The organism is Mesorhizobium sp. WSM4830, from assembly GCF_055811495.1.
Map to the genome: position 1 here is coordinate 108,636 of NZ_JBVVQI010000016.1, position 45,967 is coordinate 154,602.

Consider the following 45,967-nt stretch of genomic DNA (forward strand, 5'->3'; position numbering starts at 1 on the left):
TTTCACGGGCCACCGGACGCGGATTTGTCCGTTCAGATGCAGAATATCGCCGAGGGCCATGGGCGATGGGCTACGGTCCATTGGACGGCGGCAGCGGCGCTGTTCCTGATCGCCGGCGCTTCGTTCCTGAACCTGGCGCTCAACCCCCGGGTCCGGCATTCGCCGATGCTGAGTTCCGCCTGGATGGTGATGGCTCTCGGCGCCCTGACCACGTTCTCCACCGCAGTCGCCGAGGCATCGGTGGTCGCGGTCGCGGCCGACCGGGGTGACACCAACGCTTTCATGACCTGGTGGGCGTTTTCCGGCGGCATGGGTAACGGATTCTGGGCGCTGGCCTTGGCGACAGCGCTTGTCGCGTATCACGACGCCCGCGACAACGTCGGGATACTGCCGCGATGGGCCGCGATCGTCGGCTCGGCGTTCGGTATCCTTTCGGCAACCGGGTGGACACTCGGTGAGCAGCTCGGGATCGGCATCGGAGGTCCGATCTGGCTGATTTCCTCGCTTCTCATGTGCCTGTGGCTCGCGTGGTACGGGCTGTCCTCAAGCAGCGTCCGGTCGGGGCAAGCCACGGCGTAAAGCGCCTGATCCAGCATCATCTTGAGACAGGAGGAAAAAATGTCCCTTCAAACGAAGGAAATCGAGGCGACGATCCACGACATCCACGAATTCTTCACCGACTGGGTGGCGGGCCGATGCCCTGGCGACGACGCGACGTTCAAGAAGAACGCGCTCGACCGGATCAGCGACGATTTGGTCGCCATCATGCCAGGCGGCAGGGCGTTCGGGAAAAAAGACTTCGCAGGTTACATGAAGAGCATCTACGGATCGAATCCGGCCTTCCGTATCAAAATACGCGACATCCGGATCAGCCATCAAAGCGCCGACCTGGCGATCGTGAACTACCACGAATGGCAACGCGACGCGAAGGACTCCGATGAACCGAACAATGGCCGGGTCACGACGATGGTGGTCCGCGATCGCGGCTACAGCCGCGGGCCCGAGATCTTGCAGGTTCATGAAACCTGGCTCCCAGCCGATGTCGTTCAGTCCGCGGATTTCGCGTTCTGAAAAGCCTCGGTCCGAAACGGGCAGAGAAAGGAATTGCGCTGGCGGGACCATCGGCTCTGCCGCCGTCATGGAGCCAGAACTTTGCTTCTTTTTCAGCCCGAATTGATCCACATTCACCTGCCTTTCCAGGCATCGGTCACGTTATCCGCGAAGGCAACGCCTACGCCTACGTCCCGACGCCCTGGCCCGTTTTGTGAAGCACGCCTATCGGCGAGGGCTTGGTTCTGTCGCGCCATCGGGCGCGCCAGCCTTCTCGTTGCAGCCATTTAGAGAACTGCGAACTTCGGTTACAAGATTGCCGGAGCAGGAGCATGGAACCATGAAATGGAGACGAGTCTTGGCCGCTTCAACTGTGCTCGCGATCGTGCTCGTCCTTGGATATTCTGAAGGTTACACAGGTCGGTTCCTGTGTCGCAATTTCAAGGACGGCTGGTTTGAAAGAAGTGGGTTTATGGCGTGCTATAGAGCGCCATAGCCCACATCGATTTGACCGTTTTCCGCCGATATTGTTGAAAAGTCACCCAGCCAACCGCCTGACACATTCCGTTAGAATCTCGTTTCAGGACGAGGTTGATCGCGTATCACGAATACGCCGCCAGCTCGGCTACGGTATGCAAGCGTACTGGTTGCGCTCGTCTAGCTTCGCGCCGCATCTTTTCAACACTGTCGACCGATAGCCGAATTTCAGGCGGCGACACCATTCAGTGGCGTTGACCTGTCTGTGCCGTGACGATACGGGATCGGGACAATCGGCTTCGAGAGGATTGGCCAAATGGTGCATTACGCGGACGGGCGGCCGATCGGCGATCTGACGCTCAGGACGCTGGCCATGCCTTCGGACGCCAATGCGGCAGGCGACATTTTTGGCGGCTGGGTGATGGCGCAGATGGATCTCGCCTGCGGCATCCGCGCCGCCGAGCGCGCCAAGGGCCGCGTGGTGACGGCGGCAGTGAAGGAAATGTCCTTCGCCAAGCCGATGAAGATCGGCGACACGCTGTGCATCTATACGCATGTCGAACGCGTCGGCCGCACCTCGATGACGCTCAAGGTCGAGGCCTGGGCGCAGCGCTATCTCTCCGACCTGATGGAGAAGGTCACCCATGCCGACTTCGTCATGGTGGCGCTGGACGGCGAAGGCAAGCCGAAGGCGGTTCCGGCCGAAGGCTGACCGGCCTGATTCCAGAAGACGGATTTATACAGCCGTCTCTCCCGCGCGGGGGATGCGGACAGCGATCCCGCGTGGTCTTTGGCCAACGGGTTCCCGCATGCGCGCCTGCAGCGCGACCGACGGGATCTTGGGAGGAAAGACAATGCGTCAACACATGCTGAACGCTGCCCTGGCGGGTGCCTTTGCAGCCTTGCTCTGCCTGTCGTCCGCGAGCGCTTTTGCCGAGGTCAAAAAAGGCGATCCAGGCGCTACCTGCACGTCGGAAAACCGCACCATCAACGGGCAGGCGGCCAAGTGCGAGATCTGCTCGGCGACGAAATGCGATACCAGCGGCACGACGGTGAGCAATTGCCGCAAGGAGACGACTACGACCTGCACGATTGGCGGGCGGGTGGTCAGTCCCAACCCGAAATGGAACCGGATCGAGAAGCTGCCGAAGAGCAAGATGCAGTTACAGCAGTAGGGCTCGTCCAGGGTTATCCCAGGCAGGTTCAAACCCTTGTAGCGCAAGGGTTCAGCTGTGCATGGCGTCGAACTTCTCGCGCGCGGCCTTGACGCGCTCTGTGTTCTTGCGCGCCCATTCGCCGAGCGCATCGACCGGCACAAGCAGCTCGTAGCCAAGATCGGTCAATTCGTAGTCGACCCGCGGCGGGATGGTCGGGAACACCGTGCGGGTGACGAAGCCGTCGCGCTCGAGCCCGCGCAAGGTGGTGGTCAGCATCTTTTGCGAAATTCCGCCGACGGCGCTGCGCAGCTCGTTGAAACGCAGTGGCCCGTTGCCGAGCTTGCCAACGACGAGCACCGTCCATTTGTCGCCGACGCGCTGCAGGATTTCCGAGATGGCGCGGCAGTCCTCGGTGCGGTGCGGGTGCCTTGGTAACAAAAAAGTGCCTCCTTGCACATTGAGCGGGTAGTTACTCATATAGCTCAGGTATCTAAACGATACCAGTATTCCCGTAAGGAGAGCCCCCTCTATGTCAAAACCCAAAATCGCCATCATCATTGGTTCGACCCGCGCGGCCCGCTTTGCCGACGTCCCGACCCAATGGATTGCCAAGATCGCCAAGTCGCACGCCGACATCGACGTTGAAGTCGTCGACCTGCGCGATTTCCCGCTGCCGTTCTTCGATGAGGTCGCATCCTCCGCCTGGGTGCCGTCGCAGAACGACGTGGCGCAGCGCTGGCAAAAGAAGGTCGCCGGATTCGACGGCTTCATCTTCACCGCCGCCGAATACAATCATGGCCCGACGGCCGTGCTGAAGAACGCCATCGACTACGCCGCCAACGAGTGGAACAAGAAGCCGGCCGGCTTCGTCGGCTATGGCAGCGTCGGTGGCGCGCGCGCGGTCGAGCAGCTGAGGCTGCATGCGGTCGAGTTGCAGATGGCGCCGGTGAAGTCCGCCGTCCACATCGCCTGGTCCGATTTCCTTGCCGTCAAGCAAGGCGACAAGAAGCTCGACGAGTTCGAGCACCTCAACCAGGCGGCAACCGCGCTGGTCAACGATATTGCATGGTGGGCCAGGGTGCTGAAGACGGCGCGTCAGGCCGATGCCGTCGCCGAGGAAGTCAAGGCGGCCTGAGCACAGGTTCGAACAGTCCTCCCAAGGATTAATTCTCCCAAGCATTGGGGCGGCGCATGCGCCGCCCTTTTTGTTCACACGGCATGAGCGTCCGGCGCTTGCCGTGGCCTGATGATGCAATCGGCAAGGCGGTCCATCTCATTCAGTTCGTCGGCGTGATGCTGGCCCCACTGGCAAAGTGCCAGCAGGATGGGCTCGAGGCTGAGGCCGAGCCGCGTCGCCGAATATTCGACGCGCGAGGGCATCTCGGCAAAGATCTCGCGGCGCACGAGGCCGTGCTCTTCCATTTCGCGAAGCTGCTGGATCAGCACTTTCTGGGTGATATCGGGCATCAGCGCCTGCAGCGCCGACAGCCGCCGGGGCCCGTCGAAGAGATGGTACAGGATTACCGCCTTCCAGCGGCCCGAAATCACCTTCAGCGCGCGCTCCGCCGGCAGCATCGGCAGTCTCTTGATCAGCTTGGCCATGGTCACCTCCCGGTCAGCAGTGGACAAATCGGTGTGTAGTCGAAGCAAGGCAGATAGTGGCAAACAGCGGCCGATGCCAACAGCGATCGGCGCATGCGATGAGAGCCATTCAACTGAACCGTTTCGGCGGGCCCGACGTTCTCGACATAGTCGTGGTGCCGAAGCCTGATCCGCAAGCCGGCGAGGTCCTGGTCCGCGTTCATGCGGCCGGGGTGAATTTCTTCGAAGTGCTGATGCGTAGGGATCGCTATGCGGTGACGCCGCAACTGCCGATGATCCCTGGCGTCGAGGCCGCCGGGATCGTCGAGGCGCTCGGGCAGGGGGTGGAGGCTTCCTTGCTCGGCACGCGCGTCGCCGCGCCGTTGCTCTCCTCGAGCCGGCCGTTTGGCGGCTATGCCGATTATGTGACGATCGACGCAAGCCTGGCCGTGCCCTTGCCGGATGCGCTCTCTTTCGAAGACGCGACGGCATTGATGGTGCAAGGGCTGACGGCGCTGCATCTATCGCGGCAAAGCCCGCCGGCCGGCAAATCGGTGCTGGTCGCGGCTGCCGCGGGTGGCGTCGGCTCCCTGCTTGTCCAGCTTGCCAAGCGCGCCGGGGCGAGCCGTGTCATCGCGGCAGCCGGCAGCAAGGCCAAGCTCGACCTTGCTTTGTCGCTGGGGGCCGACGCTGCCGTCGATTACAGCAAGACGGATTGGCCGGAGCACGTCCGGGCAGCGACAGGCGGCGCTGGCGCCGACATCATCTACGACATCGTCGGCGGCCCGCTGACGGCGGTTGCGCTGGAGGCTTTGGCGCCTTGCGGAGAGTTGGTGTTTGCCGCACTGGGGAGATACAGGCTCGGCGCCCCGCAGATGGAGGCGATGATCGGTCGCAACCAGTCGCTGAGGGGTTTTGCCCTGCTGCCGCTACTGTCTACGGACGGACTCCGTGACGGTCTTTTGGAGCTTTTCGATCTGGCCGCGAGCGGTGAGCTCAAGGTGACCAACGGCGGCCGCTTCCCGCTCGACCAGGCCAGCCACGCGCATCGCCTGCTGGAGGAGCGCGGCGCTACCGGCAAGGTCGTCTTGATACCTTAGTAGGTGCTCGGCAGGAGCCGAGGATCCGGGCGTGTGCCGTATAGGCCGTCAGCGAACCCGGTAGAACGGGTTCGGCAACAGGAACAGCTTCTCGGCATGCCCGCCGAACAGGTCGGATGGCTGGTCACCGACATTGGCAATTATCGTGTAGCCGGCCTTTTCGATTTCGGCCCTTATGGGTGCCTTGAAATCTGCGGCGGAGCCGTATTTGGCCCCAGGCTGGACCATGTAAAGTTGCTCATAGCCGGCATAGCCGGCCGACTGCAGGTTCTGTTCAGTTGCCTTGCGCTGGTCCTCCGGACGTCCGGTGATGAAGAACACCGTGACTTTCGCCGTTCGCGCCTGCCGGAAGACCTCCAACACCGGGTCAATGGCCGGATCCTTCGCAAGCTGGTCCCAGGCGGCCCAGCCACAGGGACCGTCGATTGCGATGTCGCAGGCGCCGCCGATCGGGCGGCCGAAATTATCACGTGTGATCACTTCCCAGTTGGCCAAAGCCGTCTCGTCGATGTCGAGCACCAGTGCGGGGCGAGGCACCTCCATTGCGCGCTTGACGATCCAGTCGCCTGCCTGCTTCGCCACAGCGGCAAGGTCGCGATCATAGTCGCCGGAATCATGATAATTGGCAGCCGCCAGCATCGCATCGCCGACATTGGCTGGCTGGGACGGGCTTGTGAGAAGGAGCGAGTCGGAACGCGCCGGCGCAGGAACATTTGTGCCGATCGTCAGCACGATTGCCCCGACACGCGCAATTCTATTCCAACCAATCGCCCGCATCACGAGACTCTGCGGTCACGAGAAGTCGGCTGTCAAGCGAGGTCTTCCACGGTAGTGTCTCAGTTTGAAATTTGAAACTCGCGAAAGCGCCTATCCCGGTTTGCTCGCCTGGGCGAAACCGCCTATGTGCTCAGCGGAAAGTATGGAAGGCACCCAATGTCAGATCCGATTCAGTTGCTACCATTCGCCTTGTTGACAGTCCTCACAGCAATCCCCGCGTGGGTGCTGTTTGGACGACTAAGAATGTCTCGGGCGTGGGCGCTTCTCTCTGTGGTCCCGTTGGGAATGATAATCATTCTCTGGGTCGTCGCGTATAAGCGCTGGCCAATTCAGGAGGCAGCAATTGCCCATCGGACCTAAAGGCCAGAAGCGCCCCACCGATGTGATCGGCAACGCCGTCCGCGTCATGCGCATGCAAGACTCCTGCGAGGAAGTCGTGCTTCGGTGGCCAGGCACGCCGCCACCGCCTGACTACGATGGACCGTCGTCTTAATTTCAAACTGAGACACTACCCTTCCACAGGTTCTCGAGACTGCGACGCTGAATTGGACATTCCAGATGCCGAATGTCTCTATGGGTTGCTGCAAGCTACACGATTTCCGCCGTTGCGGTCTTTCCCTCCGACAGGTGACGCACCGCCGAAACCGCCGGCGGAAGTGCGTCACCCGAAGTCATAGCCACCACGGCCTTTGCCGTACGCTATGCCGCCTGAACGATCTCGACCAGCTCGACGTCGAACACGAGATCCCGTCCGGCCAACGGATGATTGCCGTCGAGCTTGACGCTGGTGTCGTCTACGCCGACGACTGTTACCGGCATCGGGCGCCCTTCTGGGGTTCTGACCTGCAATCGAGTGCCGATATCGACGTTGATGTTGTCTGGTACGCGGGCGCGATCGACGGTCATGACCGCTTCGGGGCGGTGGGGGCCGTAGGCGGCGTCGGCGGGAATGGTGACGGTGCTTTTCGCGCCCACCTCCATACCCTCGACATGGGTTTCGAGACCGGCGATCACTTGTCCTTCACCCAGCGTGAATTGCAGCGGTTCGTTGCCGGAAGAATCGAACTGAGTGCCGTCAGCCAGGCGGCCATTGTAATTGATGCGCACGGTGTCGCCATTCTTGGCCTGTGTCATGATAGCCATCCTTTGAAAGTTTCGAGGGGCCGGCCAAAGCTCACGGTCCCGTCCTCGATCATCCACGCACTCGGGTGCGCGGGGCGAAACGCTAAAACTAGGGACCTGGCTGCCGATGTAAACCCCGATTGAGCTACGCCGGCATGATGCCGCCGGCGCTCGCTGCCTTCGGCAGGAGTGCGCCGGTCTACCGGTCATGCCGGCTCAACCCATTCAGGCGGCGTGCAAATGGTGGCTAGATCAGGTGATGGCCGCCATCGATGCGGATTGTCTCGCCGGTCGTGAAGTCGCTTTCCATGAGATAGACATAGGCGGCGGCGACGTCGGCAGCGGCCGGAATTTTTCTCGATGGCAACCGGGCAGCCATGTCGGCAAGGAAGCCGGACTTGGCTTCTCCAACGATCACGCCGCAAATGGGTTGAGCAGAAGGCCGAGAGAACAGGATCGTCTACATTCGAGCGGCTATTATCGGCTCGCCCGAACCGCGGTGATGATCAAGGCATGCGAGTCGAAAAGCACACCGTCCGCGGTCAAATGCGCGTCGAGCAGATCGCGCAACCGCCGCAGCGCCGCATCGGCATCCACATCTGCGCGGGCGAGCGGATCCTTGACCAGTTGCAGGCCAAGCAAAGCGTCATAGGCCGCATCGACGTCCCTGCCGTAGAAGACCGGCTCATGCACTTCGGCGAAGTCGATCGACACAAATCCGGATGCACGCAAGATCTCCGCGGTGATGGCGGGATCGCCAAGCGAAAACGGGGTGGCGGCGCCCGCCGATATGGCGGTCCCCGGCGCAATTGCCCGCTGAATGGCAGTCGCCCATTCGTTGCGGTTCTGGCCCTGCCATACCATCCATACAAGACGCGCCCCTGGTCGCATCGCCCGGGCGATGTTGGCGAACGCCGCCGCCGGATCGGCAAAGAACATCACGCCAAACCGACTGATGCACAGATCGAAGCCCGCCGGCGGAAACACCAGCAATTGCGCATCGCCGCGCTCAAAGGCGACGTTTCGCAATCCCTCTTCCGCGCTACGCCTCCGGGCGATCTCGAGCATCTGCGCCGATACGTCCACGCCAAGCACGCTGCCTTCCACCGCGACACGGGCGGCATCGCGAGAGGATTGTCCCGAACCGCATCCGATGTCGAGCACGCGATCGCGCGTTCCCGCCTTGACCGCAGCCCTGAAGACCTCGTTGTGCCGTCGCAGTTCGGCGTCGTAAAAATCAGCGCAGTTCAACACCATCGCACGCCTGCCTGGAGATGGGGCCGGCAGCATTTCCGGCCGCTCCGCTCTGATCTTTTCGCGTCGGGTCAGCCCAGGACTGTCAACCGCGCCGTGCCACCTCGATCGCAGCAACGTCTATTTTCTTCATCTCCATCATGGCGTCGAATGCGCGCTTTGCTTCATCGCCGCCGGCGGCCATCGCTTCGGTCAGCACGCGCGGCGTGATCTGCCAGGAGATGCCCCACTTGTCCTTGCACCAGCCGCAGGCACTCTCCTGGCCGCCATTTCCGACGATGGCGTTCCAGTAGCGGTCGGTCTCCTGCTGATCGTCGGTGGCGATCTGGAAGGAGAAGGCTTCGTTGTGTTTGAACGCGGGCCCGCCATTGAGGCCGAGGCAGGGGATGCCGGCGACCGTGAACTCGACCGTCAGCACGTCGCCCGCCTTGCCGGACGGGTAGTCGCTGGGAGCGCGGTGGACGGATTTCACCGAGCTGTCGGGAAAAGTCTCGGCATAGAAGCGGGCCGCGGCCTCGGCGTCCTTGTCGTACCAAAGGCAGATCGTGTTCTTGGCGATTGTCATTGCTGGTCCCTTTGCTTTCGAAATCAATCTGGGCTTTTGAAATCAACCCGGGTTTTCACAGCCGGCCGCGGCGTTGCACCACGAACATGGAAATGCGCTCGTGCCATCGACGTTCCGAAAGCAACACCTGCCCGGAATCAAGCTACCACGGCTGGTGCTTTCAGGACCAGATGCGGCCAGTGACTCGAACCGGCGATGGTCGGCCTGGTCCGACCGGCGGCCTCACTTTTTGCGTGGGGCAGCGCCGCTTTGCTCAAGGTCGCGCTGGCTTTCCGTTGGCGCGCCGTTGCCTCAGAAGGCGCATAAGCAAGTTCCGTCTGTCCTTGCGCGGGACGAGTTCGATGTCGCTGACAAGTTTTGCGCCGCCCTTGTGCCGCTCCAATGTGATCTTGCGGCTGTGGAAGGCCTCCAGTTCGGCGCGGTGCGCCACGCTTATGATGGTGACCTTCGGCAATTCGCGAATGATCATCTCCATCATCTTGTCCTGGCTCTTCTCATCGAGCGCCGACGTTGCCTCATCCAGCACGATGATATCGGGGCGGTGCAGCAGAAGACGCGCGAAGGCGAGGCGCTGCTTTTCGCCACCCGACAAGGTCTGGTCCCATGGCGCATCCTCCTCGATCCTCTCGTTGAGATAATCGAGTCCCACCTTGTCGAGGGCAGCCTTGATCTTATCCAGCGTCCAGTTGTCGGCGGCGCCCGGATAGGCGACTGCGCGGCGAAGCGTCCCGGTCGGGATGTAAGGCCGTTGCGGCAACATGAACAACCGTCTGTCGGCGCGGATGTTGACGCTGCCGCTACCCCATGGCCACAGACCCGCGACGGCCCGCACCAGCGTGCTCTTGCCCGAGCCGGATTCGCCGGCGACGAGCACCCGTTCGCCCGGTTCGATCACGACCTCGGTTTCCTTGACCACGGCGGTGCCGTCGTCGAGCGACACGGAGAGATTGTTCAGGCTGAGCATCGCATCGCCGCCGGTTTCGCCGCGCTGTATGCGTCCCAGCGTGTTGCTCTGCTCCGCCCGCTCGAGCCCGTCGAGCGACATCATCAGCGAGGCGATGCGCCGTGCAGAGGCGTTCCAGTCGGCGAGACGGGGATAGTTGTCGACCAGCCATCCGAACGCGCCCTGCACGATGGCAAACGCCGAGGCAGCCTGCATGACCTGTCCAAGTGTCATGCTGCCTTCGAGGAACTTTGGAGCGCAAAGCAAGACCGGCACGACAGGCGCAAACAGGCTCGACCCCTGCGACACCAGCGCCGTGCGCATGTGCTGGCCTGCAAGGAGCGCCCATTGCCTGAGCACATGGCCGAACGTCTTGTCGATGCCGCTACGCTCTTCCTCCTCGCCGCCGAGCAATGCGATGCTCTCGCCGTTTTCCCGCACGCGCGTCAGCGTGTAGCGGAACTCGGCTTCAGCCTGATTTTTTCCCTCGGAGAGGCGGACGAAATGGCGGCCGATGACCGCCATCGAAGTGGACGTGATCGCGGAATAGAGCACCGCGGTGATGACCAGGAAGCCGGGAATGGTGACGGTCGAACCTGCGATCGGCAGGGTCAGGGCGCCGCCGATCGTCCAGAGCACCACGATGAAGGTCGAGGCCGACAGAAATGCGACGATGACACCGGCGATGAAATCGACGGGCGATTCGGTGGCAATCCGCAAATCCTCGGCGATGCGGGCTTCGGGGTTGCTGTGGTCGCCGCCGACGAGATTCAGCTGATAGTAGCGGCCGCTCGCCAGCCAACGCGCGATGACCGCTGTGGTGAGCCAGGAACGCCAGCGGCGCTGTATCCTCATGCGAAAGAAGACTTGTGCCACCACAAGGCTTGCGCTTCCGAACACGAGTGGCAGGAACACGGCGCTCAGCCAATATACGGTATGGGCATCGCGTTGCTCGATGGCGTCGAAAATTGCGCGATTCCAGACATTGATCCCATATTGGAAGCCGACATTGGTGACGATCAGAACCAAAAGCCCGATCGTCAACGGCCAAGCGACCCTGTCGCCACTGCTACCCCAATAACCGCGCGCGCTGATCCAGAAGCGCTTAAGCAGGTATCTCTTGCGCGCCCGCTCGGCCTCTTCCGGCGTCAGCTCAGGATCGGGTTCGATGACATCCGGCAGCGGCGCGGGCTCGCCGACGACCTCTGACGCGACTTCGACGGTCGATTGTTTCTCGCGGCGCAACTTCTCGGCATCGCGCGATTGGGCGCCGTCAACCGATTTCGGCTTTAATTTAGCCTCGGGCATCCGGCGATAACGGCTTAAAAATCAGAAGGTTTCATAGCGTCCGCTCGAGATGCCGGATGCCAACAACGCCACGGCTTCTCAGCTGTTCCGGTGCTTGCAGCAGTTTTCGAATGAGAGGCTTTGATCGTTGCGGGCGGCAGGCCGCCGAGCGTCGGCTTAGCGGCGCGAGAAGTGCCATCGGCCCGAGTCAACAGGATCGAGGAGGAGAGATCATCTCGATTGCGATCGTGAGCATCTGCTGCCCAGCCCGACCGTGCCAGCGCTGAATTCCGGAACAAGGGTGCGATTTTGCCGTTGAGCCAGAAACTGGAAGCGACCCGCATGTCCGAATTGCCGAATGAAGAGATCGAAGGGCGGCTGAACGCCCAGCGCGAGACTCTGGCGCTGGTCGTTGCGCTGCTTGCCAGCAAGGATACGGCACCCGAGCGAATATGGGCCGAACTGGAGGCCCGTTTTCAGTTTCAGAACAGTCAGGAGGACCCCGGCGTCCTGCCAAGCAGCGCATTCGCCATCGAGGCTGCGAAAATGCGGGAGTTCAAGCTGATCGCCGAAGAGGCGAGGGCGCGCAATGCCGAATGGAACGGCAGGGACAAGCCACAGGGCGCCAGCTGAAACCCCGGCGAGTGGTTGCAGGACCGGCTATTTTACGGTGACTGAGCAAGCGTCAGCTTTGCTGCAAAAGTGCGCGCGCCAACTCTTGCCATTCCTCGTCAAGCGTTAAGGTCGACGGCGCCGCATTGCTGCGGCGATACCAGTATTCCGCATTCGACTGGTCGCCTTCCTTGCGGTGGAGATAGGCATGCACGTGCATGCCCGCCGTATCGTCGCGCTGCTGCGCGCACTCGTGCGCCTTAGCCCAATCGCCCTTTGCATCCCACCACAGCGCCTGCAGGGCAGGGCTCAAGCCGGCTGGCGGCTGTGCTTTGACAATCGAATCCCTGAAGGCTCGCAGATCCATTTTTCACCATAGCGACGGTACAGGGCGCCGATAATAACCGCGCCGGCAGCCGACCGCTAGCGCGCATCGGGCGGGATGACCGGAATGGGTGTCGGAAGCGGATAACCGCGCGGCCAGGCACTTGATTCGATCTCCACGTCCGCAATGGGTCCGCGAGTCGCCGTTGCCTGCACGGGCTGGAGAGCGGATGCTCCTTTTCATCTCGTCGCGAACGTGATGATCTCTGGGCTCGAAGGGCCAAGTGGGCTGCCGTCAAAGCCGCCGAATTGCTGTTCGATCCGTAGCCCCGCTTTCCCCAGCAGGGTCGATAAGGCGTCCATGTCGAGGAATCGCAAGGTGCTGCGACTAATTTGCGGAAGGCTCGGATGCTTTCCGCCGAACCTGTGGGTGAATGTCACCGTCTGTCCATCGAACGGCATGATCACCTCTGTTGTGATCTGCACCAGAGACCCGTCAGGCAGCTCAACGACGACCGCATTTTCGGGTGTCCAGTGCTCCCACGCCCGCACCGAAGGGTTCCGCGTTTCGAAAGCGAAGCATCCGCCTGGCACAAGGGCATGTCGGACAGCCGCCATGAAATCCCCCAGGTCTTCGTCGCTGACAAGGGCCTGGAATGCGTGCCCAGTCATCACAATGAGATCAAACTCGGCTGTCCAGCCGGTCGATTGGAGATCGCCGAGGACCCATTCGATATCCGTGCGCGTTCGTGCGCGATTCAACACGCCGGGTGCTGGGTCGATGCCGCAGAGCCGCCCTGAATGTCCCGCCAGGCGTGCCTCGTGAAGGAGGGTGCCCGTTCCACATCCGACATCAAGCACCGCGTCTGCTGTTAGAATGCGGGGTAGGTAGAAATCATAGTCGTCGCGCGCAGATCTCGGGTGCCAGGCATCGTAGACGGCAGCGAGATACGGGTCGGCGAAAAGCTGGTCGACCATAGGCGGTATTCCCAATCAACTTTGACTGTGCGAGCGGTGTCGCCGCGAGCATATAGCCATAAATCGCGCCGCTTCTTACCGCACGACCTCGCGGTGGCCGCCGGGCAGGCGGGTGGCGATGAGCTTGTCGATGCGGCGGCCGTCGAGATCGACCACCTCGAAGCGCCAGCCTTGCGCGTCGACACATTCGCCGGTCGCCGGCAGATGGTGCAAATGCGACAGCACATAGCCGGCGACGGTTTCGTAGTCGCGGTTCTCGGGCAGGTCGATGCCGAGGACCTCCGCCATCTCGTCGGCCTGCATGTAGCCGGCGAGCAGCCATGAGCCGTCCTCGCGCTTGACGGCGTTTTCCTCTTCGCCGGCGTCGAGATCGGAACGGAAGACGCCGGTGATCGCTTCCAGAATGTCGGCCGGGGTGACGATGCCTTCGAAATGGCCGTATTCATCATGAACCAGCGCCATCGGCACGTCGGATTCCTTCAGCGTCGCAAGCACGTCCAGCGCATCGGCCTGGTCATGCACGATTGGGGCCGTGCGCACGTGCCGGCGCGGGTCGAGAGCGCGACCGCCGAGCATCGCCGCCAGCACGTCGCGGGTCTGGACGACGCCGATCATGGCGTCGACGCCGCCGTCGCCGGCCGGCAGGCGCGAATGCTGGGTGTCCATCAGCAGCTTCCTGATGGCCGCCTCGTCGGACTGCAGATTGATCCAGTCGACCTCGGTGCGCGGCGTCATCACCGCGCGCACGGCACGGTCGCCGAGACGCATGACGCCGGCGATCATGCGCCGTTCGTCGGATTCGATGGTGCCGTGGTGCTCGGCTTCGGCGACCAGCATCTTGATCTCCTCGTCGGTGACCTTATCCTCGCTCTGGCCGTGCTGGCCAAGCAGCCACAGCAGGGCGCGGCCGGAAAAATCGAGCAGGAAGACCAGCGGCGCCGAAACGCTGGCGAGGATGGTCATCGCCGGAGCGACCCTGACGGCGACCCGTTCGGGGTCGCGCAATGCGATCTGCTTGGGCACCAGTTCGCCGATGACCAGCGAGCCATAGGTGATGATGGCGACGACAATGCCGACACCGAGCGGGTCGGCAAGGCTTTCGCGGACGCCGGCCGACGCCAGGAAGGTGGCCAGCCGCTCGCCGAGCGTGGCGCCGGAAAAGGCGCCTGACAGGACGCCGACCAAGGTGATGCCGATCTGCACCGAGGACAGGAACTTTCCCGGATTGGCGCCGAGCGCCAGGGCCCGGCCGGCGCCCTTGACGTTGCGGTCGATCATCGCCTTGAGGCGCGCCGGCCGCGACGAGACGATGGCGAGCTCGGACATCGACAGAAGGCCGTTCACGCAGATGAGGACGACCACGATGGCAATTTCAGCATAAAGCATGCCGGTCCATAGCATTGCCGCGCGGTTTTCGAAAATAGGACGGTCGCGCTTTTTAAATTTAGCGAGCGGAGCAGTCAGGCGGCCCCCATGCCGCATCCCAGGGCGGCGCGGAAAAATGCTCGATCAGGGCGTCGACGACGACGCGCACCTTTGGCGCGAGATTGCGTGTTACCGGCCAGATGGCATGCACCACCGTGTTTTCGACAAGACAGTCCGACAGAACCATTTCGAGCTCGCCGCGCCTGATGCTGTCGGCCGTCAGCCATGTCGGCAGATAGACGATGCCGCAGCCGGCCAGTACAGCATCGAGCATCGGTTCGCCGTGGCCGAGCACTAGCCGCGCCTTGGGCGCGAACTTTTCGAGGCGGCCGTCGGCATGCCTGATGGTCCAGGGATGGACCGTGCCGTCGCGGCCGTAGCCGATGAGACTGTGCCTGGCCAGGTCCTCGATCGAGTGCGGCCTGCCATGGGCGTCGAGATAGGCGGGGGCGGCGACGATGGCCGAACGTTGGGCATAGATGCGGCGCGCGGCGATCGACAAGCTGTCGTCGAGGTCGCCCATGCGGACCGCCAGGTCGATGCCTTCCTCGATCAGGTCGACGCGCCGGTCGTTGAACGAGATTTCCATCGTCAGATCCGGGAATTTCTTGGAAATGCCGAACAACAGCGGGGCGACGCACCGGCGGCCGAAGGCCAAGGGCAGGTCGACGCGCAGCCGCCCGGAAGGCACCTGCTTGCGCGATGCCAACAGCGACTGGGCGGCTTCGATCTCGGCCAGTGCCCTGACGCAGGCTTCGTAGTAGCTCAGGCCCTCACTGGTCGGGCTCAGGCTGCGGGTGGTGCGGTTGAGCAGGCGGACGCCCAATCGCTGTTCCAGCTGTGCGATCGACTTGCCGACCGCCGATTTCGTGACATGCAGCCGTGCGCCGGCGCCGGTGAAGCTGCCGGCCTCCACCGCGTGAACGAATGCGACGATGCCTTGCAAATTGGCCGATTCCAATGAAGCGCTCCTATTGTAGAATTTTACTCCTTAATCTGTTGCGGAACATGCCACATGGAAGCACTTTTCTCCATAGTGAAACGGCGTAAATGTCTCGCGCAACCATCAACCACGGAGCGCGAACCAAATGAGCACCGAAAACAGATCCTGGAAGATGACCGGTTTCGGCCTGTCCAGTTTGAAGCCGGCTGAGGGAAAGCTGCCCCAACCCGGGCCGCATGATCTTCTGGTACGCGTCACAGCGGTATCGCTGAATTACAAGGACAGGATGATCGTCGATGGCGTGCTGATACCGGACCTCAGCTTTCCGTTCGTGCCGACATCGGACGCGGTAGGCGAAGTGGTCGCCACCGGCAGCGAAGTCAGCCGCTTCGGCATCGGGCAGCGCGTGCTCGGCCAGGTGATCGCCGACTGGCCGGACGGCGACGCCCCGCCGGTGCTGCACAAGCATACGTTGGGTTCGTCACTGCCCGGGACGCTGTCCGAGCATGTGCTTTTTCACGAGGATGCCGCCGTGGCGGCGCCGCCGTCGCTCAGCGACGTCGAGGCATCGACGCTGCCGATCGCGGCGCTGACGGCGTGGTTCGCGCTGGTCGAGGCGGCCAAGCCGATCCCGGGCGAAACCGTTCTCATCCAGGGCACCGGCGGCGTGTCGCTGTTTGCGCTGCAGTTTGCCGCCGCCTTCGGCCTGCGCGCCATCGTCACCTCGAGCAGCGACGAGAAGCTCGATCGGGCGAAGGCGCTCGGCGCCTGGAAGGGGATCAACTATCGCAGCCAGCCGGCATGGGACGAGGCGGCGCGCGAACTGACAAACGGCGCCGGCGTCAGGCATGTGCTGGAAATGGTCGGCGGCGACAATGCGCGGCGCTCGCTCAATGCGCTGGGCGCCGACGGCAGGCTGTCGCTCATCGGCCTTCTCGGCAGCATGGAGCTCAGTTTCCCGATCATTCCGTTCCTGCGCAACCGGATCGTCGTACAAGGCATATCGATCGGCCACCGCCGTGCTTTCGAGCGGATGAACCAGGCGATCGAGACGCTCGCGATCAAGCCGGTGATCGATAAGGTGTTTGGCTTCGACGAGGTGCCGCAGGCATTTGAGCGTCTGGAGACGGGACCGTTTGGCAAGATCGTGATCACCGTGCCCTGACCTCGTCGGGACGAAAATGGCTGTCAGACGGGAAGGCCGATTGCGCGCCTACGGCAGTTGCAGCAGGACGCCGATGATGGCCTTGCCGTCGGTGAAATAGGCATCGCCTTCGCCGTTGCGCCCGGTCTTTGTGGCGCCGACGCCTGGTATCTCGCTGGTCGAGATCAGCATGCCGGCGGCGGAGAGATCGCGCATCAGCGCATCGCGCTCGGCGTCGATGTCGGGGCCGATGTGATGGGTGATCGCGCCGGTGTCATGGCTGAGGCCGACGCCGCGGTCAAAGCTTGCCGAGCCAAGCCAAAGCGGGCGGCCGTCGTCGCCGGTTGAATCGGTCTGCCAGAAGCGGACGTGGTGGCGCCGGTCGGCGCTGTCGCCGACCGGTTTTTCGAAGGCTAGGTCCTGGGCGCGTCCTTCGAACAAAAGCCGGCTGACCGGCGCATCGGGATAGGGGCGGTTAAACAGCACGCTTTCGCCGATCTCGATCGCGGTCTTCAGTGTGACCGCGTCTGCCGTATCCCAGCCGGCGACGGCAAAGGCATGGACAAGCTCCTTCTTGGTGCCGACCAGGCCGACATTGATCGGATCGCCCGGAATGCCTTGCGGCGTGTGCGTCACCATCTCGAATTGCTGATTGCGAAAATTGCGGTCCCGCAACGTCCAGAACTCAGGCGCGGCGAAATAGGCGAGCGAAAGATAAGCGGCACAGCATGCCACCAGCCAGGTCGTTGCACGTCGTCGAAGGCTTCGTTGGCTCAAGAGGCACCACCCAAGCGTCTGCGCACCATCTTAATCGGCGCAGCAGGTCTTGGGCAGGGGCCGCAATCAGCGGCAGGCGCGGTAGCCGTTCTTGCGGTTCTTGATGTCGAAATGGAAATGGTTGCGGTGGTCGTAATTGTAGCCGGGGCCGAGCACGGTGGTGAAATACTGGCAGCCGTCGGCGCGCACATTGTTGAGGAAGCCGCGTGTGCGGAAGGCGAACAGGCCGGGCTTGCGGACGTCGATGTCGTCGCCATTGTTAAGCTCAATGCTCATCACGTCGAGCGCATTGCCCTTGCCGTGTTCCGACAAGACACCTTCGCCGGCAATCCTGCGGCAGGAATAGCTCGAGCCCTGGTGGATGGTCTTGACGCCTGAAAAATAGCGCCAGCGGGCCGACGGGACGAGTTCGTTCCTTGTCCAGCCGGCAAAGGTGGCGGCCATGTCGCAGGTCAGCGTCGCCGCCGGCTTCATCTCGACGCTGCCGATGGCCGAGACCTTGACCGGATAGTCGATGCCGCACTGGCCTTCATGGATCGGCGCAACGTCGGTGTAGACGACGCCGAGGCGCTTCAGTTCCTTGCGGCAATCGATCTCCGTGGCCGGCATCTGTTCGGCCGGCGACATCGGATTGTCCATGCGCGGATAGGCGGCCGTCATATAGGGGTTGGACGGGACGAGGCGCTGCATACCCGAATATTGCGGCCCGGAATCTTGCATGCCGGAATCTTGCGGGCCGGAATATTGTGGGTCGGAATTAGGCGGGACGGCAGCGGTCTGGCTGCCGACATCGACGGCCGGCTGCAGCGACAGCACGCTGCCGGTGTTGCAGGCCGAGACCGCCGCAATGGCAAGCATGGCGGCAAGCCTGCCGGCCATGCGCGCGCGTCCTGTGTGCCGCGCAGCGGCAAGCGCAGCGCGAAGTAGCCCGGCCATCGGAAGGGTTCCTGTCCCCAGATGGCACAGACTCTAAACCTGAAGAGTAAAGGAAAAATCAGCGGCGCCGTTCACGCCTGCGGCCAAATTGCGGCGCCCGCCATCGGCGGCCGGCGTCATTGGCAAAACGTGCCGCCATTGCGGCGCGGTTCGAGATCGAAGTGGAGATGCAGCGAATGATCGGCATCGCTGCCGGGGCCAAGCACGGTCTTGAACGGCCCGCAGGCCGCCTTGCGCACTGCATCCAGGAATTTCGCATCCTTCTGTGGCGGCGCTGGACCGACATCGATCTCTTTGCCGTCGGAGAGCGTGAAGCTGGCGATGTCGAGCGCGTTGCCGAAGGCGTGCTCCGACAGTTTGCCGCCGGCGTGGCGCGGCCGGCAGACGAAGGCGGAGGCCTGGCCGATCGATTTGATATCCGTGCCGAACTCGGCCTTTGCGGCAGGCTGGATGACGGACGCAGCAAAGCGGGCGGCCGCTTCCGCCATCTGGCAATTGAGCTCGGGGTCCGGGCCGATGGCGATGGATTTGCCGAGCGTCTTCAGCACGATCGGGTAGGGGATCGAGCAACCGACCGCCGTATCATGCTCGGGCTTGCGCTCCTCGAAATCGACGCCCATCGACTTCAGCCGCCTGCGGCAGGCCAATTCCTCGGCCGGCATTTCTTTCCCGGCAATGGCGGCCGATCGAGGATCTGGAAGAATTTTTTGCTCCGCCTTCTCGTCTGCCTCGGCCGGGTTTGGTGGCGCGCCCGGTGGGCTTGCCGGCGGCTCAGCCCGCGCCGGCTTTTCGGGCGGCTGTGGTGCAATCGCCGGCGGCTCCGGCTGGCTGGTCGTAGGTTCGCCGTTCTGGGGCTGGCCGTTCTGGGAGTGACCGCCTTGGGGCTGAGTGGCCTGGGGCGGCTCAGCCGCCGGGGCATCCGCCGGGCGCGGTTCGGGGACCGGGATCTCGGTTGGTGGCGGCGGAGTGACTTGCTGGTTGAGCTGCGGAACCGGTGCAGTTTGCGGCAGCTCGGGCGTCTTGGCTAAAACGGGTCCCGTCAGCGGCGTAGCCGCAACGGCCAGCAGCAATCTGCCCAATCTGAAAAAGCCAAACGCCGCCATTACGTCGCAACGGCCAGAATGCAGGGAAGTTGCCTTGGGCGAGGAGGGCGACCGATCACAATCGGTAACCGCGTCGTCACGCGCCGATCGCTTCCAGGCCTTCCTCGAGCCAGTCCGCCAGCAGCGGCATGCCGAGCAGATATTTTGCCGTGCGCTTGTTGGCGCGCTCGCGGGCAGCGGTCAGCGCGTCCATCCATTCCGTTGCGTCATAGTCGCCGCGGCCGACCCAGGCCAACGCAATCAGTTCGGCCGCTTCGTCGACATTGAGATCGTCGATCAGCTCGCGCAGTTCTTCTTCGGTGAGATCTTCGGAGCTTTCCTCGGCAAGGCCGTCATGATGGTGGTTGTCGTGCGCGTTGCCGTCGAGCTCTACCTCGTGCTCGGCGCCGTCGGCATAGTCTTCGTTGACGGCTGCGCTGAGCGCCTTCGCCTTCAGGATGAACAGGCGCACGGTGTCGGGACCGATCGAAAGCTCCCAGTCTCGTTCAACGCGTTGCTGCACCGGCCGTCTCCCTGCTTCGTGCTCGGTCGGTCCCGATGATAGCGGATTTGCAGCGCTCGTCACGTTCTCTTGCGCGGCGGCGTTAATCGTGAAGCATGATTTCCGATGCCCTCCGTTGCCGGGATAAGATGGCCTTCCTGGGAGAGATCGCCGTTTTGAGATAGGATGGCATTTTCCGGGGACGAAACGGCTTCGGCCCGGCGTTAGTGTTGCATTGTCAGGTTCAAAGGAGAGTTCAATGCGCAGACGATTGCTGATTTACGCCATGGCCATCGCCGCCCTGCCGCTGATTGCGGCTCCGGCGTTTTCGGCTGGTGAAGGCGGGGGAGGTGGCGGTGGCGGCGGCGGCAATGGCGGCGGCGGCGGCCAGAGCCAGTGCAAGAAGGGGCAGGCCTGGGACAAGAAGCAGAAGAAATGTGTCTCGCCAAAGCAAGGCATGCTGGATGACGACAGCATCTATGATGCCGGTCGCGCGCTGGCGATGGATGGACGCTACGACGAGGCGATCGCCGTGCTCAGCCTCGCCGCCAACAAGCAGGACCCGCGCATCCTCAATTATCTCGGCTATTCGCACCGCCATTCCGGCCGTGTCACCGTCGGCCTCGGCTACTATGAGGAAGCTCTGCGCATCGACCCGAATTACACGCTGGTACGCGAATATCTCGGCGAGGCGCACCTGCAGATCGGCGATCTTGCCGGCGCCCAGGAACAGCTCCGCGAAATCGAGAAGCGCACGGGCAAGGGATCTCGCGAATACGGCATGCTGTCGGAGCAGATCGATCATTTCATGAGGAGCTGATCCGACCTCCGGAACGCTGCTCATAACCGGCTGCGAGCGATCGCAGCCGGTTTTTTGCTGTGCTGGATGCTGCCCCGAACCCGGAATTTGGCATCACGGCACACGTGATGCGCCCCTTGACGTGAGGTCAGCCGCGCAATCGGTGGACGATTTTTCAAAATCCGACTTTTTGGACGTGAAAAACCCGCGAAGATTGCTATATCTTGCAGGATTGTGGTGAGACGGTTCCGTTAGCGAGGCTGCCGGACCGTTTTCTTTTTGTACCATCGACAAGGTCGCTCCCGATTGCGGGGGCGGCGGCAGGAAAGGTCAGGCATTATGAACAAGGTCCCGATGACAGGCGAGGGGTTCGCGTCATTGAAGGAAGAACTGCGCTGGCGCCAGCAACAGGAGCGGCCGCGTATCATCGAGGCGATTTCCGAAGCGCGCTCGCATGGCGACCTCTCCGAAAATGCCGAATATCACGCGGCAAAAGAGGCACAGAGCCTCAATGAGGGCCGGGTCAACGAACTCGAGGACCTGATCGCGCGGGCCGAGGTGATCGACGTCACCAAGCTCAGCGGCGACAAGGTCAAGTTCGGCGCCACCGTGGTGCTGGTCGACGAGGATACCGAAGAGAAAAAGACCTACCAGATCGTCGGCGACCAGGAGGCCGACGTGAAGTCCGGCCGCATCTCGATCTCCTCGCCGATCGCGCGCGCCCTGATCGGCAAGGAAGTCGGCGACGCCATCGAGGTCAACGCACCGGGCGGCGCCAGGGGTTATGAGATCGTCCAGGTGCAGTTTATTTAAGGGTTAAGGGCGTGGGTGCCTTTAGCCTCATCAGGTAGCGCCGCCCCTCATCGCCCTGCCGGGCACTTCTCCCCGTATAGTGACGGGGAGAAGGGGCTGTCATCGATGATTTCGCCAATTTTCAGCGTTGCAAATAAGCGCCGACTTTTGCGTTCAGCCCCTTCTCCCCGTCACTATACGGGGAGAAGGTGCCGGCAGGCGGATGAGGGGCAGCGCCGACCTTTCTTATTGAATTGACAAATCAATTCTTGTCGGCGCCGGCTTGTCCAAGCGCCCGAAGCGCCAGCAATCTCTCGGCTTCCGCCATCACCTCCGGCGGCGTGACGCTGCGGCCGGGCCTGGCCAGCAGCGTCGATGAGAATGGGCCGCGCGGGCCGGTCAGGCCGGGCTCGGTGGCCAGGAACACCGCCACCGTCGGCAGGCCGAAGGCGCTGGCGAGATGGGTCAGGCCGGTGTCGGCGCCAATGACCAGCGTCGAACCGCCGATGACAGCGGCGATCTCGGCAAGCGGCGACCTGGGAACCACCACGGTTTGCGAGACGGCGCCGGCGATCGCCTCGGCAACTGCCTTTTCCCGGTCGTTCGACCAGGTGGTGACCGGCGTCATTCCCTTGCCCACCAGCAGGCGAGCGGTTTCGATCCAGTCCGCGACCGGCCATTTCTTGTCCTCGCGGCTGGTACCGTGCAGCAGGAAGGCGGTCTTTTCACCGGCAAAAATCGACCTTCCGGCTGGCGGCACGATGCCCGATTCAAGCTGGGAAAAATCCGGCTCGTAGCCGAGCGCCAGGGCGAACAGCCGCCTCGTGCGCTCGATCGCATGCAGGCCGCGCGGCACGGCGTAGCGGTGGCCATAAAACAGGCTCGCCGAAGGCTCGCGGGCGCTCGAACGGTCGAACCCGGCGATCGGTGCTGCCGCCAGTCGCGCCACCAGCGCCGATTTCAGCAAGCCTTGTGCATCGAGGACGAGGTCGTAGCGGCAATCGCGCAAGGCGCGGCGCAAGCCTACCACTTCCCGCCATGTGCCGGGCTCGAGCAGCTTCCCGCGCCAGCGCCGGATCGCCACGCTGTGGATGGTTTGGATGGCTGGATGCAGCGCCACGATGCCGGCAAAGGCCTCTTCGACACACCAGTCGAAGGAGATATCCGGCCGGGCGCGGCGCGCGTCCTCGATCGCGGGAAAGGTGTGGATGACGTCGCCCATCGACGACGTCTTGAGGATCAGCACCTTCATGCGGCGGCCGGCATTTCCAGCATCCGCTCCGCCGCCGCCACGACGCGTTCGACCTCCAACGTCTTCAGGCAGTTGAGATGACCGAGCGGGCAGATTTTTTTGTGGCAGGGCGAGCAGGACAGGCCGAGCCAGACCAGTTCGCGACGCTCGGCGAGCGGCGGCGTGTTCTGCGGCGAAGTCGAGCCGTAGACGGCGACGACAGGCGTGCCGACGGCGGCGGCGACATGCATCAGCCCGCTGTCGTTGGAAACGGCGAGCCTCGCCGCAGCGATCAGATCGATGGCATCCTCGAGCCGCGTCTGGCCGGCAAGGTCGACGGCGCCCGGCGCCAGCGCGGCGATTTCCGCCGTCACTTCGGCGTCGTTCTTCGATCCGAACAGTGCGACGCCAAACCCTTTCGCCATCATCTCGCGGGCAAGCCCGGCATAGTGTTCGCTCGGCCACCGCTTGGCCGGACCGAATTCGGCACCGGGCATGACTGCCACGAATTTCCCCAGCGTCAGCCCGAAACGGCCGAGCAGTGCCGCCTGGCTATATGCATCGACGGCAAGCTTCGGGGCCTGGAAGGCGCCACCCCGAGCAAGGCTGAAATAGGCCTGCGCGGTGCGCCGTTTCAGGCGGTCGGGCAACGGCACGATGTCGGTCAGCAGCCCGTAGCGCATTTCCTTGAGATGGCCGACACGGCGCGGAATGCCGGCAAAGAACGGAATCAGCGCCGATTTCCAGCTTCCCGGCAGGACATAGGCCATGTCGTAGCGGCCGCGCAGCAGGCGGCCGAAGCGCCTTCGGATGCGGAATTCGAACGCGCCGGATTGCAGCGGCAGGTCGATCTGCTGGCGGATTTCAGGCATGCGCTTGACCAGCGGCGCTGCCCAGGCCGGCGCCAGCACGTCGATGGCGGCGTTCGGATGATGCTCCCTCAGCGCCGAGAACAGGCACTGCGCCATCACCATATCGCCCACCCAGCGTGGGCCGATCACGAGGATCGTTGGGCTTTCAGCCATTCGACATAGTCTCTGACGCCGGTTTCCACTGTGCGGAACTGGCCATTGTAACCGGCTGCGCGCAAGCGGGACATATCAGCTTGCGTAAAGCTCTGGTAGCTGCCCTTGAGGTGGTCGGGAAACTCGATGAACTCGATCTGGCCTTGGCCCAGTGTATCGATCACCGTTTCGGCAATGGCGCGGAAGGGCTGGGCCTTGCCTGTGCCGCAGTTGAAGATGCCGCTAGAGCCGCGTTTCCACAGCCACAGATTGACGTCGGCGACATCGCCGACATGGATGAAGTCGCGGCTCTGCTCGCCGGGCCCGAAACCGTCATAGGCGCCGAACAGCTTGGGGTTTTCGCCGTGTTCGACCTGGTTGAACAAATGGAAGGCGACAGAGGCCATGGCGCCCTTGTGCGCCTCGCGCGGTCCGTAGACGTTGAAATAACGCAGGCCCGCGACCGGCGAGTGATCCGTATCGAAAACCGTACGGCGGACATAGTCGTCGAACAGCTTTTTCGAATAGGCATAGACGTTCAGCGGCCGCTCGTATTGCGGTTCCTCGCGGAACTCGGCGCCGTCGCCATAGACGGAAGCGGAGGAGGCATAGAGGAAGGGCACGCGCAGGGCCAGGCAAGCGTGCAGCAGGCGCTTCGAATAGGTGTAGTTGACCTCCATCATGAACTTGCCGTTCCATTCGGTGGTGGTCGAGCAGGCGCCCTGGTGGAAGACCGCCTCGATGCGGCCGAGGTCACCGGCCTCCATCCGCGCCAGAAAATCGTCCTTGTCGAGATAGTCGGCGATCTCGAGATCGGCGAGGTTGGCGATCTTGTGGCCGTCGGTGAGGTCGTCGACGACGAGGATATCGCTGAAAGCGTCGGCGTTGAGCGCGGCGACGATGTTGGAACCGATCATGCCGGCGCCGCCCGTGACGATGATCATGAAAGCCTCTGGTACCTTGTGCCGGTTGTAGCCCTTGTGGGATTCTGGCCTTATAGGGGAGGCGGGCCGGGCTGTCGACAAAGCAGGTGGCGGGGCGGCCGGATGAGCGCCATAGTGGCGCCGCAAAGGTCTCGTTTCAGTCGGCCTGCCGGCCGACCGGCGACAGGAGCAAGGTAATGCCATCAACCGAACTGCTTGTCGCCTTTTTCGCCACGACGGCGATCTTCGCCTATATCCCCGGTCCCGCCATGCTCTATGCCGCCGCGCAAACCATGGCGCGCGGCCGCTGGTCCGGCCTGATGGCGGCGCTCGGCATCCATCTTGGCGGCTACGTTCATGTCTTCGCCGCCGCTGTCGGCCTGTCGGTGCTTTTCCATGCCGTGCCGGTGCTTTACATGGCGGTCAAGCTGGTCGGTGCGCTGTATCTGATCTGGCTCGGTGTTTCGTTGTTTCGCGCCAAGGCGCAAGGCGACGTTGTCTTGCCGGGAATTCAGCCGAAATCCGCCCGCCGCGCCTTTTTCGAGAGCATTGCCGTCGAGGTGCTCAACCCGAAAACGGCGATTTTCTTCATGGCGTTCCTGCCGCAATTCATCGACGCCTCGGCAGCGCTTCCGGTCTGGCTGCAGTTCGTCGTGCTTGGAACGATCGTCAATTTGATGTTCTCGTCGGCCGACATTGTTTGCGTGATACTGGCCGGCGCGGTGATCGCCAGGCTGCGGCAGTCGAGCCGGGCGCAGCGCCTGATGCGGCGCGTCGGCGGTACGGTGCTCGTCGGGCTGGGCGTGCATGTCGCGTTGCAGAAAAGCTGACGCACTGTCTCGCCGCCGCGATTGGTCGAAGCCCCGGCGTTGCGTCGGTTGAAATTGCGGTATATCGGCATCGCCATGAACGGCCGGCCCTGCCAATCGGATTTCCCATCACTGAAAATCGGCCCTCCCGCGCGTTGACATGATCAAGCTGCCCTCTCCCGAACCTCTTCACCGCGCCATCTCGCGCTTCGGCGGCGGCACCGTGCTGGTGGTCGGCGATTTCATCCTCGACCGTTTCGTCAACGGCGTGATCGAGCGCATTTCGCCGGAAGCGCCGATTCCCGTGCTGCACGGGCGCGGCGAAACGCTGGCGATGGGCGGCGCCGGCAATGTCGTCGCCAACATCGTTTCGCTCGGCGCTGCCGTCATACCGGTCTCGGTGATCGGCGCTGACGAGGCCGGCAAGAACCTCATGCGCATGCTCGGCGAATTTCGCGTCGACACCGGCGGGCTGGTGCAGGATGCCGATCGCATGACGTCGTCCAAAAGCCGGTTCAGCGCGCTCAACCAGCAGGTGCTGCGTTTCGACGAAGAGGAAATCAAGCCGCTGGGCGATGCCGAGCGCGCGGCACTGGTCGGGCATTTTCGCGAAGCGCTGGCGCGCGCCGACATCGTCATCCTATCCGACTATGGCAAGGGCGTGCTGCTCGACGGCGTCGCCGGCGAGCTGATCTCGATCTGCCGGCAAACGGGCAAGCCGGTGCTGGTCGATCCGAAGGGCAGCGACTATGCGCGTTATGCCGGCGCGACGGCAATCACGCCCAACCGCAAGGAACTCGGCGAGGCGGTCGGCCGCGCAGTGTTTGCCGACGACGAGATCGAGACGGCGGCGCGCCAGCTGATCTCGGCGCACGGTTTCGATTTCGTCGTCGCGACGCGCAGCGAAAAGGGCATGAGCGTCGTCGGTCCAAACGATGCCCGCCATATCGCCACGCAGGCGCGCGAGGTGTTCGACGTTTCGGGCGCCGGCGACACGGTGATCGCCACCTTCGCACTGGCTCTTGCGGCAGGCGCCGACCGCGTCATGGCCGGATCGATCGCCAACGCCGCCGGCGGCGTTGTCGTCGGCAAGCGCGGCACGGCGCGGCTGACGATCGAGGAACTCACCGGCGCGCTGTTTCGCTCGCATGGTCCGGTTGCCCACAAGGATGCCATCCTCGATGCCGCCGCCGCGGCGCGGCTGGTGGCAGCCTGGAAGGACGAGGGCTTGAGTGTCGGCTTCACCAATGGCTGTTTCGATATCCTGCATGCCGGCCATGTCAGCCTGTTGCATGCGGCGCGCAGCCAGTGCGACCGGCTGGTGCTCGGCCTCAACAGCGATGCCTCGGTGCGCCGGCTGAAAGGGCCGGGACGCCCGGTCAACGACCAGCATGACCGGGCCTGCGTACTGGCAGCACTTGCCTCGGTCGACGCCGTCGTCATCTTCGAGGAGGATACGCCGCTTTCGCTGATCGAGGCGCTGAGCCCCGACATACTGGTCAAGGGCGCCGACTATACGGTCGATCAGGTGGTTGGCGCCGATGTCGTGCAGAAGGCCGGCGGGCGCGTCGTGCTGGTCGACCTCGTCGCCGGCAAGAGCACCACCGGCACCATCGGCAAATTACGCGCCGGGAACTGAGGGTTTCATGTCCGAACTGAACGATTACCTGGCCCGCTCGGCGGCCGCGATTTCGGCGATGGTCGAGCGCGACCTGACCAGCGAGATGGAGCGGGCGGTCAGCGCCGTCATCGCCGCGCTTTCGCAGGGCAAGGCGCTGCTGATAGCCGGCAATGGCGGCTCGGCCAGCGACGCCATCCACATCGCCGGCGAGCTGGTCGGCCGCTTCCTCAGGGAGCGCAAGGCCTACAACGTCATCGCGCTGCCGGCCAACGCGGCGGTGCTGACCGCCTGGGGCAATGATTACGGCTTCGACACGGTGTTTGCGCGCCAGGTCGAGGCGCATGGCGCGGCGGGCGCCGTGCTGCTCGCCATCTCGACCAGCGGCAATTCGCCGAGCATCCTCGCCGCCGCCCAACAAGCGCGCATGATGGGCATGACGGTGATCAGCCTGACCGGCGACACCGGCGGCAGACTGAAACCGCTCTCCGACATCCTGCTCAACGTACCCTCGACCTCGACGCCGATCGTCCAGCAGGGGCATTTGTGCCTCTACCACCATCTCTGCGAAATGGTCGAAGAGCGCCTCTGCGACGCGGGGTGATCGTGTAGAGGCGGATCCGTTGTCAATGTTGGCGCCGCCCCTCATCCGCCTGCCGGCACCTTCTCCCCGTGAAGGACGGGGAGAAGGGACTAGCCTGCAAGCTCGGCGATCCCCCTCTCCCCGTCCTTCACGGGGAGACGGTAAGGGTGAGGGGCAGCGCTAGCCTGTAGTGATTATTATTTGACGCATAGCCACATTTTGTTCTTGCTTTGTGCCGGCAGCTATGCTACTAATTTGACTATGGGGATGATTCCACCGACGACCCGCCCGCCGAGGCGGGTTTTTTGTTGAGGCGGGTTTTTTGTTTCCGGGTTTTTGTTTCGCAGCCGCTTTGCCCGGTTTCTCAAGGCGGCCAGGCGCCGTGGGTTCGATCTGAAACGATCGCTTATAGTTGGCGACAAGCTGGCGGATATGGAAGCGGTGCGCCGGCCTGTCGCGGGGCTGGCTGGTCGCGAAGTCAGGATTTTTGCGTCATCCAGCGGCGAAAAAGCCGGCCATCGATGATGAGCAGGCTCGCAATGATCAATGTCATCCCCGCGAACTCGAACGGCTCCAGCCTTTCCCCGAGAAACACCGTGCCAAGCAGGATCGCGCTGGCAGGCACCAGAAGCGTCACGAGGGAAGCGTTTGTCGCTCCGGCCGAGGCGATCAGGTTGAAATAGAGGATGAATGCCAGCGCCGTCGTGAAGACCGCGAGAACAGCCACTGCCGCCCATATGGGGACGCTTGACGTCACGATCGCCTCGGGACTGTAGAGAAGGAAAACGATCGGTAACATGACTATGGTGGAGGCAGTGAGTTGGCCGGTCGCCACCACAGATGGCTTCATGTTCTTGAAACGCTTGGCGTAGACGACGCCGAAGCCGTAGGAGATGGCCGCCCCGATCACGGCGAGCTTCGCCCAGGCAGGGCCACCAAGATTGGACAGCAGCCCGGGGCCGATCATGAGGGCGGCTCCGGCGATTCCGAGCCCCACTCCCGCAAGCTTGGTCGCCGACAACTTCTCATCCGCCGTCAGCAGGTTTGCAAGGAGGATCGTCCAGAGAGGTGTTGTTGCATAGAAGATAGAGGCAAGACCCGCACCAATCTCGGTTTGTCCTGTGAAGATCAGGGAGAACGGAATCACGTTATTGAGCAAAGCCAGGCACAGGAAGGGACCGGGCCTCGCCAGTGCGGGAGCGAAGGAAATGCCGCGCATCCTCAGCCATAAATGCAGGACCAAGGCGGCGATCGACACCCGATAAAGGACAAGGGCAAGTGGCGGAATCTCGGCTACCGCGATGCGCGCGAAGAAGAAGGTGCCGCCCCACAGAAAACCCAGAAGCAGCAACTGCCCCCAGTCGCTTGCCGACATTGAGCGTGTCAGTGCTGTCGTGCTCAACGCTTCGCCCGTCTAATTTCGGAGTGTAAGTTCAGACGATAATATGAATTAAACCGGCAATTATATTGGAAGTTTTACCTAAATCGACCAGATTTATTAGAATATTAACATTGGAATTAATATTCAAAGTGTTTTAGAATTCCTATTGTCGAATATCAAAGCTTCGGTTGCTGCGGTCCCGATCAGGCATTGAACGCCACTAAACCTTCATCCTTGACCCGGCGGATGGTCAGCGCGGTTCGCACCGTGTCGACATTGGGGGCCGAGGCCAGTTCTTCGATGACGAAGGTCTGGAAGGTACCGAGATCGCTCGCCACGCAATGCAGCAGGAAATCGGATTCGCCCGACACCATCCAGGCGTCGCGCACGATCGGCCAGCCGCGGGTGCGCTCGGCGAAGGTCTTGAGTTCGGCGTCGGCCTGGTGATGCAGGCCGATCAGGCAGAAGGCGACGACGTCGAGGCCGAGCGCTGGCGCGTTGAGCAGGGCGCGGTAGCCGCGGATGATGCCGGCCTCTTCCAATCGCCGGACGCGGCGCAGGCACGGCGGCGCCGAAATGCCGACACGGCCCGACAGTTCGACATTGGTCATGCGTCCGTCCTGCTGAAGCTCGCGCAGGATCTTCCAGTCGATGGCATCGAGATCGGCCTTGATCGGCATGGTGGCTTCCGTGCGGCTTCCGTGGTGACGCGAAAGAATCTTTCGCGACTTTGTAGTTAAACGACTTTGCTGTCTATTCCATCCGCTGGATCGAGGATTTTCGCATCATCTTGCTGCCGGTTGCTTGTCGCCGTCGCCGGCGCCGAAGCTTTCCGGGGACGAACGGCAACTTGCCTTGCTGGCGTCGCAGGCAACACTTACATTACGCGCAACAATCGACGAGAGTTCATGCCACAATCCATGGCTGCTCCCCGCAGAGGCTTTTCATGATCACCAAGCACGCGCCTGTTCTCATCATCGGCTCCGGCCCCGCCGGTTATACGGCGGCGATCTATGCCGCCCGCGCCATGCTCAAGCCGATGCTGGTCGCCGGCCTGCAGCAGGGCGGGCAACTGATGATCACCACCGACGTCGAAAACTATCCGGGCTTCTCCGAACCGATCCAGGGTCCATGGCTGATGAGCGAAATGCTCAGGCAGGCCGAGCATGTCGGCACCGATATCGTCAACGACATCATCACCGAGGTCGACCTCAACGTGCGGCCGTTCCGCGCCAAGGGCGATTCTGGCACGATCTATACCGCCGACGCGCTGATCATCGCCACCGGTGCCCAGGCGAAGTGGCTGGGCATTCCAAGCGAACATACCTTCATGGGGTTTGGCGTTTCGGCCTGCGCCACCTGCGACGGCTTCTTCTACCGCGGCAAGGATGTCGCGGTGATCGGCGGCGGCAATTCGGCGGTGGAGGAAGCGCTCTATCTCTCCAACCTGGCCAAGAGCGTCACCGTCATCCACAGGCGCAGCGATTTCCGCGCCGAGCGCATCCTGCGCGAGCGGCTGCTGCGGAAAGACAATGTCCGCGTCATCTGGGACACGGTGGTCGACGAGATCACCGGCCGGCCCGGCAAGGCGCCGCTGCCGCCTTCGGTCGAAGGGCTGAAGCTGCGCAACGTGGTGACCGGGCAGGAGATGCATCTGGTGGTCGACGGCGTGTTCGTGGCGATCGGCCACGCGCCGGCGGTCGAGCTGTTTGCCGGCAAGCTGAAGCAGAAGCCGAACGGCTATCTGTGGACGGCGCCGGATTCGACCCGCACCGACATGCCGGGCGTGTTTGCCGCCGGCGACGTGACCGACGATATCTACCGCCAGGCGGTGACGGCGGCCGGGCTCGGTTGCATGGCCGCGCTCGAGGCGGAAAAATATCTGGCAGGGATCGAGGTTCACCGCGAAGCGGCGGAGTGATTGTTCGACAAGCGGCTGAGAAGAGCCGCGCAAAAGCCTGATTTTTCATTCAGACGCCATAACAGGCGGACGCCAGAAAACAGGACGAGGGGAAATCATGGCGTTGGATTGGGACAAGCTACGCGTGTTTCACGCCGCAGCGGAAGCGGGGTCGTTCACCCATGCCGCGGAAACACTGCATTTGTCGCAATCGGCAATCTCCCGGCAGGTCAGCGCGCTCGAGCATGATGTCGGCGTGCCGCTGTTCAATCGCCACGCCCGCGGCCTGGTGCTGACCGAGCAGGGCGAGATGCTGTTCCGCACGGCGCACGACGTGCTGATGAAGCTTGAAACCATCAAGTCGCGACTGACCGAAACCAAGGACCGGCCCTCCGGCGTGCTCAGGGTGACGACCACGGTCGGCCTCGGCGCCGGCTGGCTGACCGAGCGCGTGCAGGAGTTCATCGAGCTCTATCCCGAGGTCAGCCTGCAGCTCATCCTGGCCAATGAGGAACTCGACCTCACCATGCGCCAGGCCGACTGCGCCATCCGGCTGCGCCAGCCGCAGCAGCCGGACCTCATCCAGCGCCGCCTGTTCACCGTGCATTTCCATCTCTATGCGGCGCCGTCCTATGTGAACAAATACGGCAAGCCGAATTCGATCGCCGAGCTGAAGACCCATCGCATCGTCACCTTCGGCGTGCCGGTGCCGGCGCATCTGTCGGAACTGAACTGGCTGGAGACGGTCGGCGATTTCGAAGGCGGGCAAAGGGTGCCGACGCTGCAGATCAACGACATCCTGTCGATCAAGCGGGCGGTGCAGGGCGGTGCCGGCATCGCCATGCTGCCCGATTACGTGGTCAGCAAGGATTCCGGGCTGGTGCAGTTGCTGCCCGAAACCGAAGTGCCGTCCTTCGATACCTATTTCGCCTATCCCGACGCGATGAAGAATCAGGCGAAGCTGCATGTCTTCCGCGATTTCATCATCGCCAAGGCGCGCAGCTGGTCGTTTTAGCCTCTAGCAGCGCGCCGACTTTTCCGAGCAACGGCGGCGATTGACGAAAGCTCGGTGAAAGCGTCCTTCTCCCCGTCGCTGTAGATGGCGGCAGCCAGATTAGGGGCGGCACCAGCCTTTGTCGTACTTGGCTTGGCTCGGCGATGGGCAGTGCTGATATGTTGCGCCGCCCCTCATCGCCCTGCCGGGCCCTTCTCCCCGTATAGTGACGGGAGAAGGGGGCCGTATCGCCGGTTTCACCAATTGTCGGCGTCCAGAAATTACCCGCGCCAAGGTGTCAGGCGGGGCAGCCAGCCTGGTACGGCGCGGCGGTAGGCCTCGTATTCGTCACCGTAGCGGCGGGCAAGCGTCGGTTCCTCATATAGTTTCACGAAGGAGATCATGGCGGCCGCGGCGATGACTAGATAGGCGGCGACCGTCCAGCTGGAAAACAGCAGTGCCTGGCCGAGGATGATCGACAGCACGGCGACGTACATCGGGTTGCGGACATGGCGGTAGATGCCGCCGACGACCAGCCTTTCGGTCGGCGCGACCGGGGCTGGCGTACCCAGGCCCTCCAGGGCAAACCGGGCAAAGGCATGCAGCAGCACGGCTGTGCCGGCGATAACCAGCAGCCAGCCCACAGGAACGAAACCGGGCAGTCTCGACCAGGGCAGGCCATAACGGTCGGTCAGCAGCCAAGGCAGCAGTCCGGCGACCACGCCGGGCGCTGCAGCAAGGAAGATGACGCTACCGGCGATCGCCGAAGCGGCCCGCATGTAGGTCTCCTTACGGGCGCGCCCTTGAACGGTCTCCCGCAACACGCTTCAGGTCTTGTCCGGCATGTAACCCAAACCGCTGCACCCTCAGCTCAAGCTCGATGGCGGGCTTTTGGGCGGCATGCACCAGCAAGGTCTGGCTGCCGAAAAAACAAACGCATGCTGCACGATTCCATGTCATCCTGCGTTTTTCGACTTTCAGAGCAGGAATCGCTGCTGATTCGCGGCTGTGGATCGATTTTTGCCTTGCCGCACGCCGTATTTCAGCGATTCAACTGGTCCTATTGCGCTTCAGGACCGATTAGACCACAGCCGGCGCCTTTTTGCATGTGTGTGTTGCAAAATAGATGCTTGTTTCTTGGGCATGAAGAGCACATATATAGATCATCTCCTGAGCGCGTTCTCCTCCCATTAGCGCTCTCGAGTGTTCCCCTCTGGAGGTTAGCCTTAACAGGCACTTCCAATCAAACTCAGCCGGGTCTTCATTGATCCGGCTTTTTTGTTGCCCGAAACCAACACATCGCCAGAAAATCGGCCGGAACGGTCGCGTAACAGTGACATGTAACCTCGGGTAACATGCCGCGGGCGCGCCAAATCGATTAAGAAGAGCATAGGACGCGGTGTGGCTCGTCCGGGGGATGGGGGCATCACTCGGACGATCCGGGCTCAGGCAGCTACCGCGTCCGAACCTTCCTCCGCCGCCAGGCACCGGCGGCAAGTATGCGGCGGACCTGCCGTTTCGCCTCCCACGAAGACGGTCCGCAACGAAACGGCGCCCGAATGATCCGGGCGCCGTTTCCTTGTGTGCTTCCTAAAAGCGCGTCGCGTTCGACCGGCCTCATGCGACGCGCTTTTAGGTCCTTGTTTGATGCATGTCGTTATCGCAAAACCGTCGCACACTTTTGCGCGACATGCATTAGTGTTCTGGCCGCAAGCTGCCGTTTCAGGCGGCCTTGCCGTTGGCGTTCAGCGCTTCGTCGGCCAACCGGCCGGTGAGTTCGGCCATGTGGTCGAAGACGGCCCGATAGCTGGCGACACCCGCCGTGGCCGAGCGCAGCTCGATGATGAGGTCGCCGATCTCGGCCTGCGGCATGGTCGCCTCGACGACGTCCCATCCCGGCCAATCCGGCCGCGCGTCGTAGCCGAGGATCTGGCCGCGCCGCTGCGGGATCAGCGCGATGATCTTCGACGTCGCATCAGACGGCGTGACGATCTCGACCTTCATCACCGGTTCGAGCAGCACCGGCGAACAGGCGGCCATGCCTTCCTTCATCGCCAGCTTCGCCGCCATCTGGAAGGCCATGTCGGAGGAATCGACCGCATGGTAGGAGCCGTCGGAAAGGTTGACGGCAACATCGACGACCGGGAAGCCGAGCGGGCCGGATTTCAGGTAATCGCGCACGCCGGTCTCGACCGACTGGATGTAGGTCTTCGGGACGACGCCGCCGGTGATCGTATCGGTGAACTGGAAACCCGAGCCGCGCGGCAGCGGCTTGATCTCCAGCACCACGTCGCCGAACTGGCCGTGGCCGCCCGACTGTTTCTTGTGGCGGCCGCGCTGCTGCGTCGCTTTACGGATCGTCTCCCGATAGGGCACGGCCGGCACATGGCCTTCGACCGGGATCTGGTTCTTGCCTTCCAGCCGCTCGCGCACGACGCGCAGATGCATCTCGCCATGGCCGGACAGCACGGTTTCGGCGGAATCCTGGTTGTGATGCAGGTTGAGCGAGGGATCTTCCTCGGCCAGGCGCTGGATGGCCGCCGACATCTTGACCTCGTCCTTGCGCTCCTTCGGTCGCAGCGCGAAGGCGAAGACCGGCTGCGGCGGCGCCAGCGTGACCAGCGGCTTGATGCCGCCCTTGGTCGAGCTCAGCGTCTGGCAGGTCCTGACGGCGTCCAGCTTGCCGAGCGCCACCGTGTCGCCGGCCTTGGCCGAAGTCAGCTTGACCTGGTCCTTGCCGAGCATCTTGTAGATGCCGGAGACCTTTGCCGTCTCGCCCGTGGGAAGGAACAGCTCGGCGGCGTCGGCGACCTGGCCGGACAGGATGCGCGACACCGACAGCTTGCCGCCATGCGCGGTGTGGATGGTCTTCATCACCTGGACCACGGTGGCATTGCCATCGGGAGCGCCGAGGCGCTGGCGCGTCGCTTCGATGTCGGGTGCGTCGTGGCGGATCGCCTTCAACAGGCGCAGCACGCCATTGCCCTTCTCGGCGGTGCCGATCAGCACCGGCGTCACCGTGCCGTCGCGTAGATCTGCGGCGAGGTCGTCGAAGATCGCGTCCTTCGGCGGTTCGATCTCGTCAAGCAATTGCTCCATCAGCCGGTCGTCATGGTCGGCGAGCGTCTCCAGCATGGAAAAGCGCGCCTCGAGCTCGCGCGCCTTGTCGTCGCTCGGGATCTGGGCGACCTCGCTCTCGGCATATTCGCGGTAGATGTAGGCACGCTCCAGAGCAAGGTCGATCGAGCCTATTACGACGCCGTCCTTGCGCAGCGGGATCTGGCGCAGCAGCAGAGGCACCGAGCTTGCCGGCTGCAGCATCTTCAGCGTGTCGCGCACGCCTGATATCGCCTTGTCGACCTTGTTCAGGAACAGCATGCGCGGCACGCCGAGATCGTCGAGCTTGCGCATGATCAGCTGCAGGGCAGGGATCTTCTTCTCGTCGGCCTCGGCAACGACCACGGCGACGTCACAGGCGGCCAGCACCGGCTCGGCTTCGAAGGAGAATTCGATGGAGCCGGGACAATCGACGAAGGTGAACGGCTCGCCCATGAATTCGGTGGTGGCGAAGGTCGCCTCGACGCTCATGCCGTGAGCGCGCGCCTCGGGCGAATGATCGGAAACGGTATTTCCGGACGAAACGGGATTCTGGCGGGGAATGGCGCCTGTACGGGCGAGTATGGCTTCGAGAAGTGTCGTCTTACCGCTTGCGAAGGGACCGACTATGGCAATGCATTTCGGTCCCGTGCGTCGTCCTCCGGCGCGAGTACCCATGGCTGACCTCCACTCAGGCGTTTCCCTGTGAGCGGCGGCCGGCCTGTCGGCCGTCGCGGGCGAGGCTTTTTTCAATTTGCCACCTACCCAAAGGGCATCGTCCCACGGGCAGGCCGGGAGGGCAAGGGATTTGAGGTTGAAGGGATTTGAAGTTGAGGGTGGATTCAGCCGGTGCCGGTTAGGCGCGACGCCAGCGGCGTTGCGTCCACGCGCTGCACCGCCACCGCCTCGGCAAAGCGAGCGAGCAACGGATTGAACAGGTCCGCACGCTCCCAGAAAGGCGCATGCCCGGCACCGGGAATGATGTGGCACTGCTCCCACAGCGAGCCGTAGGCGAGCGTCTCAAAATAGCCGAGCCGGACGAACGGATCGTTCTCGCCATTGACGATTGCCACCGGAAATGCCGCCTGCTCGACCACCTGTCTCTGGTCGGCGCCCTTGCCGGTGAGCATGCCGCGCGTCACCGCGGCGCGCAGCCGACCGTCGGTGCGCAGGATGGTTTTGCGGAAGGACGGGTCGGCGGTGTCGCCGAAACACAGCGTCTCGAAGCGCTCGGCATCGCGTTCGGAATACGTCTTTTTGGACGCCAGCAGCATGTCCCAATGCGCGTGGAAGCCGCGCAGCATGCCGAAAGGGCCCTTGGATACTGGCGGTGCGCCGGTCAGCATCAGCCCGCCGACGGCGCGGTGGAAACTCGCGAGCTCGATTGCCACGTGCCCGCCAAGCGACCAGCCGAAGACGACGGCGCGGCCGATCCCCAAGGCATCGAGGAGCTGAGCCGCCGACTGGGCAAGGCCGGCGATGGTGTAGTCCGTCGCCGGATCGCGGGCGTCCGAGGATTCGCCATGGCCGGGCAGGTCGAAAGCAATCAACCGATGGGCAGCGGCCAACGGGCTGTCGAACTGGCGGGCGAATACGGCGCGCGAACTGCCCGAGCCGTGGATCAGGACAAGCGGGATGCCGGGTCCCGACGACTGGCTGAGGCGCAAATCCGCGTGCGGCGTGCGGATCGTGCGGTGGGAAACGGCCATATCTGGTTGGACCTTGGGATTGTCTCTAGGTCAACATCGCATGCCGAGGTCACCATGTTGTTTAGAACGGTGGTTAAGAAATGATTTCTCGGTTTCTGCCGGGTATGATGACCGAATCCACCACAGCTAACCCCCGGAGCCTGATGATGGAATCCACGCTTGACCTTCTCGTCTCGATCAGCAGCATCGCGACGCTCGGACAATATGCCTGGTCGATGCGCGGCCATTTCCAGTCGCCGAGCATGTCCCAAGGCGCGATGATCATTTCGGCCGTCGTGGTCGGCACGGCTCTGTTCTTTCTTGCACTGCTGTGGATCGAGCGGCAACCGGTTGCAGCGAAGATCGGCGGGCTCGCCATCCAACTGGTAAGCACGGCGCTGTTCTGGTGGGCGATCTCGGTCTCCCGCAAGGCGCGGCTGCGTTTCGCGTTCGATCCGGACAATCCCGACAGCCTGGTGACCGAAGGCCCCTATTTCCACGTCCGCCATCCGTTCTACACGTCCTACATCATCTTCTGGATCGGATGGGGCATCGCGACCTGGTCGGTCTGGGCGGTGGTGCCGGTCGCCGGCATCGTTACGATCTACGTGATCGCAGCCTTGGACGAAGAGCGAAAATTTTCGCGGACAAGGTTGGCCGACGCCTACGACGCTTACCGCACGCGGACCGGCCTGTTCTGGCCGCGCCTTGCCCGTAGCCGGCAGAACATGCAGCCGGCGTCGGACGAAAGTGGTAGGCTCTAAGACACTGGATTGGATCGAGGACTTGCGACGATGAAGATTATTGCCTGCGGCAGCGTGCCGACGATTGTTGCGCCGGAAACATACTTCACTGGCCGAGTTTTGCAGACGCCGATCATCGAGAAGGAGGCGCCGGCGCGGCTACGCGCCACGCTGGTCAGTTTCGAGCCCGGCGCCCGCACCCACTGGCACACGCATCCGCTCGGCCAGACGCTCTATGTCACGTCCGGTGCCGGTCTCGTCCAAAGCTGGGGCGGGCCGATCGAGGAGATCAGGGCCGGCGACGTCGTCTCCTTTGCGGCCGGCGAAAAGCACTGGCACGGCGCAGCGCCGAAATCGGCGATAACCCACATCGCCATGCAGGAGGCGCTCGAGGGTGTGCATGTCGACTGGCTGGAGAACGTCAGCGACGAGCAGTATGGCGGCTGAAACGTCTCAGGCCAGCGCGGCGGTAAAGCGCTGGATGCGCGTGCAGGCCTCTTCGAGCAGAGCTTCCGACGTGGCATAGGAGATGCGGAAGTTCGGGCCGAGGCCAAAGGCCGAGCCGAAAACAACCGCCACGCCCTCGGCCTCAAGCAGTTCCGAGCAGAAGGTTTCGTCGCTGTCGATCACCTTGCCGATCTTGGTCTTCCTGCCGATCAGCTGGGCACAGGAGGGATAGACGTAGAACGCACCCTCCGGCGAGGGACAGGTGATGCCGCGCGCCTGGTTGAGCATCGAGACGACGAGATCGCGCCGGCCCTGGAAGATCGCCTTGTTCTTCGGGATGAAATCCTGCGGGCCGTTCAGTGCTTCCACCGCCGCCCATTGGGCGATGGTGCAGGCGCCGGAGGTCTGCTGGCCCTGGATCATGTCCATCGCCTTGATCAGCGGCACCGGGCCTGCCGCATAGCCGATACGCCAGCCGGTCATGGCATAGGCCTTCGACACGCCGTTCATGGTCAGCGTGCGCTCATAGAGTTTAGGCTCGACCTCGGCGATGGTCTTGAAGACGAAGTCGCCATAGGTCAGGTGCTCGTACATGTCGTCGGTCAGCACCCAGACATGGGGATGCTTCAACAGTACGTCGGCCAGGCTCTTGAGCTCCGCTTCGGTATAGGCGGCGCCCGAGGGGTTGGACGGCGAGTTCATCAGCAGCCACTTGGTGCGCGGCGTGATCGCCTTTTCCAGCACGGCTGCCGTCAGCTTGAAGCCGTTCTCGATCGAGGTGTCGGCAAAGGCCGAGGTGCCGCCGCAGATCGCCACCATTTCGGGATAGCTCACCCAGTAGGGCCGCGGGATGATCACCTCGTCGCCGGGGTTCAGCGTCGCCATGAAGGCGTTGAACAGGATCTGCTTGCCGCCGGTGCCGACGATGGTCTGCTCCGGCCGGTAGTCGAGATTGTTCTCGCGCTTGAACTTTTTCGCGATCGCTTCGCGCAGCGGCACGATGCCGGATACCGGCGGATATTTCGTCTCGCCGCGGCGGATCGCCTCGATCGCGGCGTTCTTGATGTTGTCGGGGGTGTCGAAGTCCGGCTCGCCGGCGCCCAGCCCGATCACGTCGCGGCCGGCGTTTTTCAGCTCGCGCGCCTTCTGCGTCACCGCGATGGTCGCGGAAGGCTTAACGCGGGAAAGGACGTCGGCAAGAAAGGCCATGACGATATTGTCTCCTTTGGGATGCAGGCGGTCCATCCAACCGCGGCGCATCTCATGTCGCATCATTCCGCCAAGCGCAAGCACTGTCGGATGAGCCAGCGCGCAACGACGGCAACAATAAATTCATCAACGACCGGTAAAAGCTTGAACGGCAGGACCGTAGCCGGTCCGCCAATCTCGCATAGCGAGGAACCGTGACGCGCAGCATCGGGCTTGCCCATATCATCCGCCATGATGACGGCACCGCCAGCGGTGTCTGGGGGGTCTATACGCTGCAAAGCGCGTTCCAGCCGATCTTCGCCTTCAACAAGGGCAAGCTTTCCGTCGTCGCGTTCGAGGGGCTGATCCGGCCGTTCCGCGAAGGCGAGCCGCAGCCGCCAATGAGTTTCTTCAACAGCTGTCCGTCGGTCGACCGTCTGCATATCGAGGCGCTGACACGGACGCTGCACCTTCTGAACGCCGGCGCCTGCCTGCCGCGAGACGCCTCGATCTTCATCAACTTCGATCCATCGGTATTCACCGACCGCAGCATCGCCGACAAGGCGCTGCGCGACATGCGGCTGGTGCTGCACGAGGCCGACATCGATCCGCGCCGCGTCGTCTGCGAGGTCACCGAGCAGAAGTCGGCGTCGCAGGAGACGCTCTACAATTTCGTCGAGGCGCTCAGGGGCAATGGTTTGCGCATTGCGGTCGACGATTACGGAGCGGACGAATCCGACATCAATCGCATCAAGGAACTCAGGCCCGACATCGTCAAGTTCGACGCCGACTGGATCATGACGCTGATGGAATCCGGTGCCGGCTTCGCCTTGCTGACCGCCATGGTGACCAGCTTCGAAGAGCAAGGCATCCGCACGGTATTCGAGGGCATCGAGACGGGCTGGCAGCTCGAGCTCGCCGAAAAGTCGGGCGCTTCGATGGTGCAGGGCTATGTGCTGGCGCGCCCCGAGCTTGCGCCAACCAGCTTTCACGTCTTCGACAAGAGCGGGCGGGCGGCCGCGGTGTCGGCCGATACGGAGAAGGTGGCCACCGCTGTTTCGCCATCGCGGCGGCCGATGCGGGCCTTTGGCCGCAGGGTGGCGTCGTGACCGGGCAAGCCGACATGCGGCGCAAGGTCGGCGAGGCGATCTTTGCCGACGAGGTCGGCATCGAATATGGCGTCTACGGTGCATTCCGGCTGAGGAGCGCCTACCAGCCGGTCTTCGCGCCGCGCGGCAGGTTTCTCGCCGCCGTCGCGGTCGAGGGACTGATCGAGCCGCATCGTGCAGGCAGGCCGGTGGCGCCGCAAGTCTTCTTCGAAGGTGTGCCGGCAGCGGATCGGCTGTTTGTCGAAACCATGTGCCGGGTGCTGCATTTGCGCAATTTCCGCAACATCGGCGTCGACGGGCTCGACCTGTTCTTCAACTACAATCCGCTGATCAACGATGACCCCGCACGGGCGCTGGCCGAAATCAGGCTGATGACCAGGCATCTGGCGGATTTCGGCCTGCATCCCGGCATGCTGGTCTGCGAGATCACCGAGCAGGCTGCCGGCGACAAGGTGCTTGTCAGCCTGGCGCGCGAGATGCGGCGCGACGGCGTCCGCATCGCCATCGACGATTTCGGCACCGGGCATTCGACCGAAGAAAGGGTCGCCCTCGTGCAGCCCGATATCGTCAAGATAGACGGCACCTGGTTCGCCGAATTCTGCCGCCATGCCGCCGCCGAGCGGTTTTTCCGGCCGCTGGTTTCGACGCTGCACGACCGCGGCGCCAAGGTGCTGGTCGAAGGCGTCGAGAACGCCACGCATCTGCGCGTCGCGCTGGATGGCGGCGTCGACCTGCTGCAGGGTTTTTACCTCGCCCGGCCGGCGCTGGCCGGCACGCTGTTCGACGAGGAGCCGCTGTCGATCGACAGGCTGCTTGGCAGGGATAGCAACGTCATCCCCTTGTTCGGCTAGGACATGCCGATATTCAAGTGATGCCGGCCTGCGAACGGGGGGTCCTGCGCTTCCGGTGCTCACGTACCCAAAAAGTACGCTCCGCTCCGGTTCTCGGAAGCCACCACTCTCGGCACGGCCTGACTTGAATCTCGGCATGTCCTGAAATGCATCAGCGGCGCTGATGGTTACGCCAAAACAAATCACTGGATGAAGCCGCCGCTGCCGCGATAGAGGCTGGATCAAGCCCTGAGACGGGTGGGTGCGAACAAGGGGAGCGCCGATGATACTCTACGGAATGATCGACAGCGGCAATTGCTACAAGCCGCGCCTGCTGATGGCCAAGCTCGGCATCGCTTTCACCAATGTCGAGGTCAGCTCGCACACCGGCGACACGCGCAAACCCGACTATGTCGCCAAAAACCCAAACGCCATGGTGCCGCTGCTCGAACTCGACGACGGCCGCCGGCTGGCCGAATCCAATGCCATCCTGCTCTATCTCGCCGAAGGCACGCGGTTTCTACCAGCGGACCGGTATGAACGCGCGCTGGCCTACCAATGGCTGTTCTTCGAGCAATACAGCCATGAGCCTTATATCGCCGTGCGCAGGGCGCTGCTGACCTTCCCTGAAAGAGCCAAGGATGCGACGCCCGAGCGGCTGGCGCTGACGCTGGAGCGCGGCAACAAGGCGCTCGGCGTCATGGACAGGCACCTGGCCGCGAGCAGCTTCTTCGCCGGCAATGCGCTCAGCGTCGCCGACGTCGCGCTCTATGCCTACACGCATACGGCCGAGACCGGTGGGTTTCAGCTCGACGCCTATCCGGCGGTCGCCGCCTGGCTGAAAAGGGTCGAGGCCGACCCGGGGCATGTGCCGCTGGAGTGGCTGCCTTAGTTCTGTCCTCACGCTTGTCGCCGCTTCGCGGCTCGCTCCGGACGTCGGGCTCGGGGCTTTCGGCCGGCGGCGTGAATGGTCGCGCGGCTATTTCAGCAGGCGATCATACTCGGAATGGGTGCCTATCCAGAACCAGACCACGTCATCGTGGTCGCGAACAGCTACGGCGCGGTAGTTGATATCAACCCGCGCCGACCAGTAGCGCCCGACCTGTTTGAAATGCAACGATGGGTGGAACGGCTCAGAATTCAGTTTGGCGAAACGTCTGTTCGCCTTTGCTCTGATTAACGAGGGCAGTTTTGCGTAGGCCTCCCAAAACGAGGGAGTGGCAAAATGATTCACAGAGGCCGGGTCCGGCCGGCGCGATGATCAGCCAATGCCTGCTCGGCAAGTTTGTCCAGCCTGCCGCCCTTGGCGTCGGCTTCGAACTGACGGTCCCACATGTCGGCCTGCAGCGCCTCGAACCATGCGGCAAACGCCTTGAGCTCTTCGGGGCTTAGTTCGGCGACGGATTTCTCAATCTGTTCAAGCTTGCTCATGGGTTGATGGTACCATGACCGGGGCAAAAACACCACAAAGTGGTCCCATAGGACCAAGGCGGCGGTTCATCGGAATCCAGACAGCAAAAAGGCGGGACAAAATCCCGCCTTCCCATGCTTGGTAGCCTGATCGGGAGCGTTTTGGCCGGGCCGGCAGCAATCTGCTGCTTCGGCTTGTCGGGGTCTTTCGCTCCGGCGCGCTTCTCGCGCGACCGCCAGTACATCCGTGACTTGCCGCGCGCCCCGGGCTATCGCCCGGCGCGCGCCATTCGCAAAATCAGGCTGCCTTGCTCAGAGATCCAGCGGACGACTTGCCAGTGCGGCGGTCCTGCTCGATCTCGAAGTTGATCTTCTGGCCTTCGACCAGGGTCGACAGTCCAGCGCGCTCGACTGCAGAGATGTGGACGAAAACGTCCGCGCCGCCGCTGTCAGGCTGAATGAAGCCGAAACCCTTGGTGGAATTAAACCACTTGACCGTACCTGTTGCCATTTCGATAGTCCTTTACGTTTGCTTTAGTTTGACTGGACCGAAACCCAGCCGGTTTGTATCGAGATTTTGGAGATAGAACGTCAGCAAACGCGAATATCGCGAGGCCCGGATCGATCGGCCGAAATATCAATGGACCGCATATAATATGCTTTCGCTCGAAAAACAAGACGGGGCGGAAAATGGCGCGGCGGCAACGCTGCCCAACGGCCGCCCCAATCGCGTGAGAGCGTCGTCGTCGCGCGCCTGACGCGGGAGATCGCGCTAGCTTCGGGCGCGACCGGGTTTTGGGCAGAGGGGCCATGAAAATCGTTCTGCTTGCCGCTTGCCTGACGCTGGTGGCCGCCGAGACGCAGGCGGCCTCGCGCTACGATCCGACGCGCATGAGCTGCGGCAAGGTGCAGGCGACGATCGCGCGCGAGGGCGCGGTCATCCTGCGCTACAGATCGGCGCGCGTGCCGGGCCTGGCGCTCTACGACCGCTACGTGCGGAGCCAGCAATTTTGCGACATCGGCGAGGTCAGGGCGCGGGCCTCGGTGCCGAGTGCCGATACGAATTCCTGCACCGTCTACAAATGCAAGCGGGTGGAGATCGACCGCCGCTTCCGCCGGCGCCTGCTTCCGGATTAGGAGTTGAGACGACGTGCAGGGTGTCGGCCTCACCTGAACATCGATAAACCCTAGAACCCGAACGACACCTGCGCTGGCGGCGGCGGGCCGACGCGCACGCCTTCCATTGCCAGCATCTTTTCCTTGGTGGCCGAGCCGCCGGGGGCGGAACAGCCGCCGATCTTGCCGCCGGCGGCAAGGATGCGGTGACAGGGGATGACCAGCGGCACCGGGTTGGCGCCGAGTGCGGCGCCCGTCTCACCCGCCAGCCCGGCATGGCCGGCGCGTTTGGCCAGTTCGCCATAGGTGGTGGTTTCGCCGAAGGCGAGCTTTCGCGCCGCGTCATAGATCGCCAGGCGGAACTCGTCGACGCCGCTGAGATCGACCGGCACGCCGGAGAAATCGACGTCCTCGCCGGCGGCGTAGGCCTTGATCGAGGCGATCAGTTCGGCAACCCATTGCGGCTCGGGCTTCGCTGCATGTTCGACGTCTGAGGCATGGCGCAGCAGCCGGCGCTCGACCGCGTCGCGGTTGCGCTGCGGCAGGCAGAGTCGGGTCAGCCCGGCATCACTCCAGGCGATGCCCATGAAGCCGAGCACGGTTTCGAAGACCGCGTGGCCGGTGGTGGCATGAGAGGCGTCCATGGCGTGCTCCTTTCCGGAATCCTTCGAAGTACAAATCCAGAACAATATCGCATTTCCCGGCCCGGCTCGCCACCCGAAAACCGCCGGCTGCCGCGGATTGCCCGGGGAAAGATGCTGGTGTAAGGACTTCTTAACACCCGACGAACCGGACCCGAGCGCCGCTTGCCAGCAAAATTCCTCTTTCCCGTCCTAGCGGCGGTGTTGGCCGTGGCCGCTCTCAGTGGTTGCACCTCGACTTCGCCGGTGACCCCGGCGCCGGCCTTCACCGAAAACACGGCCAACACCGATGCCGGCTTCACGCTGGCGCTGCCCGACACGGTTTCGGTGCTGCCGGAACCATCCAGCGTCGCCCAGGCGGCAGCACTGCCGGTCGAGCCGGCCGCCGCCTTTGCCGGGCCAACGCCGCTGGTGGCAACTACCCCCGCCGTCATGACCGCCAATGCCCAGCCAGCCATCGCGACGACCGCCGTCGCCATGCCGGTCACCGAACAGACCGCTACCATGCCCGGCGTTCAGCCGGTTTCCTACACGGTGCCGCAGAACCCGGCCGCTCTGGCCGCGACCGAACCGGTAGAGGGCCAGTCGAATGCCGGCGGCCGCAGCGAGATCGAGCGGCTGATCGAGAAATATTCCGCGCTCTACCAGGTGCCGGTCGATCTGGTGCGCAGCGTCGTCAACCGCGAGAGCACCTTCAACCCGAAAGCCTACAATCACGGCCATTGGGGGCTGATGCAGATCAAGCACGCGACGGCGCGTGGCATGGGCTATGACGGACCGGCGAGCGGCCTGTTCGACGCCGAGACCAATTTGAAATACGCGGTGAAATATCTGCGCGGCGCCTGGCTGGTCTCAGGCGGCAACCCCAAGCGCGCCGACCGGCTCTATCAGAGCGGCTATTATTACGATGCCAAGCGCAAGGGGATGCTGGGCGAAACCGGTCTCGGCAGCGACAGCCTGCGCCGCCGCATGCAGCCCGATGCCTGAGCCGCGTCCACCGGCGCCAAACGACATCCGCCTGCGCAAGATTTTGGACGACACGCTTCTGGTGCCGCGCTGGCCCGCAGGTTTTTTCATGCGCGGCTTCGAAGCCGCCGATGCGCTCGCACTGCATACGCTGTTGATCGCGGTGTTCGACGACGGTGCCGACGGGCCGTTCGACGAATGGTGGCCGCGCATTTCCGGCGACGCGGAATTCGATCCGGCTTTGTGTTTCCTGGTCATCGACGGCAAGGGCCGGCTGGCAGGCGCGGCGCTCTGCTGGACGCGGGCTTTCGTCAAGGACCTTGCCGTCCACCCCGAGGCACGCGGCAAGGGCATCGCCGAAGCGCTGATGCGCCACGCGTTTGCGGCGTTTCAGGCAAGGGGCGCGGCGCATGTCGACCTCAAGACCAACACGGTCGAGAACGCCGCCGCGGTCAGGCTTTATCAGCGGCTGGGGATGGTCGAGGTGGATTGGGTGGGGTGAGCGGCGGGGCAAAGCTGGCGCTCGGCCGCAGAAGTCGGCGCCGCCCCTCATCTGCCTGCCGGCATCTTCTCCCCGTATAGGAACCTATCGGATTCACACATTTTGCAGATTGAGTTTGGTTCCGTACTTGATGGCGTGGAATTCGGCGAGGCCGATGCGCA

Annotated in this window: 52 protein-coding genes and 1 pseudogene (1 of these 53 running past the window's edge); 24 read left to right on the top strand and 29 right to left on the bottom strand. The window is 63.1% G+C overall.

Translation table 11 applies throughout. From position 1 onward, the window contains the following. From AC0L2Y_RS20705 to AC0L2Y_RS20720, 4 genes are all read left to right on the top strand, one after another. Positions 1 to 579: the 3' portion of a hypothetical protein gene (locus AC0L2Y_RS20705; protein ID WP_473559074.1), read on the top strand. The gene continues 84 nt to the left of window position 1, outside the view; only the last 579 of its 663 coding nucleotides appear in the window; the start codon falls outside the window, past its left edge; it ends in the stop codon at positions 577 to 579. Positions 580 to 618: 39 nt separating this feature from the next. Continuing rightward, positions 619 to 1,071, top strand: a complete 453-nt coding sequence (locus tag AC0L2Y_RS20710; protein ID WP_473559076.1) for a nuclear transport factor 2 family protein — start codon at positions 619 to 621, stop codon at positions 1,069 to 1,071. Between the two features lie 772 nt (positions 1,072 to 1,843). Further along, positions 1,844 to 2,239 carry an acyl-CoA thioesterase gene (locus AC0L2Y_RS20715; RefSeq protein ID WP_023678380.1) on the top strand — a complete coding sequence of 132 codons (396 nt, stop codon included), beginning with the start codon at positions 1,844 to 1,846 and terminating at the stop codon, positions 2,237 to 2,239. 97 nt (positions 2,240 to 2,336) lie between these two features. Beyond that, a complete protein-coding gene (locus AC0L2Y_RS20720) occupies positions 2,337 to 2,702 on the top strand; it encodes a hypothetical protein (RefSeq protein ID WP_473559078.1) in 366 nt (121 codons plus the stop codon). A 51-nt stretch (positions 2,703 to 2,753) separates the two neighbouring features. Here the strand turns inward: AC0L2Y_RS20720 and AC0L2Y_RS20725 are convergent, their stop codons facing one another. Beyond that, positions 2,754 to 3,122: a winged helix-turn-helix transcriptional regulator gene (locus tag AC0L2Y_RS20725; protein WP_023678378.1), complete on the bottom strand. Its 369-nt coding sequence runs from the start codon at positions 3,120 to 3,122 to the stop codon at positions 2,754 to 2,756. Positions 3,123 to 3,213: 91 nt separating this feature from the next. Between AC0L2Y_RS20725 and AC0L2Y_RS20730 the strand changes: the two genes are divergently transcribed. After that, positions 3,214 to 3,819 carry an NADPH-dependent FMN reductase gene (locus tag AC0L2Y_RS20730; RefSeq protein WP_473559080.1) on the top strand — a complete coding sequence of 202 codons (606 nt, stop codon included), beginning with the start codon at positions 3,214 to 3,216 and terminating at the stop codon, positions 3,817 to 3,819. A 74-nt stretch (positions 3,820 to 3,893) separates the two neighbouring features. Here the strand turns inward: AC0L2Y_RS20730 and AC0L2Y_RS20735 are convergent, their stop codons facing one another. After that, on the bottom strand, positions 3,894 to 4,286 hold the full coding sequence (locus AC0L2Y_RS20735; RefSeq protein ID WP_473559082.1) for a winged helix-turn-helix transcriptional regulator: 393 nt from the start codon (positions 4,284 to 4,286) through the stop codon (positions 3,894 to 3,896). 98 nt (positions 4,287 to 4,384) lie between these two features. Here AC0L2Y_RS20735 and AC0L2Y_RS20740 point away from each other — a divergent pair, with 98 nt between their 5' ends. Then, on the top strand, positions 4,385 to 5,365 hold the full coding sequence (locus tag AC0L2Y_RS20740; protein WP_473559084.1) for a quinone oxidoreductase family protein: 981 nt from the start codon (positions 4,385 to 4,387) through the stop codon (positions 5,363 to 5,365). A 48-nt stretch (positions 5,366 to 5,413) separates the two neighbouring features. Here AC0L2Y_RS20740 and AC0L2Y_RS20745 read toward each other — a convergent pair whose 3' ends face one another. The 6 genes from AC0L2Y_RS20745 to AC0L2Y_RS20770 form a co-directional block, all read right to left on the bottom strand. Next, entirely contained in the window at positions 5,414 to 6,004 is a 591-nt protein-coding gene (locus AC0L2Y_RS20745; RefSeq protein WP_473559085.1) for an HAD family acid phosphatase, read from the bottom strand. A gap of 837 nt (positions 6,005 to 6,841) precedes the next feature. Beyond that, the gene (locus AC0L2Y_RS20750; protein ID WP_352469784.1) at positions 6,842 to 7,276 is read right to left on the bottom strand and encodes an FKBP-type peptidyl-prolyl cis-trans isomerase; all 435 of its coding nucleotides are present in this window, start codon (positions 7,274 to 7,276) and stop codon (positions 6,842 to 6,844) included. 235 nt (positions 7,277 to 7,511) lie between these two features. Then, the gene (locus tag AC0L2Y_RS20755; protein WP_473559087.1) at positions 7,512 to 7,682 is read right to left on the bottom strand and encodes a hypothetical protein; all 171 of its coding nucleotides are present in this window, start codon (positions 7,680 to 7,682) and stop codon (positions 7,512 to 7,514) included. A gap of 59 nt (positions 7,683 to 7,741) precedes the next feature. Next, the gene (locus tag AC0L2Y_RS20760) at positions 7,742 to 8,521 is read right to left on the bottom strand and encodes a class I SAM-dependent methyltransferase (protein WP_473559139.1); all 780 of its coding nucleotides are present in this window, start codon (positions 8,519 to 8,521) and stop codon (positions 7,742 to 7,744) included. Positions 8,522 to 8,603: 82 nt separating this feature from the next. Continuing rightward, positions 8,604 to 9,077 (bottom strand): VOC family protein, encoded by a 474-nt coding sequence (locus AC0L2Y_RS20765; protein ID WP_473559141.1) that lies wholly within the window; start codon positions 9,075 to 9,077, stop codon positions 8,604 to 8,606. Between the two features lie 259 nt (positions 9,078 to 9,336). Continuing rightward, positions 9,337 to 11,334 carry an ABC transporter ATP-binding protein/permease gene (locus AC0L2Y_RS20770; protein ID WP_473559089.1) on the bottom strand — a complete coding sequence of 666 codons (1,998 nt, stop codon included), beginning with the start codon at positions 11,332 to 11,334 and terminating at the stop codon, positions 9,337 to 9,339. Positions 11,335 to 11,655: 321 nt separating this feature from the next. On the opposite strand from AC0L2Y_RS20770, the gene AC0L2Y_RS20775 reads away from it, so the two are divergent. Then, the gene (locus tag AC0L2Y_RS20775; protein ID WP_292658141.1) at positions 11,656 to 11,946 is read left to right on the top strand and encodes a hypothetical protein; all 291 of its coding nucleotides are present in this window, start codon (positions 11,656 to 11,658) and stop codon (positions 11,944 to 11,946) included. A gap of 52 nt (positions 11,947 to 11,998) precedes the next feature. Here AC0L2Y_RS20775 and AC0L2Y_RS20780 read toward each other — a convergent pair whose 3' ends face one another. From AC0L2Y_RS20780 to AC0L2Y_RS20795, 4 genes are all read right to left on the bottom strand, one after another. After that, positions 11,999 to 12,292 carry a hypothetical protein gene (locus AC0L2Y_RS20780; protein WP_473559090.1) on the bottom strand — a complete coding sequence of 98 codons (294 nt, stop codon included), beginning with the start codon at positions 12,290 to 12,292 and terminating at the stop codon, positions 11,999 to 12,001. 197 nt (positions 12,293 to 12,489) lie between these two features. Beyond that, complete coding sequence (locus AC0L2Y_RS20785) at positions 12,490 to 13,227, bottom strand: class I SAM-dependent DNA methyltransferase (protein ID WP_473559091.1); 738 nt, start codon at positions 13,225 to 13,227, stop codon at positions 12,490 to 12,492. Positions 13,228 to 13,302: 75 nt separating this feature from the next. Beyond that, complete coding sequence (locus AC0L2Y_RS20790) at positions 13,303 to 14,613, bottom strand: hemolysin family protein (RefSeq protein WP_352489066.1); 1,311 nt, start codon at positions 14,611 to 14,613, stop codon at positions 13,303 to 13,305. Between the two features lie 58 nt (positions 14,614 to 14,671). Continuing rightward, entirely contained in the window at positions 14,672 to 15,613 is a 942-nt protein-coding gene (locus AC0L2Y_RS20795; RefSeq protein ID WP_473559093.1) for a LysR family transcriptional regulator, read from the bottom strand. Between the two features lie 127 nt (positions 15,614 to 15,740). On the opposite strand from AC0L2Y_RS20795, the gene AC0L2Y_RS20800 reads away from it, so the two are divergent. Beyond that, positions 15,741 to 16,760: a zinc-dependent alcohol dehydrogenase family protein gene (locus AC0L2Y_RS20800; protein WP_473559094.1), complete on the top strand. Its 1,020-nt coding sequence runs from the start codon at positions 15,741 to 15,743 to the stop codon at positions 16,758 to 16,760. 48 nt (positions 16,761 to 16,808) lie between these two features. On the opposite strand, the gene AC0L2Y_RS20805 is transcribed toward AC0L2Y_RS20800, so the two are convergent. The 4 genes from AC0L2Y_RS20805 to AC0L2Y_RS20820 all read right to left on the bottom strand — a co-directional run bounded on the left by AC0L2Y_RS20805 (position 16,809) and on the right by AC0L2Y_RS20820 (position 20,057). Then, entirely contained in the window at positions 16,809 to 17,516 is a 708-nt protein-coding gene (locus AC0L2Y_RS20805; protein ID WP_352489069.1) for an LssY C-terminal domain-containing protein, read from the bottom strand. Positions 17,517 to 17,582: 66 nt separating this feature from the next. Further along, a complete protein-coding gene (locus tag AC0L2Y_RS20810) occupies positions 17,583 to 18,452 on the bottom strand; it encodes an extensin-like domain-containing protein (RefSeq protein WP_473559096.1) in 870 nt (289 codons plus the stop codon). Positions 18,453 to 18,568: 116 nt separating this feature from the next. After that, positions 18,569 to 19,555, bottom strand: a complete 987-nt coding sequence (locus tag AC0L2Y_RS20815) for an extensin-like domain-containing protein (protein WP_473559098.1) — start codon at positions 19,553 to 19,555, stop codon at positions 18,569 to 18,571. Between the two features lie 76 nt (positions 19,556 to 19,631). Further along, positions 19,632 to 20,057, bottom strand: coding sequence for a DUF3775 domain-containing protein (locus AC0L2Y_RS20820; RefSeq protein ID WP_352489072.1), 426 nt, complete (start codon positions 20,055 to 20,057; stop codon positions 19,632 to 19,634). A 238-nt stretch (positions 20,058 to 20,295) separates the two neighbouring features. Here AC0L2Y_RS20820 and AC0L2Y_RS20825 point away from each other — a divergent pair, with 238 nt between their 5' ends. Beyond that, positions 20,296 to 20,856 (top strand): tetratricopeptide repeat protein, encoded by a 561-nt coding sequence (locus AC0L2Y_RS20825; protein ID WP_352489073.1) that lies wholly within the window; start codon positions 20,296 to 20,298, stop codon positions 20,854 to 20,856. A gap of 318 nt (positions 20,857 to 21,174) precedes the next feature. Further along, a complete protein-coding gene (gene greA, locus AC0L2Y_RS20830) occupies positions 21,175 to 21,648 on the top strand; it encodes a transcription elongation factor GreA (RefSeq protein WP_023719113.1) in 474 nt (157 codons plus the stop codon). A 241-nt stretch (positions 21,649 to 21,889) separates the two neighbouring features. On the opposite strand, the gene waaC is transcribed toward greA, so the two are convergent. From waaC to rfaD, 3 genes are read right to left on the bottom strand one after another with little or no spacing between them, the layout of a single operon-like run. Beyond that, entirely contained in the window at positions 21,890 to 22,879 is a 990-nt protein-coding gene (gene waaC, locus AC0L2Y_RS20835) for a lipopolysaccharide heptosyltransferase I (protein ID WP_473559101.1), read from the bottom strand. Then, the gene (gene waaF / locus AC0L2Y_RS20840) at positions 22,876 to 23,883 is read right to left on the bottom strand and encodes a lipopolysaccharide heptosyltransferase II (RefSeq protein WP_473559103.1); all 1,008 of its coding nucleotides are present in this window, start codon (positions 23,881 to 23,883) and stop codon (positions 22,876 to 22,878) included. Before waaF ends, waaC begins: the two co-directional genes overlap by 4 nt. Next, complete coding sequence (rfaD, locus tag AC0L2Y_RS20845; protein ID WP_473559104.1) at positions 23,856 to 24,806, bottom strand: ADP-glyceromanno-heptose 6-epimerase; 951 nt, start codon at positions 24,804 to 24,806, stop codon at positions 23,856 to 23,858. The genes waaF and rfaD overlap by 28 nt, the downstream gene beginning before the upstream one ends. Before the next feature lie 176 nt (positions 24,807 to 24,982). Between rfaD and AC0L2Y_RS20850 the strand changes: the two genes are divergently transcribed. From AC0L2Y_RS20850 to AC0L2Y_RS20865, 4 genes and pseudogenes are all read left to right on the top strand, one after another. Beyond that, positions 24,983 to 25,615: a LysE family translocator gene (locus tag AC0L2Y_RS20850; RefSeq protein ID WP_473559106.1), complete on the top strand. Its 633-nt coding sequence runs from the start codon at positions 24,983 to 24,985 to the stop codon at positions 25,613 to 25,615. A gap of 139 nt (positions 25,616 to 25,754) precedes the next feature. Next, positions 25,755 to 27,233: a D-glycero-beta-D-manno-heptose-7-phosphate kinase gene (rfaE1, locus tag AC0L2Y_RS20855; protein ID WP_473559108.1), complete on the top strand. Its 1,479-nt coding sequence runs from the start codon at positions 25,755 to 25,757 to the stop codon at positions 27,231 to 27,233. A gap of 7 nt (positions 27,234 to 27,240) precedes the next feature. Continuing rightward, positions 27,241 to 27,816, top strand: coding sequence for a D-sedoheptulose-7-phosphate isomerase (locus AC0L2Y_RS20860; protein WP_473559109.1), 576 nt, complete (start codon positions 27,241 to 27,243; stop codon positions 27,814 to 27,816). Between the two features lie 363 nt (positions 27,817 to 28,179). Then, positions 28,180 to 28,263: pseudogene (locus AC0L2Y_RS20865) on the top strand (HAD family hydrolase); the annotation flags it as partial. Between the two features lie 10 nt (positions 28,264 to 28,273). Here the strand turns inward: AC0L2Y_RS20865 and AC0L2Y_RS20870 are convergent. Both AC0L2Y_RS20870 and AC0L2Y_RS20875 read right to left on the bottom strand, forming a co-directional pair. Further along, complete coding sequence (locus AC0L2Y_RS20870) at positions 28,274 to 29,170, bottom strand: DMT family transporter (RefSeq protein WP_473559111.1); 897 nt, start codon at positions 29,168 to 29,170, stop codon at positions 28,274 to 28,276. A 209-nt stretch (positions 29,171 to 29,379) separates the two neighbouring features. Next, a complete protein-coding gene (locus AC0L2Y_RS20875) occupies positions 29,380 to 29,856 on the bottom strand; it encodes an Lrp/AsnC family transcriptional regulator (RefSeq protein WP_352670636.1) in 477 nt (158 codons plus the stop codon). A 266-nt stretch (positions 29,857 to 30,122) separates the two neighbouring features. Here AC0L2Y_RS20875 and trxB point away from each other — a divergent pair, with 266 nt between their 5' ends. Continuing rightward, positions 30,123 to 31,097, top strand: coding sequence for a thioredoxin-disulfide reductase (trxB, locus tag AC0L2Y_RS20880; RefSeq protein ID WP_352489083.1), 975 nt, complete (start codon positions 30,123 to 30,125; stop codon positions 31,095 to 31,097). Positions 31,098 to 31,194: 97 nt separating this feature from the next. After that, positions 31,195 to 32,091, top strand: a complete 897-nt coding sequence (locus AC0L2Y_RS20885) for a LysR family transcriptional regulator (RefSeq protein WP_023678345.1) — start codon at positions 31,195 to 31,197, stop codon at positions 32,089 to 32,091. 260 nt (positions 32,092 to 32,351) lie between these two features. Here the strand turns inward: AC0L2Y_RS20885 and AC0L2Y_RS20890 are convergent, their stop codons facing one another. From AC0L2Y_RS20890 to AC0L2Y_RS20900, 3 genes are all read right to left on the bottom strand, one after another. After that, positions 32,352 to 32,849, bottom strand: coding sequence for a methyltransferase family protein (locus AC0L2Y_RS20890; protein WP_473559114.1), 498 nt, complete (start codon positions 32,847 to 32,849; stop codon positions 32,352 to 32,354). 943 nt (positions 32,850 to 33,792) lie between these two features. Continuing rightward, positions 33,793 to 35,844, bottom strand: coding sequence for an elongation factor G (locus tag AC0L2Y_RS20895; protein ID WP_352489086.1), 2,052 nt, complete (start codon positions 35,842 to 35,844; stop codon positions 33,793 to 33,795). Positions 35,845 to 36,008: 164 nt separating this feature from the next. Continuing rightward, positions 36,009 to 36,875, bottom strand: a complete 867-nt coding sequence (locus tag AC0L2Y_RS20900) for an alpha/beta fold hydrolase (protein WP_473559115.1) — start codon at positions 36,873 to 36,875, stop codon at positions 36,009 to 36,011. A gap of 146 nt (positions 36,876 to 37,021) precedes the next feature. Between AC0L2Y_RS20900 and AC0L2Y_RS20905 the strand changes: the two genes are divergently transcribed. Next, positions 37,022 to 37,618, top strand: a complete 597-nt coding sequence (locus tag AC0L2Y_RS20905; RefSeq protein ID WP_473559116.1) for a methyltransferase family protein — start codon at positions 37,022 to 37,024, stop codon at positions 37,616 to 37,618. 30 nt (positions 37,619 to 37,648) lie between these two features. After that, a complete protein-coding gene (locus tag AC0L2Y_RS20910; RefSeq protein WP_473559118.1) occupies positions 37,649 to 38,044 on the top strand; it encodes a (R)-mandelonitrile lyase in 396 nt (131 codons plus the stop codon). A 6-nt stretch (positions 38,045 to 38,050) separates the two neighbouring features. On the opposite strand, the gene AC0L2Y_RS20915 is transcribed toward AC0L2Y_RS20910, so the two are convergent. Beyond that, positions 38,051 to 39,253, bottom strand: a complete 1,203-nt coding sequence (locus AC0L2Y_RS20915) for a pyridoxal phosphate-dependent aminotransferase (RefSeq protein WP_473559120.1) — start codon at positions 39,251 to 39,253, stop codon at positions 38,051 to 38,053. Between the two features lie 194 nt (positions 39,254 to 39,447). Here AC0L2Y_RS20915 and AC0L2Y_RS20920 point away from each other — a divergent pair, with 194 nt between their 5' ends. The 3 genes from AC0L2Y_RS20920 (at position 39,448) to AC0L2Y_RS20930 (ending at position 42,063) form a co-directional block, all read left to right on the top strand. Then, positions 39,448 to 40,341: an EAL domain-containing protein gene (locus AC0L2Y_RS20920; protein WP_473559121.1), complete on the top strand. Its 894-nt coding sequence runs from the start codon at positions 39,448 to 39,450 to the stop codon at positions 40,339 to 40,341. Then, positions 40,338 to 41,192, top strand: coding sequence for an EAL domain-containing protein (locus AC0L2Y_RS20925; protein WP_473559123.1), 855 nt, complete (start codon positions 40,338 to 40,340; stop codon positions 41,190 to 41,192). The genes AC0L2Y_RS20920 and AC0L2Y_RS20925 overlap by 4 nt, the downstream gene beginning before the upstream one ends. A gap of 262 nt (positions 41,193 to 41,454) precedes the next feature. Next, the gene (locus tag AC0L2Y_RS20930; RefSeq protein ID WP_473559125.1) at positions 41,455 to 42,063 is read left to right on the top strand and encodes a glutathione S-transferase family protein; all 609 of its coding nucleotides are present in this window, start codon (positions 41,455 to 41,457) and stop codon (positions 42,061 to 42,063) included. Positions 42,064 to 42,150: 87 nt separating this feature from the next. Here AC0L2Y_RS20930 and AC0L2Y_RS20935 read toward each other — a convergent pair whose 3' ends face one another. The 3 genes from AC0L2Y_RS20935 to AC0L2Y_RS20945 all read right to left on the bottom strand — a co-directional run bounded on the left by AC0L2Y_RS20935 (position 42,151) and on the right by AC0L2Y_RS20945 (position 43,092). Then, a complete protein-coding gene (locus AC0L2Y_RS20935; protein ID WP_352683820.1) occupies positions 42,151 to 42,405 on the bottom strand; it encodes a type II toxin-antitoxin system RelE family toxin in 255 nt (84 codons plus the stop codon). Beyond that, positions 42,402 to 42,602, bottom strand: a complete 201-nt coding sequence (locus AC0L2Y_RS20940; RefSeq protein WP_352637184.1) for a hypothetical protein — start codon at positions 42,600 to 42,602, stop codon at positions 42,402 to 42,404. Before AC0L2Y_RS20940 ends, AC0L2Y_RS20935 begins: the two co-directional genes overlap by 4 nt. A gap of 277 nt (positions 42,603 to 42,879) precedes the next feature. Then, positions 42,880 to 43,092, bottom strand: coding sequence for a cold-shock protein (locus AC0L2Y_RS20945; protein ID WP_023678332.1), 213 nt, complete (start codon positions 43,090 to 43,092; stop codon positions 42,880 to 42,882). Between the two features lie 299 nt (positions 43,093 to 43,391). On the opposite strand from AC0L2Y_RS20945, the gene AC0L2Y_RS20950 reads away from it, so the two are divergent. Next, positions 43,392 to 43,718, top strand: coding sequence for a hypothetical protein (locus AC0L2Y_RS20950; protein WP_473559127.1), 327 nt, complete (start codon positions 43,392 to 43,394; stop codon positions 43,716 to 43,718). Between the two features lie 50 nt (positions 43,719 to 43,768). Here AC0L2Y_RS20950 and AC0L2Y_RS20955 read toward each other — a convergent pair whose 3' ends face one another. After that, positions 43,769 to 44,341, bottom strand: coding sequence for a methylated-DNA--[protein]-cysteine S-methyltransferase (locus AC0L2Y_RS20955; RefSeq protein ID WP_473559129.1), 573 nt, complete (start codon positions 44,339 to 44,341; stop codon positions 43,769 to 43,771). Positions 44,342 to 44,548: 207 nt separating this feature from the next. On the opposite strand from AC0L2Y_RS20955, the gene AC0L2Y_RS20960 reads away from it, so the two are divergent. Continuing rightward, on the top strand, positions 44,549 to 45,325 hold the full coding sequence (locus AC0L2Y_RS20960; RefSeq protein ID WP_473559131.1) for a transglycosylase SLT domain-containing protein: 777 nt from the start codon (positions 44,549 to 44,551) through the stop codon (positions 45,323 to 45,325). After that, positions 45,318 to 45,806 (top strand): GNAT family N-acetyltransferase, encoded by a 489-nt coding sequence (locus tag AC0L2Y_RS20965; RefSeq protein ID WP_473559133.1) that lies wholly within the window; start codon positions 45,318 to 45,320, stop codon positions 45,804 to 45,806. The genes AC0L2Y_RS20960 and AC0L2Y_RS20965 overlap by 8 nt, the downstream gene beginning before the upstream one ends. Positions 45,807 to 45,967: the final 161 nt, after the last annotated feature.

Excerpts from the sequence above, each read along its gene's own strand:
- AC0L2Y_RS20710 (WP_473559076.1), top strand. The coding sequence starts at position 619 with ATGTCCCTTCAAACGAAGGAAATCGAGGCGACGATCCACGACATCCAC.
- AC0L2Y_RS20715 (WP_023678380.1), top strand. The coding sequence starts at position 1,844 with ATGGTGCATTACGCGGACGGGCGGCCGATCGGCGATCTGACGCTCAGG.
- AC0L2Y_RS20720 (WP_473559078.1), top strand. The coding sequence starts at position 2,337 with ATGCGCGCCTGCAGCGCGACCGACGGGATCTTGGGAGGAAAGACAATG.
- AC0L2Y_RS20730 (WP_473559080.1), top strand. The coding sequence starts at position 3,214 with ATGTCAAAACCCAAAATCGCCATCATCATTGGTTCGACCCGCGCGGCC.
- AC0L2Y_RS20735 (WP_473559082.1), bottom strand. The coding sequence starts at position 4,286 with ATGGCCAAGCTGATCAAGAGACTGCCGATGCTGCCGGCGGAGCGCGCG.
- AC0L2Y_RS20740 (WP_473559084.1), top strand. The coding sequence starts at position 4,385 with ATGAGAGCCATTCAACTGAACCGTTTCGGCGGGCCCGACGTTCTCGAC.
- AC0L2Y_RS20745 (WP_473559085.1), bottom strand. The coding sequence starts at position 6,004 with ATGCTGGCGGCTGCCAATTATCATGATTCCGGCGACTATGATCGCGAC.
- AC0L2Y_RS20750 (WP_352469784.1), bottom strand. The coding sequence starts at position 7,276 with ATGACACAGGCCAAGAATGGCGACACCGTGCGCATCAATTACAATGGC.
- AC0L2Y_RS20760 (WP_473559139.1), bottom strand. The coding sequence starts at position 8,521 with ATGGTGTTGAACTGCGCTGATTTTTACGACGCCGAACTGCGACGGCAC.
- AC0L2Y_RS20770 (WP_473559089.1), bottom strand. The coding sequence starts at position 11,334 with ATGCCCGAGGCTAAATTAAAGCCGAAATCGGTTGACGGCGCCCAATCG.
- AC0L2Y_RS20775 (WP_292658141.1), top strand. The coding sequence starts at position 11,656 with ATGTCCGAATTGCCGAATGAAGAGATCGAAGGGCGGCTGAACGCCCAG.
- AC0L2Y_RS20780 (WP_473559090.1), bottom strand. The coding sequence starts at position 12,292 with ATGGATCTGCGAGCCTTCAGGGATTCGATTGTCAAAGCACAGCCGCCA.
- AC0L2Y_RS20785 (WP_473559091.1), bottom strand. The coding sequence starts at position 13,227 with ATGGTCGACCAGCTTTTCGCCGACCCGTATCTCGCTGCCGTCTACGAT.
- AC0L2Y_RS20790 (WP_352489066.1), bottom strand. The coding sequence starts at position 14,613 with ATGCTTTATGCTGAAATTGCCATCGTGGTCGTCCTCATCTGCGTGAAC.
- AC0L2Y_RS20800 (WP_473559094.1), top strand. The coding sequence starts at position 15,741 with ATGAGCACCGAAAACAGATCCTGGAAGATGACCGGTTTCGGCCTGTCC.
- AC0L2Y_RS20810 (WP_473559096.1), bottom strand. The coding sequence starts at position 18,452 with ATGGCCGGGCTACTTCGCGCTGCGCTTGCCGCTGCGCGGCACACAGGA.
- AC0L2Y_RS20815 (WP_473559098.1), bottom strand. The coding sequence starts at position 19,555 with ATGGCGGCGTTTGGCTTTTTCAGATTGGGCAGATTGCTGCTGGCCGTT.
- AC0L2Y_RS20825 (WP_352489073.1), top strand. The coding sequence starts at position 20,296 with ATGCGCAGACGATTGCTGATTTACGCCATGGCCATCGCCGCCCTGCCG.
- greA (WP_023719113.1), top strand. The coding sequence starts at position 21,175 with ATGAACAAGGTCCCGATGACAGGCGAGGGGTTCGCGTCATTGAAGGAA.
- waaC (WP_473559101.1), bottom strand. The coding sequence starts at position 22,879 with ATGAAGGTGCTGATCCTCAAGACGTCGTCGATGGGCGACGTCATCCAC.
- waaF (WP_473559103.1), bottom strand. The coding sequence starts at position 23,883 with ATGGCTGAAAGCCCAACGATCCTCGTGATCGGCCCACGCTGGGTGGGC.
- rfaD (WP_473559104.1), bottom strand. The coding sequence starts at position 24,806 with ATGATCATCGTCACGGGCGGCGCCGGCATGATCGGTTCCAACATCGTC.
- AC0L2Y_RS20850 (WP_473559106.1), top strand. The coding sequence starts at position 24,983 with ATGCCATCAACCGAACTGCTTGTCGCCTTTTTCGCCACGACGGCGATC.
- rfaE1 (WP_473559108.1), top strand. The coding sequence starts at position 25,755 with ATGATCAAGCTGCCCTCTCCCGAACCTCTTCACCGCGCCATCTCGCGC.
- AC0L2Y_RS20860 (WP_473559109.1), top strand. The coding sequence starts at position 27,241 with ATGTCCGAACTGAACGATTACCTGGCCCGCTCGGCGGCCGCGATTTCG.
- AC0L2Y_RS20870 (WP_473559111.1), bottom strand. The coding sequence starts at position 29,170 with ATGTCGGCAAGCGACTGGGGGCAGTTGCTGCTTCTGGGTTTTCTGTGG.
- AC0L2Y_RS20875 (WP_352670636.1), bottom strand. The coding sequence starts at position 29,856 with ATGCCGATCAAGGCCGATCTCGATGCCATCGACTGGAAGATCCTGCGC.
- trxB (WP_352489083.1), top strand. The coding sequence starts at position 30,123 with ATGATCACCAAGCACGCGCCTGTTCTCATCATCGGCTCCGGCCCCGCC.
- AC0L2Y_RS20885 (WP_023678345.1), top strand. The coding sequence starts at position 31,195 with ATGGCGTTGGATTGGGACAAGCTACGCGTGTTTCACGCCGCAGCGGAA.
- AC0L2Y_RS20890 (WP_473559114.1), bottom strand. The coding sequence starts at position 32,849 with ATGCGGGCCGCTTCGGCGATCGCCGGTAGCGTCATCTTCCTTGCTGCA.
- AC0L2Y_RS20895 (WP_352489086.1), bottom strand. The coding sequence starts at position 35,844 with ATGGGTACTCGCGCCGGAGGACGACGCACGGGACCGAAATGCATTGCC.
- AC0L2Y_RS20900 (WP_473559115.1), bottom strand. The coding sequence starts at position 36,875 with ATGGCCGTTTCCCACCGCACGATCCGCACGCCGCACGCGGATTTGCGC.
- AC0L2Y_RS20905 (WP_473559116.1), top strand. The coding sequence starts at position 37,022 with ATGGAATCCACGCTTGACCTTCTCGTCTCGATCAGCAGCATCGCGACG.
- AC0L2Y_RS20910 (WP_473559118.1), top strand. The coding sequence starts at position 37,649 with ATGAAGATTATTGCCTGCGGCAGCGTGCCGACGATTGTTGCGCCGGAA.
- AC0L2Y_RS20915 (WP_473559120.1), bottom strand. The coding sequence starts at position 39,253 with ATGGCCTTTCTTGCCGACGTCCTTTCCCGCGTTAAGCCTTCCGCGACC.
- AC0L2Y_RS20930 (WP_473559125.1), top strand. The coding sequence starts at position 41,455 with ATGATACTCTACGGAATGATCGACAGCGGCAATTGCTACAAGCCGCGC.
- AC0L2Y_RS20940 (WP_352637184.1), bottom strand. The coding sequence starts at position 42,602 with ATGAGCAAGCTTGAACAGATTGAGAAATCCGTCGCCGAACTAAGCCCC.
- AC0L2Y_RS20945 (WP_023678332.1), bottom strand. The coding sequence starts at position 43,092 with ATGGCAACAGGTACGGTCAAGTGGTTTAATTCCACCAAGGGTTTCGGC.
- AC0L2Y_RS20950 (WP_473559127.1), top strand. The coding sequence starts at position 43,392 with ATGAAAATCGTTCTGCTTGCCGCTTGCCTGACGCTGGTGGCCGCCGAG.
- AC0L2Y_RS20955 (WP_473559129.1), bottom strand. The coding sequence starts at position 44,341 with ATGGACGCCTCTCATGCCACCACCGGCCACGCGGTCTTCGAAACCGTG.
- AC0L2Y_RS20965 (WP_473559133.1), top strand. The coding sequence starts at position 45,318 with ATGCCTGAGCCGCGTCCACCGGCGCCAAACGACATCCGCCTGCGCAAG.